The sequence below is a fragment of the Ignavigranum ruoffiae genome (genome assembly GCF_900110675.1).
Classification (GTDB): domain Bacteria; phylum Bacillota; class Bacilli; order Lactobacillales; family Aerococcaceae; genus Ignavigranum; species Ignavigranum ruoffiae.
The window spans coordinates 1-57,671 of sequence record NZ_FOEN01000006.1; the positions used below are offsets into that span (position 1 = coordinate 1).

At 39.8% G+C, this 57,671-nt stretch carries 52 protein-coding genes and 1 tRNA gene (1 of these 53 running past the window's edge); 41 read left to right on the plus strand and 12 right to left on the minus strand.

Translation table 11 applies throughout. From position 1 onward, the window contains the following. Positions 1-73: 73 nt before the first annotated feature. Positions 74-754: an IS6-like element ISS1N family transposase gene (locus BMX34_RS05705; protein ID WP_002319817.1), complete on the plus strand. Its 681-nt coding sequence runs from the start codon at positions 74-76 to the stop codon at positions 752-754. Between the two features lie 721 nt (positions 755-1,475). Here the strand turns inward: BMX34_RS05705 and uvrC are convergent. Together uvrC and BMX34_RS05715 are read right to left on the minus strand one after the other, a co-directional pair. Further along, positions 1,476-3,323, minus strand: a complete 1,848-nt coding sequence (gene uvrC, locus BMX34_RS05710) for an excinuclease ABC subunit UvrC (protein WP_092571751.1) — start codon at positions 3,321-3,323, stop codon at positions 1,476-1,478. Between the two features lie 2 nt (positions 3,324-3,325). After that, the gene (locus tag BMX34_RS05715) at positions 3,326-3,628 is read right to left on the minus strand and encodes a hypothetical protein (protein WP_092571753.1); all 303 of its coding nucleotides are present in this window, start codon (positions 3,626-3,628) and stop codon (positions 3,326-3,328) included. Positions 3,629-3,743: 115 nt separating this feature from the next. Here BMX34_RS05715 and BMX34_RS05720 point away from each other — a divergent pair, with 115 nt between their 5' ends. From BMX34_RS05720 to map, 8 genes are all read left to right on the plus strand, one after another. Beyond that, the gene (locus tag BMX34_RS05720) at positions 3,744-5,441 is read left to right on the plus strand and encodes a M3 family oligoendopeptidase (RefSeq protein WP_092571755.1); all 1,698 of its coding nucleotides are present in this window, start codon (positions 3,744-3,746) and stop codon (positions 5,439-5,441) included. Between the two features lie 195 nt (positions 5,442-5,636). Then, the gene (locus BMX34_RS05725; protein ID WP_092571757.1) at positions 5,637-6,659 is read left to right on the plus strand and encodes a Gfo/Idh/MocA family protein; all 1,023 of its coding nucleotides are present in this window, start codon (positions 5,637-5,639) and stop codon (positions 6,657-6,659) included. A gap of 1 nt (position 6,660) precedes the next feature. Beyond that, the gene (locus BMX34_RS05730; protein WP_092571759.1) at positions 6,661-7,962 is read left to right on the plus strand and encodes a DEAD/DEAH box helicase; all 1,302 of its coding nucleotides are present in this window, start codon (positions 6,661-6,663) and stop codon (positions 7,960-7,962) included. 81 nt (positions 7,963-8,043) lie between these two features. Continuing rightward, positions 8,044-9,189: a glycosyltransferase family 4 protein gene (locus BMX34_RS05735; protein WP_092571761.1), complete on the plus strand. Its 1,146-nt coding sequence runs from the start codon at positions 8,044-8,046 to the stop codon at positions 9,187-9,189. Between the two features lie 273 nt (positions 9,190-9,462). Further along, positions 9,463-10,812, plus strand: a complete 1,350-nt coding sequence (gene gorA / locus BMX34_RS05740) for a glutathione-disulfide reductase (protein WP_092571763.1) — start codon at positions 9,463-9,465, stop codon at positions 10,810-10,812. Between the two features lie 83 nt (positions 10,813-10,895). After that, entirely contained in the window at positions 10,896-11,135 is a 240-nt protein-coding gene (locus BMX34_RS05745; RefSeq protein ID WP_092571765.1) for a GlsB/YeaQ/YmgE family stress response membrane protein, read from the plus strand. Positions 11,136-11,264: 129 nt separating this feature from the next. Then, entirely contained in the window at positions 11,265-12,035 is a 771-nt protein-coding gene (locus tag BMX34_RS05750) for an acyl-ACP thioesterase domain-containing protein (protein WP_092571767.1), read from the plus strand. Positions 12,036-12,041: 6 nt separating this feature from the next. Beyond that, positions 12,042-12,803, plus strand: coding sequence for a type I methionyl aminopeptidase (gene map, locus BMX34_RS05755; protein ID WP_092571770.1), 762 nt, complete (start codon positions 12,042-12,044; stop codon positions 12,801-12,803). 156 nt (positions 12,804-12,959) lie between these two features. Here the strand turns inward: map and galU are convergent, their stop codons facing one another. From galU to BMX34_RS05780, 5 genes are read right to left on the minus strand one after another with little or no spacing between them, the layout of a single operon-like run. Continuing rightward, positions 12,960-13,838, minus strand: a complete 879-nt coding sequence (gene galU, locus BMX34_RS05760) for a UTP--glucose-1-phosphate uridylyltransferase GalU (RefSeq protein WP_092571772.1) — start codon at positions 13,836-13,838, stop codon at positions 12,960-12,962. Continuing rightward, positions 13,831-14,958 carry a glycosyltransferase family 4 protein gene (locus tag BMX34_RS05765; protein ID WP_092571775.1) on the minus strand — a complete coding sequence of 376 codons (1,128 nt, stop codon included), beginning with the start codon at positions 14,956-14,958 and terminating at the stop codon, positions 13,831-13,833. The genes galU and BMX34_RS05765 overlap by 8 nt, the downstream gene beginning before the upstream one ends. Before the next feature lie 18 nt (positions 14,959-14,976). Continuing rightward, the gene (locus BMX34_RS05770) at positions 14,977-15,240 is read right to left on the minus strand and encodes a hypothetical protein (RefSeq protein WP_092571777.1); all 264 of its coding nucleotides are present in this window, start codon (positions 15,238-15,240) and stop codon (positions 14,977-14,979) included. A gap of 22 nt (positions 15,241-15,262) precedes the next feature. Next, positions 15,263-16,501 (minus strand): aminopeptidase, encoded by a 1,239-nt coding sequence (locus BMX34_RS05775; RefSeq protein WP_092571779.1) that lies wholly within the window; start codon positions 16,499-16,501, stop codon positions 15,263-15,265. Positions 16,502-16,528: 27 nt separating this feature from the next. Then, a complete protein-coding gene (locus tag BMX34_RS05780; protein WP_092571781.1) occupies positions 16,529-16,975 on the minus strand; it encodes a flavodoxin in 447 nt (148 codons plus the stop codon). Between the two features lie 210 nt (positions 16,976-17,185). Between BMX34_RS05780 and galE the strand changes: the two genes are divergently transcribed. From galE to BMX34_RS05835, 11 genes are all read left to right on the plus strand, one after another. Further along, positions 17,186-18,205: a UDP-glucose 4-epimerase GalE gene (galE, locus tag BMX34_RS05785; RefSeq protein ID WP_092571783.1), complete on the plus strand. Its 1,020-nt coding sequence runs from the start codon at positions 17,186-17,188 to the stop codon at positions 18,203-18,205. A gap of 11 nt (positions 18,206-18,216) precedes the next feature. After that, the gene (locus BMX34_RS05790) at positions 18,217-19,044 is read left to right on the plus strand and encodes an LCP family protein (protein ID WP_092571784.1); all 828 of its coding nucleotides are present in this window, start codon (positions 18,217-18,219) and stop codon (positions 19,042-19,044) included. Between the two features lie 13 nt (positions 19,045-19,057). Continuing rightward, the gene (locus BMX34_RS05795; RefSeq protein ID WP_092571786.1) at positions 19,058-20,224 is read left to right on the plus strand and encodes a nucleotide sugar dehydrogenase; all 1,167 of its coding nucleotides are present in this window, start codon (positions 19,058-19,060) and stop codon (positions 20,222-20,224) included. 171 nt (positions 20,225-20,395) lie between these two features. Continuing rightward, a complete protein-coding gene (locus BMX34_RS05800) occupies positions 20,396-21,547 on the plus strand; it encodes a glycosyltransferase (protein WP_092571788.1) in 1,152 nt (383 codons plus the stop codon). A gap of 17 nt (positions 21,548-21,564) precedes the next feature. Then, positions 21,565-22,986 carry a lipopolysaccharide biosynthesis protein gene (locus BMX34_RS05805; RefSeq protein ID WP_092571790.1) on the plus strand — a complete coding sequence of 474 codons (1,422 nt, stop codon included), beginning with the start codon at positions 21,565-21,567 and terminating at the stop codon, positions 22,984-22,986. Between the two features lie 17 nt (positions 22,987-23,003). Next, positions 23,004-24,314 (plus strand): O-antigen ligase family protein, encoded by a 1,311-nt coding sequence (locus BMX34_RS05810; RefSeq protein WP_092571792.1) that lies wholly within the window; start codon positions 23,004-23,006, stop codon positions 24,312-24,314. Then, on the plus strand, positions 24,289-25,356 hold the full coding sequence (locus BMX34_RS05815) for a hypothetical protein (RefSeq protein ID WP_092571794.1): 1,068 nt from the start codon (positions 24,289-24,291) through the stop codon (positions 25,354-25,356). The genes BMX34_RS05810 and BMX34_RS05815 overlap by 26 nt, the downstream gene beginning before the upstream one ends. An 11-nt stretch (positions 25,357-25,367) precedes the next feature. Next, the gene (locus BMX34_RS05820) at positions 25,368-26,126 is read left to right on the plus strand and encodes a glycosyltransferase family 2 protein (protein ID WP_092571797.1); all 759 of its coding nucleotides are present in this window, start codon (positions 25,368-25,370) and stop codon (positions 26,124-26,126) included. Positions 26,127-26,753: 627 nt separating this feature from the next. Next, on the plus strand, positions 26,754-29,378 hold the full coding sequence (gene ppdK, locus BMX34_RS05825; protein ID WP_092571799.1) for a pyruvate, phosphate dikinase: 2,625 nt from the start codon (positions 26,754-26,756) through the stop codon (positions 29,376-29,378). A gap of 17 nt (positions 29,379-29,395) precedes the next feature. Beyond that, positions 29,396-30,019 carry a helix-turn-helix transcriptional regulator gene (locus BMX34_RS05830; RefSeq protein WP_092571801.1) on the plus strand — a complete coding sequence of 208 codons (624 nt, stop codon included), beginning with the start codon at positions 29,396-29,398 and terminating at the stop codon, positions 30,017-30,019. A 1-nt stretch (position 30,020) separates the two neighbouring features. Next, positions 30,021-30,839, plus strand: a complete 819-nt coding sequence (locus tag BMX34_RS05835) for a pyruvate, water dikinase regulatory protein (protein ID WP_092571803.1) — start codon at positions 30,021-30,023, stop codon at positions 30,837-30,839. Between the two features lie 69 nt (positions 30,840-30,908). On the opposite strand, the gene BMX34_RS05840 is transcribed toward BMX34_RS05835, so the two are convergent. After that, positions 30,909-31,766 (minus strand): DUF368 domain-containing protein, encoded by an 858-nt coding sequence (locus BMX34_RS05840; protein WP_092571805.1) that lies wholly within the window; start codon positions 31,764-31,766, stop codon positions 30,909-30,911. A 179-nt stretch (positions 31,767-31,945) separates the two neighbouring features. Here BMX34_RS05840 and BMX34_RS05845 point away from each other — a divergent pair, with 179 nt between their 5' ends. The 10 genes from BMX34_RS05845 to BMX34_RS05890 all read left to right on the plus strand — a co-directional run bounded on the left by BMX34_RS05845 (position 31,946) and on the right by BMX34_RS05890 (position 43,022). Beyond that, positions 31,946-32,191 (plus strand): hypothetical protein, encoded by a 246-nt coding sequence (locus BMX34_RS05845; RefSeq protein ID WP_092571807.1) that lies wholly within the window; start codon positions 31,946-31,948, stop codon positions 32,189-32,191. A gap of 13 nt (positions 32,192-32,204) precedes the next feature. Continuing rightward, positions 32,205-32,609: a cytidine deaminase gene (locus BMX34_RS05850; protein WP_092571809.1), complete on the plus strand. Its 405-nt coding sequence runs from the start codon at positions 32,205-32,207 to the stop codon at positions 32,607-32,609. 67 nt (positions 32,610-32,676) lie between these two features. Further along, complete coding sequence (gene gloA, locus BMX34_RS05855; protein WP_092571811.1) at positions 32,677-33,057, plus strand: lactoylglutathione lyase; 381 nt, start codon at positions 32,677-32,679, stop codon at positions 33,055-33,057. A 465-nt stretch (positions 33,058-33,522) separates the two neighbouring features. Beyond that, the gene (locus BMX34_RS05860; protein WP_159428864.1) at positions 33,523-34,668 is read left to right on the plus strand and encodes a M20 metallopeptidase family protein; all 1,146 of its coding nucleotides are present in this window, start codon (positions 33,523-33,525) and stop codon (positions 34,666-34,668) included. Between the two features lie 89 nt (positions 34,669-34,757). After that, positions 34,758-36,857, plus strand: coding sequence for a transglycosylase domain-containing protein (locus tag BMX34_RS05865; protein WP_092571815.1), 2,100 nt, complete (start codon positions 34,758-34,760; stop codon positions 36,855-36,857). Between the two features lie 115 nt (positions 36,858-36,972). Further along, positions 36,973-37,323 (plus strand): YlbF family regulator, encoded by a 351-nt coding sequence (locus BMX34_RS05870; RefSeq protein ID WP_159428865.1) that lies wholly within the window; start codon positions 36,973-36,975, stop codon positions 37,321-37,323. Between the two features lie 90 nt (positions 37,324-37,413). After that, positions 37,414-38,688: a metallophosphoesterase family protein gene (locus tag BMX34_RS05875; protein WP_092571819.1), complete on the plus strand. Its 1,275-nt coding sequence runs from the start codon at positions 37,414-37,416 to the stop codon at positions 38,686-38,688. Further along, complete coding sequence (locus tag BMX34_RS05880) at positions 38,678-41,485, plus strand: ATP-binding protein (protein ID WP_092571822.1); 2,808 nt, start codon at positions 38,678-38,680, stop codon at positions 41,483-41,485. The genes BMX34_RS05875 and BMX34_RS05880 overlap by 11 nt, the downstream gene beginning before the upstream one ends. A gap of 13 nt (positions 41,486-41,498) precedes the next feature. After that, positions 41,499-42,443, plus strand: coding sequence for a 3'-5' exoribonuclease YhaM family protein (locus tag BMX34_RS05885; RefSeq protein WP_092571824.1), 945 nt, complete (start codon positions 41,499-41,501; stop codon positions 42,441-42,443). 12 nt (positions 42,444-42,455) lie between these two features. Beyond that, positions 42,456-43,022, plus strand: coding sequence for an SRPBCC family protein (locus tag BMX34_RS05890; RefSeq protein WP_092571826.1), 567 nt, complete (start codon positions 42,456-42,458; stop codon positions 43,020-43,022). Between the two features lie 302 nt (positions 43,023-43,324). Here BMX34_RS05890 and BMX34_RS05895 read toward each other — a convergent pair. The 3 genes from BMX34_RS05895 to BMX34_RS05905 all read right to left on the minus strand — a co-directional run bounded on the left by BMX34_RS05895 (position 43,325) and on the right by BMX34_RS05905 (position 45,022). Continuing rightward, a tRNA-Arg gene (locus BMX34_RS05895) sits at positions 43,325-43,396 on the minus strand. A gap of 114 nt (positions 43,397-43,510) precedes the next feature. Then, entirely contained in the window at positions 43,511-44,233 is a 723-nt protein-coding gene (locus tag BMX34_RS05900) for an LPXTG cell wall anchor domain-containing protein (RefSeq protein ID WP_159428866.1), read from the minus strand. Between the two features lie 36 nt (positions 44,234-44,269). Continuing rightward, positions 44,270-45,022: a hypothetical protein gene (locus BMX34_RS05905; RefSeq protein ID WP_092571831.1), complete on the minus strand. Its 753-nt coding sequence runs from the start codon at positions 45,020-45,022 to the stop codon at positions 44,270-44,272. 219 nt (positions 45,023-45,241) lie between these two features. Here BMX34_RS05905 and BMX34_RS05910 point away from each other — a divergent pair, with 219 nt between their 5' ends. From BMX34_RS05910 to BMX34_RS05940, 7 genes are all read left to right on the plus strand, one after another. Next, positions 45,242-45,694: an HIT family protein gene (locus BMX34_RS05910; protein WP_092571833.1), complete on the plus strand. Its 453-nt coding sequence runs from the start codon at positions 45,242-45,244 to the stop codon at positions 45,692-45,694. Next, positions 45,681-46,022 (plus strand): YtxH domain-containing protein, encoded by a 342-nt coding sequence (locus BMX34_RS05915; RefSeq protein WP_092571835.1) that lies wholly within the window; start codon positions 45,681-45,683, stop codon positions 46,020-46,022. Before BMX34_RS05910 ends, BMX34_RS05915 begins: the two co-directional genes overlap by 14 nt. Positions 46,023-46,126: 104 nt before the next feature. Further along, positions 46,127-47,128 (plus strand): peptidylprolyl isomerase, encoded by a 1,002-nt coding sequence (locus tag BMX34_RS05920; protein WP_092571837.1) that lies wholly within the window; start codon positions 46,127-46,129, stop codon positions 47,126-47,128. Between the two features lie 258 nt (positions 47,129-47,386). Further along, a complete protein-coding gene (locus BMX34_RS05925; RefSeq protein WP_092571839.1) occupies positions 47,387-48,967 on the plus strand; it encodes an alpha-glucoside-specific PTS transporter subunit IIBC in 1,581 nt (526 codons plus the stop codon). A gap of 13 nt (positions 48,968-48,980) precedes the next feature. Next, positions 48,981-50,327, plus strand: a complete 1,347-nt coding sequence (locus tag BMX34_RS05930) for a 6-phospho-alpha-glucosidase (RefSeq protein ID WP_092571842.1) — start codon at positions 48,981-48,983, stop codon at positions 50,325-50,327. A 69-nt stretch (positions 50,328-50,396) separates the two neighbouring features. Beyond that, complete coding sequence (locus BMX34_RS05935; protein ID WP_092571845.1) at positions 50,397-51,158, plus strand: MurR/RpiR family transcriptional regulator; 762 nt, start codon at positions 50,397-50,399, stop codon at positions 51,156-51,158. Next, on the plus strand, positions 51,155-51,631 hold the full coding sequence (locus BMX34_RS05940; RefSeq protein WP_092571847.1) for a hypothetical protein: 477 nt from the start codon (positions 51,155-51,157) through the stop codon (positions 51,629-51,631). Before BMX34_RS05935 ends, BMX34_RS05940 begins: the two co-directional genes overlap by 4 nt. Positions 51,632-51,743: 112 nt before the next feature. Here the strand turns inward: BMX34_RS05940 and BMX34_RS05945 are convergent, their stop codons facing one another. Next, positions 51,744-52,307 (minus strand): Gx transporter family protein, encoded by a 564-nt coding sequence (locus BMX34_RS05945; RefSeq protein ID WP_092571850.1) that lies wholly within the window; start codon positions 52,305-52,307, stop codon positions 51,744-51,746. 141 nt (positions 52,308-52,448) lie between these two features. Between BMX34_RS05945 and BMX34_RS05950 the strand changes: the two genes are divergently transcribed. The 4 genes from BMX34_RS05950 to BMX34_RS05965 form a co-directional block, all read left to right on the plus strand. Further along, the gene (locus BMX34_RS05950; protein ID WP_092571853.1) at positions 52,449-54,335 is read left to right on the plus strand and encodes an FAD-dependent oxidoreductase; all 1,887 of its coding nucleotides are present in this window, start codon (positions 52,449-52,451) and stop codon (positions 54,333-54,335) included. A gap of 68 nt (positions 54,336-54,403) precedes the next feature. Then, a complete protein-coding gene (locus BMX34_RS05955; protein ID WP_092571855.1) occupies positions 54,404-55,381 on the plus strand; it encodes a polyprenyl synthetase family protein in 978 nt (325 codons plus the stop codon). Between the two features lie 93 nt (positions 55,382-55,474). Beyond that, positions 55,475-56,752 (plus strand): FMN-binding protein, encoded by a 1,278-nt coding sequence (locus BMX34_RS05960; protein ID WP_092571856.1) that lies wholly within the window; start codon positions 55,475-55,477, stop codon positions 56,750-56,752. 217 nt (positions 56,753-56,969) lie between these two features. Then, a protein-coding gene (locus tag BMX34_RS05965; protein ID WP_234971685.1) for an FAD:protein FMN transferase crosses the window boundary here: on the plus strand, positions 56,970-57,671 show its 5' portion. It continues 288 nt past the right edge of the window; only the first 702 of its 990 coding nucleotides appear in the window; the start codon lies at positions 56,970-56,972; its stop codon lies off the right edge, out of view.

Sequence of the window (57,671 nt, forward strand, 5' to 3'; positions counted from 1 at the left end):
GGTTCTGTTGCAAAGTTTTCCAAAAAATCTATTTTAGTGTAAAATTGAGAAAAAAGACAGAGAGGACAGAGTAATGAATCATTTTAAAGGCAAACAATTCAAAAAAGACGTCATTATTGTCGCTGTTGGTTACTACCTGCGTTACAATCTAAGCTATCGTGAAGTTCAGGAATTGTTATATGATCGTGGAATAAATGTTTGTCATACTACGATTTATCGTTGGGTGCAAGAGTACAGCAAAGTCCTCTATTATCTTTGGAAGAAGAAAAATAGACAATCCTTCTATTCATGGAAAATGGACGAAACCTATATCAAAATTAAGGGACGTTGGCATTATCTTTATCGTGCAATTGATGCGGACGGCTTAACCTTAGATATCTGGTTACGAAAGAAACGGGATACGCAAGCAGCCTATGCTTTCTTAAAACGACTCCATAAACAGTTTGGTGAGCCGAAAGCAATTGTGACCGATAAAGCACCTTCTCTTGGCTCCGCCTTTAGAAAGTTACAGAGTGTGGGTTTATATACTAAGACAGAGCACCGAACTGTGAAGTATCTTAACAATTTAATAGAACAAGACCATCGACCTATTAAACGACGAAATAAATTTTATCAAAGTCTCCGTACAGCCTCTTCCACGATTAAGGGCATGGAGACCATTCGAGGAATATATAAAAAGAACCGAAGAAATGGAACGCTCTTCGGCTTTTCGGTGTCTACTGAAATCAAGGTATTAATGGGAATAACAGCCTAAGATATTTGGAGTTCAGAGAGGGCGCGTTTGATTTTCAAACTTCGCAACAGAACCAAACCTAGTTCTATACACGGAGATAAAGATCTACGAATCAGCATGCTTTACCCACAACAGTCCCTTGAAGTTGTCAATTATTGGGAGGTGAGGCCTAAAGTAAGTCTGTAGCTTATAGAATAAGCGGAATGCCCAATAATTAAAAGCACATCAAGAGGGTATTTAACAGTTTATTTTATTGTTTATCTAGAAGATTTCAAAAAATACCGGTCGCTATTTCTGGCCAAAGATAAAATTGAATCCAAGTACTCGCAAGCCAAAGAAAATCCACGTAGCGTACAAGCTCTTGCCGATGAATCGGTTAGAGCTTATCTAGTGGATTTAGTCCGGAAAAGGTTGTGCTTTGAAGGACGACATAAGCTAGGTCAGAGTATTGATGTTAAATTATAGACCAAGCATATATATGAAAAGAATAATGTTACATTTTATCTATAACGTTTTACACGACTTAGACATAAACACGGAGATAAAAAATCAACGGATCAGCATACTTTACCCACATCAGTCCCTTGAAGCCTATGGCTTTTAGGGACTGAGTCGTAAAGTAAGTTTGTAGCTTATAGAATAAGCGAAAGACGGTGCCCATTGATTTGAAATCCCGTGTTTAAAATGCCTAAGTCGTGTATTATATGATATTAGTCAATATGAATGAATTGTTACTAATATTTTACGATTTTTCTTTGCTTTGGTCTTCTTGCAAATGCTCAAGAATCCGAGCGGCTGTTGGTCGTGGAATCCCCAGACTTGCAATCTCCTCGATTTCGGCTTCTTTAATTCGCTTCAATGTTTTAAAGTGTTTGAGCAATTTGGTCCGGGTCTTCGGTCCAACACCAGGAATTTCTTCAATACGCGATCCAAATTGGGATTTACTGCGAACATGGCGGTGATAAGAAATGGCATAGCGATGGACTTCCTCTTGAATTCGTTGTAAAAGAAAGAAACCTTGACTACGATGGTCCAGATCAACCAGTTCTTCACGATAGCCATCCAATAGGGCGGCCGTTTTGTGCTTATCATCTTTGACCATGCCGGCTACTGGAATTGATAAGCCAAGTTCATTCTCTAAAACATCGCGTGCAGCCCGGGTTTCAATAATTCCCCCGTCCATTAAAATTAAATCAGGCAAGGGTTTATTTTCTTGCAATAAACGGACATAACGGCGACGGATGACCTCTTGAGTGGCAGCGAATTCGTTAGCCCCTTCAAAGGTTTTGATTTTGAACTTGCGATAATTTTTACGTTCAGGTCGACCGTTGCGATAGACAACCATGCCAGAGACATTATTACTGCCGGAGATATTGGAGTGGTCGAAGGCTTCGATATATACGGGTTCCGGAATATCTAGCGCATTCGCTAGATCAGCAATGGCTCCCTTGGTTTTATTTTCTTTCATAGTCATGAGCCGGAATTTCTCATCTAATGCCAGCTTGCTATTCTTTTCAGCGAGTTCTAAGATGCTTCGTTTTTTTCCTCTTAAGGGTGTAGTTACAGGTAAGTCCAAGAAATCATGCAAAACTTCATGATCGACATCACTCGGAACTAGAATTGCCTTAGGTTTGAGTTCTTGACCTTCTTGGTAGAAACGAGCTATGTAAGTCGTAACTTCATCTTCTGGACTACCATATGAAGGAAAGATGGTCGCCTTGCGTTTTAAGATGGATCCTTGGCGTAACATAAAGACTTGAATGGAAATCCAACCGCGATTGAGATAATAGTTGAAGACATCCATATTGTCATAATCTTGACTCATGATGGTTTGTCGTTCCACCGTCGTTTCGATGTAGTTAATCTGATCACGGTAGTCGGCGGCCATTTCAAAGTCGAGATTCTTTGCTGCCATTTGCATTTTGTCTTTAAGCTGGTTTTTGATACTGGCGGTATCGCCATTGAAAAATTGTTTAATCTTATTAATTTGTTCTTGGTATTGTTCGACGGATATTTCATGATCACAGCAACCGATACATTGGCCGATATGATAGTAGAAGCAGGCTCGCTTTTCATTTTTTGGACAACGACGTAGGGGATAGGCCCGGTGCAGGACTTGTTGGGTTGTTGTCGCTGCATAGACATTGGGGAAGGGACCAAAATAAATTCCCCCATCTTTCTTCACATCATTGGTAATGATTAATTGGGGATCGCGTTCTTTGGTAATCTTTAAGTAGGGATACATGGTCCCATTTTTTAATTTAATATTGTAATGGGGTTTATATTCTTGAATGAGATTAATTTCTAGGATCAGAGCTTCTTTGTTACTATTGGTCACAATGGTTTCGAAGTGATCAATTTCAGAAACCAATTTTGTGGTTTTACTGTCATGGGCCCCACGGAAATACGAGCGTACTCGATTTTTTAAGTTTTTGGCCTTACCGACATAGATAATTTCATCCTTGGCATTGCGCATAATATAACAGCCAGGTAAATCGGGCAAGAGTTTCAACTTGGCTTCGATCCGATCACGAACGGCTGCTTGATGAGCTAATTCTTCGTTGGTAATGGAAACAGGTTTCTTCGCCATGTTTAGTCCTCCTTTCGATGGGGATAGTGTAGATGGCTAGGTAAATCAGGGCGTTGGTTGCTATGGCTTTTAGCATTTAAATATTTCTCAATAATGAATTGCTGCTTATGATTATAATGACCGAAGATGGCCACTTGGTCTCCTTCTTGAACATCTAGTAAGAAACTCAGTGCTTTGCGGCCAATCAAGGCATTGATCGTTTCCTGATTTGAAAGGGCTAGTTTAACATGTACCAAAGGATTTTGCTGGGTTGGAATCAGCTTCAGTTGGCATACTCGACCCTGGTAACTATATTTTTCTTGCATCAAACCCCTTCTTTCAAGAATACCTTTAAGCTACCCTACATTTTATCACAAATATAAGTAATTTTCTTCTGACTTATGCTATACTGAATGAAGTATATTAGAAAGAAGTGAGAAGATGAAATTTTCTGAATTTCCTTACCGCCGCCCTGATTTAGAGGCTGTCAAGGCGGACTTTGATCAACATATTGAACAAATTAAGCAGGCAAACCAAGCCAAAGACATTAAGAATGCCATTAAAAATATCCAAGATTTACAGACGATGATTGAAACCCAAGCAACTCTGGCTTCAATTCGTAATTCAATTGATACCCGAGATGCTTTCTACGAAGAAGAGATGGCTTTCTGGGATGAACATCTACCTATTATTCAAGAATGGGTTACGAGTTATTATAAAGCAGTTCTCGACTTAGCAAATCTTGAAGACTATGCCGAATTATTCCCAGCAACCTTGGTCAAAATGGCGGAAAATTCTATCCGGGTCTTTGATTCTAAAATTATCCCACTCTTACAACAAGAGAATAAGTTGACCACTGAATATGACAAACTGATTGCCTCGGCTGCCATTGAGTATAAGGGTCAAACTTACAATATTCCTGGCCTAGGTAAGTTTATGCAGTCGACGGACCGCCAAGAGCGTCAAACGGTGAATGAACTCTTAGCTCAATTCTTTGCCGATCATGAAGAGGACTTTGACCGAATTTATGATGAATTGGTGAAAGTCCGCAATCAAATGGCTTTAGATTTAGGCTTTAAAGACTTCACTGAGATGGGCTATGCGCGTATGAATCGCTTGGATTATAATCGCTCTGATGTAGAGGTATATCGTCAGGAAGTTCTTAAATATGTAGTACCCGTAGCTCAAGCATACTATCAACGTCAACAAGAACGTTTGGGTCTGAGTGAATTGAAATATTATGACTTACCAATTGAATTTGAAGATGGCAATGCCACCCCGGAAGGCACTCCTGAAGAAATCCTTGATGCTGCGATTAAGATGTATTCTGAACTTTCACCAGAAACCAGCGAATTTATCGATTTCATGGTTAAGCATCGCTTAATGGATTTAGTGACTAAGCCAGGGAAGCGGGCAGGTGGTTATTGTACCTATATGCCTGATTTTAATTCTCCATTTATCTTCTCAAACTTTAATGGAACCTCTGGGGACGTCGATGTTTTAACGCATGAAGCGGGTCATGCTTTTCAGGTTTATGAAAGTCGCTGGATTTCTGCTCCGGAAATTGTCTTTCCAACTTATGAGTCTTGTGAGATTCATTCAATGAGTATGGAATTCTTCGCTTGGCCATGGATGGAATTATTCTTCGGCGACCAAACTGATAAATATAAATACGCCCATCTAGGGGGGGCCATTACTTTCCTACCTTATGGTGTCTTGGTCGATCATTTCCAACATGAAGTTTACGAACATCCACAATGGACACCTGCTGAGCGGAAACAACGTTGGCGTGAGTTAGAACAAATGTACTTGCCATGGAAAGATTGTGATGGCAATGATTTCTTTGAACGGGGTGGTTTCTGGTTCAAACAAGGTCATATCTTCTCTTCACCATTTTACTATATTGATTATACTTTAGCCCAAATGTGTGCCTTACAATTCTGGCAACGAAATCATGTGGAAGAAGATGCCAGTGCCTGGTCTGATTATTTGGAATTATGCCAGGTTGGCGGTACCAAGTCATTCTTGGAATTAGTAGCCTTGGGTCATTTGAAGTCACCCTTTGAAACCGATAGTTTGAAACACTTAGCCGCCGATGTAGACCAATACTTACTTGTAGCCAGTCAGAATTTAGAGTAAGATGAATTTATAAACAGTTTAGTCTTTGCTAGGAACAAAATCATAGAGAGCATAAGTTGGGTAGAATAATGAGTGTCAATCCTCCTTGGTGATCGCTAGCAGAAGCATGCACCTCTTTACAATGAATCAGGGTAAATAGGTGGATGCTTTTTTGACTGAATATGAATGATAATACGAGAGTGAGGAAAGAAAGCTATGTTAAATATCGGAACCATTGGCAGTTCTTGGATTACTGAGAAATTTATTCAAGCTATTCAGTTATCCAATACCTTCCATCTTAAGGCGGTATATTCTCGGTCTATTGATAATGGTCGGGATATCGCCGAGGTTTATCAAGCGGATTATTATACTGATGAGTTGAATAATCTTATCTTTGATCCAGAGGTCGATGTCATATACATTGCCAGTCCTAATGCCTTACATTTCCCGCAAGCGATGAAGGCGATCAAAGCCGGCAAACATTGTATCATTGAGAAACCTATGTTTACCAGTGTGGATGAATGGCATCAGGCGATGGATATGGCTGACAAAATGGGTGTACTGGTCTTTGAAGCGGCGAAGCATGTCCATAATCGAAACTATAAGCGGATGAAACAGATTATCCAGCATAAATTGAAAGATGCTGAACAACCTTTCTTGGGGGCGAACCTTAATTTAGGCAAATATAACGACCAATATGTTCAATATTTGGCGGCCAAAGACCAGCCAGACTTACTACCCAATGTCTTTAATCCAGCAATGAAAACGGGGAATTTGATGGATTTGGGGGTCTATCCAATTTATCTGGTGGTTGACTTATTTGGCATGCCCGAGAGCCTAAGTTATCGACCAATTCGGGGGCATAATGGGGTTGATCTCTTGGGGACGATTCGATTAGACTATACTGGTTTCCAGATTAATATTTTCTGTTCCATGGTTTCTCATTCAATTCTGCCCAGCGAATTTTACTTTGATGATGAGACGATTCTGGTCTATGAATTAAGCAAGATTTCCCAGGTGGAATTAATTGATTGTGCTGGCGCATCAGCAAATCTGGTCGCTTATACGCCAGAGAATCAATTATATGATGAAGCGGTAGCCTTTTGCGAAATGTTGCGAGATAAAGATAAGATTGAAGGTCAGGTGCGCTATGAATCTTACAAGCAACTTAGTCTGCAAGTGACTCAGGTGATGGAATTGTTAAGACAATCCATGGGACGCAATAGTCAGCGAGGTTAAGATGGAAAGACAAGAGAAATTAATGGCGATTCAAGAACGCTGGCAGGAAAAAGGATATCAAAAGATGACGCCGATTCAAGCTCTGGCCCGCCCGGCGATTCTGTCCGGACAGTCGGTCTATCTCCAGGCGGCGACCGGTTCCGGTAAAACCCTGGCCTATCTTTTACCTTTGATGCAAAGCGTGGAAGCTAACCAACAACTACAATTATTGATTCTAGCTCCTAGCCAGGAATTAGCCTTGCAGATTGCCAAGGTTGGCCGAGATTGGGCCGACATCTTTGGCTTAAAGATTCAAGAGCTGGTAGGTGGCGTCAATTTAAAACGACAAATGGAAGCCTTAAAACATAAAGCTGAAATTATGGTGGCGACCCCAGGTCGTTTGCTACAAATTTTAGAACAAAGTCGGAAGATCAAGCCTCATTCTATTAAATTTTTGGTCTTGGATGAAGCCGACTTTCTGATTAGTCAGGAACATCGGGCCGATCTGTTGGAACTACATCGACGTTTACCCTTGGGTTTACAATTTGTCTTGGTCTCGGCCACAGTTGATCAGGACTTATTGGCTGAATTTCAAAAGGAGACCCAAGAAATTCAGTTAATCCAAGCTCAAGGGGATACATCGCAAGTACAACATCATTATATAATCTGTCATCAGCGGAAGAAATTTGATGCTCTCAGACGATTAGCCCATCTGCCTGGGATGAAAGCTCTTGTCTTTGTGAAACACATTGACGAGATTGATCGAGCTTTTGATTATCTGAGTGAACAAGGTATTGCGTGTCTGCGTTTATATAGTCAGCTTCACTCGACTGAACGTAAAGCAGCCTTGAATCAAGTCCATCAAGGAAACTTTACATTCCTCTTAACCACGGATTTAGCCAGTCGAGGTCTAGATATCGCGGAGATTCCTTTTGTGATTCATTTTGATTTAGCGACAGACTTAGCAACTTACCTTCATCGTTCTGGACGGACGGGTCGGATGGGACAGCCAGGTCAGGTGCTTTCATTAGTGAATGAGCAGGAAGCCCGTGATTTACAAAACATCCTTCAACCAGCAAAGATTGATTTGATTGAATCTATAATTTACCAAGGTCAACTGAGTAGAGCTGCGATAAACAGTGATCCAAAAGATAAAGGGGAAACAGATACGAATAAATCGCAGCCGGTTAAGAAATTAAAGCGGTCTCCTCGGCAAGAGTCAGCACCTCCGGCTCCTCAAAAGTCCAAAAGAAAGAAAGAACGTCATAAAGATCGAAAAAATAAAGGCAAACCAAGAAAAAAAGATAAGGCGAGTGAGGGCTAGAATCTTTACAAAAACTTTACAATGAATTTACATTGAAGGCCTATAATTAAAGTTGAGTAGATAAGGAAGTGGAGGATTGTTATGCGTATTCTTATAGCTACAGAGACTTTTTATCCGGCAACTGATGGAATTTGTACCCGCTTAGCTCATTTTGTCGTTGATTTCAAGAAACGAGGCCATGAAGTCCTAGTCCTATCCCCTGATTTAGGTATTACAGAATATCAAGGTGTTCCAGTTAAGGGCTTGGATACGATTAAATTCCCTTTTTATGGGACCCGGCCTTGGGGCTTACCCAACCGACAGATTCGTCAGATTATTGAAGAATTCAATCCGGATATTGTCCACGCAGTCAATCCATTCTCACTAGCAACTTCAGCTGTACATTATGCGACCAAACTAAATATTCCCTTATTGACTTCCTACCATACCCATATGCCTGATTATTTGGATTACTATAATATGGGTCTGTTAAAGCCAGTTCTTTGGGAATATATCCGCCTGTGGCATAAGCAAGCTGATTATAATATTACCGTGTCAAAGAGCTTATTAGAAGAGCTCGAAGAACATGGGATTGAGACCCAGGCCGTGCTACCTCGTGGACTAGATTTGAGTGGTCGTCATCCTAAATACTTTGATTCGAAACTCTATGAAGAGTTGACCTTTCATATGAATCATCAAAAATTATTGGTCTATGTTGGCCGCTTAGCCTCAGAAAAAGGTCTTCGCCAGTTAAAGAATATTTTTAACCATCGGGATGATATTTGTTTAGCTTTTGTTGGGGATGGCCCTGAGCGAGAAGAATTACAGACCTACTTTGCCGGGACCAAGACAACTTTCCTTGGCTTTAAATATGGGGAAGAATTATCCAGAGCCTTTGCTACCGGTGATGCCTTTATATTCCCGTCAGTTTCTGAAACCTTCGGCTTAGTCATTTCCGAAGCGATGGCTTCCGGCTTACCAGTAATTGCTGCTGAAAGCCAACCAACCTTGGAACAAATTAAACCGATGGAGACAGGGATTACTTTCGAGAACAACAATGAAACTAGCCTGATGGAAGCTCTTAAGGTCTTGGACCAACCCTTACTTCTTCAGAAATTTAAGTTAGCAGGTCGGCGAGCGGTGGAAGGCTATACTTGGGAGAATGCCAGTCAAACCTTGTTAGAATACTACCAACGAGCCATCGACCTTCATGATCAAGCTGACCAAAGATATCAAGCGATTATTTAGTAGGGTTAGTAACACTGGACTCTCATTGCATCGAATTCTGTTCAAATCAACATGATTCAGCGTCAATCAAGCAATTCAAGAGACTTAGTAGTTCATTATTCGGCTATTAGGTCTCTTTTTGATTTTAATGTAAATAATCTTAATTTGAGCAGTTGTCATTCTTTAACGAAATTGTTTCTCCAGTAGATAAATCCGGTCAAAAAATCCTTCTATTAGCGATTTCAGCTTAATTGGGTTAAACTAATAAAGACTTATAAGATTGGAGGCCTTACTATGAAAAAATATGATTTGATCGTCCTTGGTGGAGGGAGCGGAGGCATTGCTTCTGCCAATCGGGCCGGTATGTACGGGGCCAATGTCGCTGTAATAGAGGGCAAGGACCTAGGTGGAACATGTGTGAACCGAGGTTGTGTGCCAAAGAAAATTGGTTGGTATGCCAGTCAAATTGCTGAAGCCAGTCAGATTCTAGGCCCTGAATATGGTTTCGATATCAAGGTCGCTGGTTTTGATTATGAGAAATTTCGAACCAGTCGCGATGCCTATATTCAACGTTCCCGAGATTCATATCTGAATCAATTTGAAAAGAACGGGGTCGAATATATTTCGGCTTATGGTCAATTTGTTGATGACCATACGATTGAGGCCGATGGCGAACTCTATCAGGCGGATCACATCATTATTGCGACCGGGGGGCGTCCGGCACCATTGGACTTACCCGGAAGTGACTTACTGGAGAATTCAGATGATGTCTTCGAATGGAATCAACTCCCCAAATCAATCGCCTTCCTTGGGGCTGGATATGTCGCGGTAGAATTAGCACAAATGTATCAAGCCTTAGGCGTTGAAACTCATTTGGTAATTCGCCACGACCGTCCTTTAAGAAGCTTCGATCAAATGCTCTCAGATAATTTGGTCAAGCATATGGAAGCGTCTAACTTGCATCTGCACAAGAATTTGAGCTTTGATGGCTTTCAAAAGACCTCTGATGGACGCATTGATTGTCTGAAAGACGGTCAGGTTCTACTCACTGTCGACAAAGCGGTGGCCGCTGTTGGTCGGGTTCCCAATACCGAAAACTTAGGACTCGACAAGACCAGTATAGAGCTAGATGATCAAGGATATATCAAAATCGATGATAGTCATCAAACAACCGCTAAAGGGGTCTATGCAGTCGGCGACGTGAGTGGCAAGATAGCCTTGACACCGGTAGCTATCCGAGCTGGTCGTCAAGTCGCTGAATTTCTCTTTAATCAGGCTGAAAGCTCGGCCATCGATTATCAGAATATTCCGACCGTGATTTTCGCCCATCCAGCGATTGGTACGATTGGTTACAGCGAATCAGAGGCTAAAGAGAAATTTGGTTCAGACCAGATTAAAGTATATCAAAGTCGCTTCTTCTCAATGTACCATTCTGCAGGGAATCACCGTCAGGCCTGTGATTTCAAATTGGTCTGTTTAGGGGAAGAAGAGAAGGTCATCGGTATGCATGGGATTGGTTATGGTGTTGATGAGATGATCCAAGGCTTTGGTGTAGCCATCAAGATGGGAGCAACAAAATCTCAATGGGATGCTATTATTGCCATCCATCCAACCGGGTCTGAAGAATTTGTGACAATGCGCTAGTGTATATTGTTTGCCTGTAATTTCAGATAGGCTTATAATTAAGACAGTATAAGAATTCCTTTTACTAGAAAGAGGTGAAACAAATGATCTGGTCACTTATTGTAGGTGGAGTTTTAGGATGGCTTGCTGGTTTGATTATGGGTAAAGATATCCCAGGTGGAATTATTGGTAATATTATTGCAGGATTCCTAGGATCATGGGTTGGTAACCAATTTTTTGCCGGTTTCGGACCTGAAGTTGGAGGATTCTATATTGTTCCAACCATACTAGGTGCAATTATATTAATTGCCGTAATTTCGTTTATTCTGAAACGTACCCGCTAGTTACTAGCTAATCGGGATTAAAAATAGTGGAGAGATGATTCAGTCTCTTCACTATTATTTTGTTTAAGCAGTTTATGCCTTATGATGAAGTTATGCAAAGACACAAGTAATTGAATAGGGAGCGATAACATGTCTTTCAATGTACAGGATGGGATTTACCAAGCAAGATATCAACAAGCCACTTCTTTGAATGCCCAGGAACAGATTATGGTTCTATTAGAGAATGTGCTTAAGACTTCGGTAGACCATGATCAGATTTTCCGCCGCGATTTAGACCAGCATTTGTTTAACGAAAAGTATTCCATTTGGGTCATTACTCAATATCATTTGCGTTTGTACCAGTTTCCCAAAATCAATCAGACCTACACAATTGATACACGGGTGGTGCAATTAAATAGTTTTTTTGTTGCACGCTATTTCCGGGTCATCCAAGACGACCAAGTTTGTGCGGAAATTCATATTCAATTTGTCGGAATTGATTTTAAAGAGCGCAATGTCGTTCGGCTCGATACGGATAAATTTATTCAGGCAGATTTGATTGATTGGGACCAACAATATAAATTTAGAAAAATTAAATTACCTCAAGGACTTGAAGATGGCCCTAGTCTGGCGTATGCTATTAAGATGAGTGATATTGATGAAAATCAACATGTAAATAATTTAGTCTACATCCGTTGGTGTCTTGAAGCGATGAAGCAGCTGAATATAGATTGGCAGTTACCTTTAATGGTCAATGTGAAGTATGGTCAGGAAATCTTGCCACAAGCGCAGATATTAATCTATGCTGACACCAATGTCCAAGACGATCAAAAAAAGACCAGCTTTAAAATAAAAAATCTAACGACTGGAGATGAAGCCAGTCGCTTAGAATTTGAATGGGAGCTATCAGAGAAGGAGTAATATAAGATGATCACACTTAAGTCAGACAGAGAAATCGCCCTTATGAAAGAATCAGGTGCTATCCTGGCCGGGATTCACCGGGAGTTGAGAGACTTTATCAAGGTTGGGGTGACCACGGCAGAAATTGATCGTTTCGTTCAAGATAAGATTGAAAGTCAAGATGCTGTGGCTGCTCAAATTGGCTACGAAGGCTATCAATTTGCCACTTGCACCAGTGTCAATGATGAAATCTGCCATGGTTTCCCATCTTCTTACGCTTTGAAAGCTGGAGACATTGTCAAAGTTGATTTCTGTGTCGATTTGGACGGAGCGATTTCAGATTCTTGTTGGTGCTATGCAGTCGGGCAGATTGATCCGGAACATCAACGCTTAATGGATGTGACCCGAAAAGCCCTAGAATTAGGCATTGAACAAGCTCAAGTGGGGAATCGGGTCGGCGATATTGGCCATGCTATTCAGACCTATGTTGAAGCTCAAGGATTTGGCGTCGTGCGTGATTTCGTCGGTCATGGGATTGGTCCAACGATACATGAAGGGCCGATGGTACCTCATTATGGTGAAGCTGGTAAAGGCCAACGCTTAAAAGAAGGCATGACTATCACCATAGAGCCGATGATTACTACCGGGACTTGGCGGATGAAGATGGATGATAATGGTTGGACAGCCCGGACTCGTGATGGGGGTTATTGTGCCCAATATGAACATTCTCTAGTCATTACCAAAGATGGCCCCGTCTTGCTGACCGATCAAGAAGAGATTGTTAGCTAAGTTTAAAACGTAAATAAGTATATGCCTATAGCTTGAGGTGTCATCCTGGCTATAGGCGTTTTTTATGGTTGTAATATAAATAAGAGGAGGCTTTAGAAAGTAACCCTCCTCTTATTATGCACTGTATTGACAAAGCGTCCCAATTATTAAAGTGGGTTAAGCTAGGAAATCATCCGTCAGTTTAATAATGTAATCTTTGAGTTGGTCCTTGATTTGTGGATGATTAAGCCCATATTCAATACTCATTTCAAGGAATCCAAGTTTATTGCCAACATCGTAACGTCGACCGGTGAACTCTTTGGCAAAGACTCTTTGGGTCTTATTCAAGCGGTCAATCGCATCGGTAAGTTGGATTTCACCACCTGCTCCTGGACTTTGGGTTTCTAAAAGTTCAAAAATCTCAGGGGTTAGTAGGTAACGCCCAATAATGGCTAGATTGCTTGGTGCGTCTTCGGGTTTTGGTTTTTCAACAAAATAATTGACATTGTGAATGCCGGGAGCAAATTCGCCTTCAGGAGCTACAATCCCGTATTTTGAAGTGTCTTCATGAGGAACTACCATCACCGCAATGGCCGAAGCGTGGGTTTGATCATACACATTCATTAATTGCTTGGTTAAAGGCACAGGGCTGGCCATAATGTCATCACCAAGCATGACAATAAATGGTTCATTACCGACAAAAGCTTTGGCTTGAAGGACGGCATGTCCTAATCCTTTGGGGTAGGATTGGCGAACAAAGAATAGATTGATATCGGTTGTTTCTTTAACTAAGGCTAAAAGTTCTTCTTGAGCCTTCAAATTTAGGAACTCCTCTAATTCAATATTTGAATCGAAATGATCTTCAATCGTTCGCTTGGACTTTCCCGTTACAATCAGAATATCTTCAATACCTGAAGCCATCGCTTCCTCCACAATAAATTGAATGGTGGGTTTATCAACGATGGGTAGCATCTCTTTGGCCATAGCCTTGGTAGCAGGTAGAAAACGAGTACCTAAACCAGCAGCGGGTATCACTGCTTTTCTAACTTTAGTCAAGGGAATCCTCCTTTAATATTGCTTGGTAGATGTTTAAATATTGCTGTTGAATTTGATCCCAGTCAAATTGTCGGCTGGCAACGATGCCTGCTTGACTCAGCTGGTGATAATGGTCTTCGATATATTTAATCGCATCGATAAAACCATCTGTATCATTGCGATCAACGCTGACGCCCACCTGGTAATTAGGAAAGTAACTATCAAAGCCTTGCCCTTTAGTATAAATCAAGGGGAGTCCTTGACTCATGGCCTCAACATAGACTAAGCCGAAAGTTTCAGGAGCGGAGAGCAAGGCAAAGAGATCCATCTCCCGATAGAGTTGGCTGAGTTCTTCTTTGGCTTTGGGCCCATGATAGTGAACCAAGGGGTGGGCTTGTAACTCTGCGACAATTTTAGGGTTCCAATCGGGTCCGACGATATGGAGCTCAGCAGGTCCCAAAGCATCGTTGTATGCTTGAACCATGGCTGCCAGTTGAGGGAAGCGTTTCAGACCCATAATTTTGCCCGTAGAAACTATTTTAAGCGGTTGCTGTAGAGGCAGGTTTCTAGCCTGTCCTTGTTGTTGATGCCAGAAAGCATCAATGCCATTAGGAATGACCTGACTCTTACCTTGCAATTCCGCCCGCAATTTCTCTGGAATATATTTATCATACAAGATTTGTTCGGTATTCTTGGAAATAAAGATGATTTGATTGGCTTCCTGAAGAATCTTAATTCCCATTGATCTCAGCCAAGGCATTCGCCCGAAGAAGGTATTGATATCTGTATTTCGTACTGCCACCAAATAAGCTAGGCCAAACCGTTGCTTCAATTGATAGGCCAACCAACCATTAGAAAAAAGCGAATGGGCATGGACTAAATCAAACTCTGAGAATTGATACTGACCTAATAAGTCTTTGAGAATTTTATAGTGTTTCAAATGGAAGAAGAGTCGATCGACTTGGTTATAGACTCGAACACAACGACTATAAACTCCTGAGACGGCCAAGCGTTCTTGAGGAAATTGGCGGGCAATTGGGACATAAACATCAATATCTAGCCCTTGATCAACTTGACGGTTGTATAATTGCGCATACAAAGGCGTCGTTGAAAAATATGAGTTGATATGTAATAGCTTCATTTAATCTCGTCCCCAGTCTCAAGCTTCACTTTCAATCTGTTCTTCTAATTCTTTCACGCGTTCTTCTAGGCTTTCAATACGTTGGTCCATTTCTTCAATCGACCCGCTCGGAGTTTCAGGAACGGTATTGGAAAAATACATAAAAGTTGCTAGGGCAACAAAAAGTAAGATAATTAAGACCACAATATAAAACCATCCGCTTCGGTCAAAGCGTTCGTCCATTTGGCCGAGTTGTTTACTGATTTCTTGCTCAAGAGCAATTTTTTTCTCCTTATCATTCATGAAATCTCTCCTTTATTTAACATTAAATAGCCCATTCTCCTTTGCGGAAGATTGGCACACGGCTACCGTCTTCGCGGATACCGTCAATATCCATTTCTGCATTCCCCACCATAAAGTCAACATGGACATTTGACCGATTTAAGCCGGCTTCTTTTAATTCCTCAGCTGACATCTTCGTTCCCCCTTGCAAGTTTGAAGGATAAGCTTGTCCGACGGCAATATGGTTAGATGCATTCTCGTCGAAGAGGGTATTAAAGAAAGTTAGGCCAGATTGCGAAATAGGTGAGCGATGCGCTACTAGAGCGACTTCTCCTAGAGATTTAGATCCTTCGTTGTCAAAGACTAAATTACGAATTGTATCTTGACCTTCGTCAGCAGTAACATCAACGATTTCACCGTCTTTAAAAGTAAAGGTCATGCCGTCGATAACAGTTCCACCATAGGCCAGTGGCTTAGACGAACGAATTACACCATCAGCGCGGCGGAAATCTGGAGCGGTAAAGACTTCTTCAGTAGGCATATTGGCAATAAAGACTTCATCTGCCTCATTATGGCTCCCAGCAGATTCCCAAATATGATTCTTAGGTAAACCAATCGTCAGGTCGGTGCCAGGTGCTTGGTAATGAAGGGCGTCAAATTGGTTATCATTCAAGAATTTTGCTTTTTCTTGCAAACGAGCTTCATGTTCATCCCAAGCCTTGATTGGATCATCTTCATAGACCCGAGCGGTCTTAAAGATTTGGTCCCAAAGGGCATCCACTTGAGCTTCTTCACTTTCTAAGTCAGGGAAGACCAGTTTGGCCCATTCTTTACCAGCTCCAGCGGCCACAATCCAAGAGACCACATTGGCTTGGGTAGCATTGCGGACAAATTCTAAGGCCTTAGAATTGGCTAAGTTTACCGCAGAAATCTTCTTCGCATCGATCCCTTTTAAGGCATTTGGGTTAGCTGAACGTAGGGCAATGCGTTTGGCTCTTTTTTCCAATAGATCTTCGGCTTCGTCCACTTTATATTGAGGAATATCGGTTAAATCCTCAGTGGCCATATGTTCAAAATTGAGGCGGGTAATGTCATCGTCAACCCATTTAATGACCACTTCTTTGGCCCCAGCTTGGTAGGCACTCTTAGTCAATAAACGAACAAGCGGAGCAATTTCAATATCGGCGTTAATCTGTACATAATCATCTTTCTTAACACTGAGACCTTTATGAATAATTAAATCTGCATATTTAGCGAGTAATTGATCAAAATTCTTTAACATTTTGTTTTCCCACTTTCTAATTTTAATTTAGTCTAAATGTTGGACAATATCAGCTACTAAACGTTGCAACTCTGCTTCATCCTCTTCTTCAGGATATAGATTAACTTTCACTCCAGGGCCGCCTTGGGTGGCACCCGCTTGGTCAAAGGCTGCTTCGAAATCATCAACCGCTGAGCAAAAGACCGGATAGAAATCGTCACCTGAGCCAAAGACTCCATAAATTTTGCCTGACAGATCTAATTGACTGAGATCTTCATGGAAATCTTCCATCTCATCCGGTAACACGCCATCGACGCCATAGGTGTAGGAACCCACCATCACGATGTCAAAGTCGAGGAAATCTTCGGCTTCAGCATCCATGACTTCATAGATGGTTACATTAATCCCATGTTCTTCTAAGGCATCTGCGACGATATCGACGCAGGCTTCGGTATTGCCAGTTAAACTGGTATAAATAATTAAAGCTTCACTCATCCGCACCATCCTCAGTAAATAAATTAATTCTAATGTATTATACCAAAAGATAAGAAAGACTTAAATTGAATTCCTTTAAATCTTAACATAGTGATTTTATATCTATAGGGGGGCTCAGAAACTTATTGAGTTTTATTCGAATTTCTCTCGGACGGTCAACAGATTATGCTATAATGATTCGGAAGCAAATAAAACCGAGGAGGTCCAACAATGTCTATCTTAGTTACTGGAGGAGCGGGCTATATCGGCAGTCATACCGTGATTGAATTAATCCAAGCCGGTTATCAACCCATCATTGTTGATGATTATTCAAACAGTTCTCCCGAAGTTATCCAACGAATTGAACAAATAACAAATTATAAAGTACCCACTTATACGATTAATATTTTAGATCGGCAAGCACTGGCCGCTGTGTTCCAAGCACATCAGATTGAAGCAGTTATTCATTTTGCTGCTTTCAAGGCGGTTGGTGAGTCTGTTGCTCAGCCCTTGAAGTATTATCATAACAATATTAGCGGAACCATAAATCTTTTAGAAGTCATGCAAGAATATCAGGTCAAGCAGATTGTCTTCTCATCTTCTGCTACCGTCTATGGTCAGAATCATCCATCACCCTTAAAAGAATCTTTGCCAGTGGGCCAAGCGACCAATCCTTATGGTTATAGCAAAATTGTGATGGAGCAAATTCTTTTGGATCTGGCGAAAGCCGATCCTGACTGGCAGATTACCATTCTGCGTTACTTTAATCCGATTGGCGCCCATGAATCTGGCCTGATTGGTGAAGACCCCCAAGGCATTCCTAATAATTTGATGCCTTATGTCAGTCAAGTAGCTATTGGTCAATTACCATACTTGTCGGTATATGGCAATGACTATCCGACAGCAGATGGAACGGGTGTGCGTGACTATATCCATGTCGTTGACTTAGGTCAAGGTCATGTCCGTGCCCTAGATCAATTAAAAAATCAAAAAGGGGTCGCCATCTATAATTTAGGCACCGGCCTGGGTTACAGTGTGTTAGAACTGATCCGCACCTTTGCGAAGGTGAATCAGGTTGAAGTCCCTTATCAAATCGTCGAGCGACGACCTGGGGATGTGGCCGTTTCTTATGCCGATCCTACTTTGGCTGAAAAGGAGCTTAAATGGAAAGCCGAGCGTGGACTGGAGGAGATGTGCCGAGACTCATGGAACTGGCAGCAGAAGAATCCCAAAGGTTATCAAGCTGAATAGGGGGTATTAGGGTGAAACCCAAGACATTCTATTCTTTCGAATCTTCAACCGCTTCATCAAAGAAACGGGCTCGTTGGTTAGCCTTTTTATTTATCTTAATGGTAGCTTTAGTCATGGTATATTTTTTCTTGTCGATGCGCTACCATCAAAGTGAACGCGCCTATATAAATGCTTATGTAGATGATAACTTGTCCTTCCAGCGACAAGGTTCTACGCTTGAATCTGGGATTAATATTCTTTTGCTTGGCCTTGATTATCCAGATGAAGGTCGGCTAGAAGCTAAATCAATCACGAGTTTAGCGATTGCCAATTTGTCAGCTAAAGAAATCAAGGTTAAGTTGCTGGATCCAGAGCGATTAGACTTAGCTCAGGATGATTTTTCCTCGTTAGATTCCACAAGTTTTGAACAGATTGGCAGTCAAGTTAGCCAATTAAGCCAAGAAGCGATTGATTATTATTGGTTAGTAGATTACGATCAGTTAGCTGAGTTGGTTGATCAATTTCCGGGACAACGGTTTCAATTCGACCACGATTACCACCTCGATCGGATTATGGTGCAAGCAGGGAGCTCTGAAACGCTCACTAAGCGCCAGATGCATCATATTCTAGCTAAGAGTGAAATCGAAAGTCAGATGGATTGGAATCAGCGACAGATTAATATTTGGATGCAATACTTGCATAATTGGTCGCTGGCTCTCTTCTCCAATGATTTTGAGGCCTGGTCACAAGCTTTATATGGAACTGTGCAGACAAACATGCCGTTCGCCTTATGGATTAAATTTGTCAGTTATCAATATTTTTTAAATCAATTTGAAATTACCTTATATACCAGTATTTAGAGCGGAGGAAATTATGAAAATCGCTGTCGTCGGTGTGGGTTATGTGGGTCTTTCAAACGCGGTGCTCTTATCCCAACATCATCAAGTTACTGCCATAGATATTAATGAAGAAATTGTTGCTTCCTTAAATCGGCAGGAATCCCATATTAAAGACCCAGATATTGAAAGATATTTAATAGAAAAAGACCTTCATTTAACTGCCACAATCCAGGGGGATCAAGCTTTTGCTGAAGCGGATTATGTGATTATTGCCACCCCTACCAACTATGATGAAGAAACGAATTATTTCGATACGTCATCTGTCGATGGAGTCATTGAACAAGTGATTCAAAAATATCCACAAACCACAATTATCATCAAATCAACCATACCTGTCGGGTATACGGCAAAACAACGCCAAAAATATCAAACAGATCGGATTATATTCTCGCCCGAATTCTTGCGTGAAGGACGAGCTTTATACGATAATCTACATCCTAGCCGGATTATTGTTGGGGACCATTCAGCGGCGGCTAAAAACTTCGCCAATTTATTATTAGAAGGGGCCGACGAAGAAGATGTGCCTGTTTTATTTATGAACTCGACCGAAGCTGAAGCAGTCAAGCTTTTTGCCAATACTTATTTGGCCATGCGGGTTGCTTTCTTTAATGAATTAGACACCTATGCTGAAGTTAGAGGTTTGGATACAGAATCGATTATTCGAGGCATTGGCTTAGATCGACGGATTGGTAATCATTATAACAATCCATCCTTTGGTTATGGGGGTTATTGTTTACCTAAGGATACCAAGCAACTGCTGGCAAACTTTGAAGGGGTACCGAATAACTTGGTCGAAGCCATCGTTCATTCCAATGCTACGCGTAAAGACTTCATTGCGCAAGCCGTGGCCGAACGTGGACCAAAGACGGTGGGTGTATATCGGTTGACGATGAAACAAGATTCTGATAATTTCCGTGAATCAGCTATTCAGGGAGTTATGGAACGATTGAAGGCTAGAGGGGTTGAGATAATTATTTACGAACCAACCTTGACTAGTAAATCCTTCCATGGTTACCAAGTTATGAACGATTTGACCGAATTCAAAAAGCAATCTGATTTAATCTTAAGTAATCGCTATTCAGCGGAATTAAGTGATGTAGCTGATAAAGTATATAGTCGTGATCTCTTTCACGAAAATTAATTAACAATCACGAATATAATAAATTGTTTAAACAGATATTCTCTGGGAATAATTTATGAAATATTCGTGATTATTCTCATTTATTCTGGTTATTTTCTTCAATTTAAGCCATAATAGACCAATATTCTGGCTGTTCATAATAATAGGGTTAGTACAAGGAGTGAAAGGCTGATGGAGCCGAAACGCACCGTAAAGACCTTGCGGGTCTTACATATCATGTCCAGTTATGGTGGAGGAATCTCCACCTTTATTCAAAATATTGCGAGTCAAGTTCATGCTTTTAATATTCAATTCGATGTGGTGACCTATTCAGAGGTTCCTGATAGCTTTCGCCAGCAGATTCAACATACCGGCGGCGATGTCTATCAATTGAAGAATCCTAAGAAAGAAGGCTGGCGTAGTTTTAAACATTCTTATACGCGGGTTCTTGAACTTTATCCTTATGATGTGATTCATTGTCATATTGCAGGCTATCGGGCTGGCGTTTATAAAATATTAGCTCGGCCTTATGGTGTGAAACGTTTTTATATTCATGCCCATCATATTTTAGATGATTCAGATCGCCGGATAAGTAAACAAATGAGTGTCCAAGTCAATCAACAGATTAATCGCTACTTATCTGATGGCTATCTAGGGTGCTCGACTTTAGCTATTAAATCACTTTTTGGCTATTCGATTCCTAGTCAACAGATGATGCGGATCCCTAATAGTATTGATCCCACCGATTTTCTCTATGATCCTGATGACTACCGCACCTTGCGTCTAGAAGGCAGAACAAATTTGGGAGCTCAGCAAGACGATTTACTTTTTGGTCAAATAGGTCGATTAGACCCGATAAAGAACCATCGGCTTACCCTAGATATTGCCCAATATATGAAAGAACATCATTTGCCCGGACGTTTTTTGATTGTGGGGCAAGGTGAACTGATGCATGAATTGCAAGCTGAAGTTCAACAAAGGGGGCTAGACCAACAGGTCAGTCTTTTAGGAAGGATTTCACCGATTGCGCCATTCTTCCCGGTTATTGATGCCTTAATCTTTCCTTCCTTACGTGAGGGGCTAGGAACGGTAGCCATTGAAAGTCAAGCGGCGGGTGTTCCAGTGGTTATGTCTTTTAATCTACCTGCCGAGACCGATTTAGGCCTTGAACGGGTAAAAAGAGTTAAATTGGATCAAGCGCCAGCGGTTTGGTACGAAGCTTTAGTAGCTATGTCAAAATTACAGCGGATTCCGCCACAAACCCGTTTGCAGGCCATTCAAGGGAATCAATATACCAATAAAGAAGCGGCCCGGCTATATAATCGCTATCTAAGAGAAAGTTAAGTACAGAGGAGTGTGACATGAAACAATTTATTAAGCGGCTCTTTGGCTTTTCATTAGGGCCCGTTTTAGGAGCCATTCTGTCCTTAATTCAGGTGCCCATTTTTTCGAGTTTAATGCCGGTTGAGGAGATTGGCAATGCCAATAGTTTTCAATTATTACTGGTAAATATTCCTAACTTTATTTATCTAGGTTTGGATCAATCATTCTCGCGAGAATATCATCTTTATAAAGATAAACGGAAATTAATGCAACAAGCGACACTGGTGCCTTTTGCTGTTGGTTTGGTTTTGTTTGCGATTTTTATTATTTTTGCTCGGCCAATCTCAAGCTGGTTGTTTAAAGACCCATCCTACTATTATTTGGTTTACTTTGCGGGCTTCTGGGTCTTATCGACGGTCGTTGAACGCTTTGTGTTAATGACTATTCGAATGGAAGAGAAAGCTTTCGAGTACTCTTTTTATAGTCTCTTATTAAAAGTTGGCTCTTTCGTTGTTTCCTTACTGTTAATTTTTATGGGCATGCGTGATTTTACCCTGATTGTCTATGGGTTAATCTTTGGACAACTGTTAGCCGATCTTTGTCTATACATTCGTTATTGGCATCTTTTAGATTTACGGCATTTCTCAGTCGATCAAGCTATTATCAGTCAGATGTTGAAATTTGGCTTGCCGATCATGATATCAACGTCAGTCGCTTCAATTTTAAATATGATGGATACTAGTTTCCTTACCAGTGTCTCAACCCTATATGATCGGGGAGTCTATACCCATGCAGCTAAGATTGCGAGTATGTTTGGGATTCTAAAGACCGCATTTGCTAGCTTTTGGGTCCCGACAGCTTTTCGTTGGTATAAGGAAGAAAAACCATTAAAGAATTATCAATTTATTTCGGATGCCTTATTATTGGTTTTGACCGTGATATTCTTTGCCTTGCTCTTCTTAAAAGAACCAATTATCTGGCTACTTTCGAGCGGGAAGACTGATTATCTAGAATCAACCTATGTGCTTGGATTACTTTGTTTCCCACATATTATGTATACCTTGTCAGAGACGACAACTTTAGGCATCTCATTCTCACGCAAGACCTACTATAATATCTTTGTTTCGTTACTAGCCTTGGTGCCGAGCTTTTTCTTGAACTTACTTCTAACCCCAAGTTGGGGATATCGAGGTGCTGCTTTAGCTTCAACCATGGCTTACATTGTATTTTATCTGGCACGGACTTATTTCTCCCGTAAGACTGGGTTCTATTTCCCGCAGAAGAAACAGGTCTTGGTAACCTTAATGATGTTATTAGCGGCTTTGTTGAATGCTTTTCCGCTCGCTTGGACGACGCTCGGGACGATAATTCTAGCTGTCTTAGCTTTGTTAATTCAATTTACAACCTATCAGACTATTTTTGCGATTAAAGATAATCCAAAGGATTGGGATTTTAATTAAGAAGGAGGGGATATTTTATGGAAGTGCTGATGATATTATTAGTCTTTTCGGTCTTTCTAGGCACGGAGTTATTGGCCGTTCCCTTACCTGGTTTCCAACTTAGTTTATATCGAATGACTCTATTTTTGGGGATCTTCTTAACGATATATCAAGCCTTCAAACATCACCCTCAATTAAAGATTGACCGTAAATTGACCAGCCACTGGTTAGTCATCGGTTATCTTTGCTGGTGGCTCTGGGGATTTTTATCGGTTCTCTGGGCGATGAGCTTTGGTCATTGGTTACGCGCCATGTTCCTATTAACTTTGGGAATTTCTGCCATTGTACTCGTTTATTTATGGGTCCATGATATGAATTTATGGCGGAGGTTGATTCGGGCCATGTGGTTAGGCATGTCGATATTAATGTTCTGGGGTTATTATGAGCTATTAACTAATCACTATCTGTTTGCCGATTTGAATAAATTAGATAAGCATGGAACGTTTGCAAGTCAACCTCTTACTCGGATTCCCGTCACTGTCTTTGAAAATCAGAATGATTATGCGACCATGCTATTGGCCTTTCTAACTGTATGCATGATTGGGCTTTCCTTGACCAAATTTAATTGGCAACGATTAATATTACTTGGGCAGATGCTCTTAGCTTCCTATCTCGTCTTCCGCTGTGAATCCCGGATGATTTTATTAAGTTTTATTCTAATTATTGTGATTAAATTCTTGCTACAATTTAAAGTCGACTTGAAATTGCCTCAATGGCGTAAAATTGTGCTGGTCTTTATACTTCTAATCGCAATAAGTATCGCTTTGGTGCCAGCGATTCAGAATAAAATTGATACGCTGTTCTATGTAGGCTATGGCGAAGAGTTGGATGGGGATACCGTCCGGATGAATTTGTGGCGCAATGGTTTACATTTCTTAGGTCAAACCTTTGGTCTAGGTGTTGGTGCCGGTAATATTGAATTCTGGATGAATTATTTCCGTGAACTACCTACTAAGATTATTACGAATATGCATAATTGGTGGTTAGAAATCTTGGTGGCTTATGGTTGGCCGGCTTTTTGTATCTATGTGACGATGTATGGTGTGATGATTCGTCGACTCTTTACGTTGAGAAGTCAGCTGATTCCGCAATGGCGAGCAGTGAACAATAATTTAATGGCCTTTTTGATTGTGTATATCTTTGCTAGTATTACTAGTGCAAGTAATATGTTAATTGAATGGCATTGGGTCTTCTTTGCGGTTATCATTGCCTATATCAATATCATCGAAAATCAGTTAAAATATCGACAAAAGGGGAGAGAATATGAGTTTATTAACGATTATCGCTGAATATTGGCGATTTCTTAAAGCGAATCTTTGGCGCCTATTACTGGGTGCAGTCTTGGGAGCTTTGATTTTATTAGGCGCCCGTTATCTTTTAGGACAGGTTTGGTTAAGTAATCGAAATGAAGCTTATCAGTATTTAAATCGGGTCTACCAACAAGAACCGGCTGAATTTCAAGCCATTATTTCGATTGAAGATGGCCAATTATTTACCAGTTCCAATATCTATGATGAATATTTTTCTTCAGAACCGGTGATTAAAGAAATTGAAGATCGAACAGGTATCCAATTCCATCAATGGTTAGACTCTGAACGACAGCTAGAATTGTTTAAGAGTGATGGGTTCCGTGGGGGGATTGCTGCGATCCGTGATAATAGTTCGGGACTGATTACCTTTAGATTTTTAGTGGGCAAAACCAGTGCTGAAAACTTAAAAATTGCCCAAGCTTATGCTGAATTGTTAAGCGAGGAGCGTTTTGACTTTAATCAAAAACATCAAATTAATATTACCAATCCGGCTCAAACAGTTGAACTCTTGGATTTAGACATGGTCCAAACGGTTCCGACCCCAGCAACTTTAAATATGTTTGCCGGGATGACGGCTAAGAATATTATTATATTTTCGGTGCTTGGTCTGATTATGGGGTCAATCATTACTGCTTTGATTCTTTGGTTGGCCCGTCTACGGAAATCACAGATTGCTTATGCTTTTGAATATAGTTGGGACATGGATGATAAACATCTACTATGGTCAGGACATAAGGGACAAGTAGGATCGGAATTAGCCCAAGTTATTCAAATTCCTCACGTGGACACTAGGTTAGTAATTAGTCAAGCTGGTCACGAGGGCATTGATTTGACCGATTTAACCAAACAAGCAGGTTGTTATTATTTAGCTGACTTAGGGCAAAGTGGTCAAATTCAAGAAACGATTCAAGAAATTGTTATTTTAATTCACAGTAATGTGACCGATAAAGCCTGGTATCGTGATCAATATAAGCTGGCTAAGTTATTTCATGTGCCTCTAAAAATTATTCAAGTCATTTAAGGAGTCGAACGATGGATCAAGAAGTCTTAATTTCAATCATCACCCCGGTATACAATGCTGAACGCTTTATTCAACAAACGATAGATAGTGTGCAAGAGCAAACTTATCAGCATTGGGAACTTATTTTAGTTGATGATTGTAGTCAAGATCAAAGTGCGGAGATCATTCGGCGAGCGAGTCAGTCTGATCAACGGATTAAGCTGATTACTTTAAGTGAGAATTCTGGCGCTGCAGTGGCTCGGAATTGTGGACTTCAAGCAGCACGCGGAACCTATATCGCTTTTATTGATAGCGATGATCAGTGGATGGCAGACAAATTGAGTTTGCAACTGCAATTTATGCAAGATCACGGCTACGTCTTTACTTATACCGATTTAGCATTGGTGGATGAAGCAGGTCAGATTATTAAGGATAAGGTGGGGGTACCTGCGCATCTGACTTACACCGATTTATTAAAGAATACGGCCATTGCCTGTTCGACCGTGATGATTAATCGGCAAGCAGTTGGGGACTTTCAAATGCCCTTGGTGCGCAAGGGGCAAGATACAGCGACCTGGTTGATGTTGATGCGGGAACGCAAGATTGAAGCCTATGGTTTAGATTGGGTTTTGAATCATTATCGTCAGGTTGCTAGCTCGATTTCAGCGAACAAGTGGGGCGCATTGAAAAGGACCTGGCATACCTATTACCATCTAGAAAAACTAGGACTGCCGAAAGCTTTGTATTATTTCGGTCACTATGTTTGGAATGCTATTCGTCGCCGTCTGTAGTTAAAATATTAACTTTCAAAATAAACAAATTACGAATCAAACTACTTGCAAGCGATCGTCCTTCAAAGCTTTAGCTTTTTCGGACTAGATCCACTAGACAAATTCTAAGCGACAAGTCGCTAAGAGTTTGTAAGCTGCGTGGATCTTCTTGAGGCTTGCGAGTAGTATTGATTCGTATTTATTTTGAAAAGATTATTTTTTCAGGCCAGTAGAGGTCATTGATTGGTACTAATAATCTAAACTGAAGCTGTCACTGTATTGGCTAAAATAATAGAGCAACGTCTTCCGCTTATTTGATAAGTTTCAGACTTATTTTAGACCTTGTTCTCCCTAATTTGGAGGCTTTAGGGACTGGGTTGGGGAAGGTGTTCAGATAGACCATACAAAGTACTTAGCTAGTTAGAAGTACAAGTCAGTCGCTTGGTCATTTACTGGCCATGCCGATTGTGCAGGCGTTTTTCGGTGGGTGAGTGAAATTTGTAGATAAATATTTACTTGTAAAAGGACGATAAATGTCCATCAGGTTATATTAAATTATAATTTGATAAGATAAGCTTTAGTCATTGCAATCTAATAGTGCATATTATATAATTCTTTTATGATGCATTAATAATGAGGAGGAAGAATATGCAACGTGTTTATGCTTTTAATGAAGGAACAGCTCAAATGAAAGATATCCTAGGGGGCAAAGGTGCCAACCTAGCTGAGATGACCCGCTTGGGCTTACCTGTTCCTAAAGGCTTTACCATTTCTGCCAAGGCGTGTTTAGAATTCTTAAATCATGGTGAAGTCTTATTGGATGAACTTAAAGCTGAAATCGATCAATATATACAACAATTAGAGCAGGACACTGGTAAGAAATTTGACGGTGCTGAGAATCTGCTCTTAGTTTCTGTGCGTTCAGGAGCCAAAATTTCTATGCCAGGTATGATGGACACGATTCTTAATGTCGGCTTAAATGACCACACTGTGGAAACCCTCGCTCAAGAAACACAAGATTATCGTTTTGCTTATGACTGCTATCGTCGTCTATTACAAATGTATGGTAACGTTGTTTTTGGGATGGATGGGAGCAAATTCGAAAGAATCTTAGATCAACACAAGAAAGCTGCCCATGCTCGTTATGATTCTGATTTAACTGCAGATCAATTAAAAGCTGTGATTGCCGATTATAAAGAACTTTACTTAAAAGAAATCGACCAACCTTTCCCTCAAAACGTGACGGATCAAATTTATGAAGCGGTTAAAGCGGTTTTCCGTTCATGGAATAATGATCGGGCCAAATATTACCGTAAATTAAATGAAATCCCGAATGACATGGGAACAGCCGTAAATATTCAAGAAATGGTCTTCGGAAATCGCGGTGAAAGTTCAGGGACTGGGGTACTCTTTACCCGGAACCCGGCCACCGGAGAACATAAATTATTTGGTGAATATTTAGTGAATGCTCAAGGTGAAGACGTTGTTGCCGGTATTCGAACTCCATCTTCCATTCAAAAACTTGCTGAAGATTTCCCTGAAATTTATACTTTGCTGAATGAGTTGGTTTATAAATTAGAACACCATTACAAGGATATGCAGGATATTGAATTTACTATTGAAGAAGGTCAATTATATATCCTTCAAACCCGAAATGGTAAACGGACGGCTAAATCAGCATTCAAGGTAGCTGTAGACTTGGTTAAAGAAGGGGTCATTACTAAAGAAGAAGCCTTGATGCGAATTGAGCCAAGTGCGGTTAACCAATGGCTACATCCTACCTTTGACAGTGAAAGTTTAGCCCAGGCTGAACTTATTTCAAACCATGGCTTACCAGCGAGTCCTGGCTCAGGAACGGGTCAAGTGGTCTTTACGGCTAAAGTAGCTAAAGAATGGGCCGAAGCAGGGAAGAAAGTCATCTTGGTCCGTCAAGAAACCTCGCCAGAAGATATTGAAGGAATGAACTTAGCTCAAGCCATTGTAACGAGCCACGGAGGCATGACTTCTCATGCGGCGGTCGTTGCCCGCGGTATGGGTAAATCTTGTGTCGTTGGTGTGGATGACCTCGAAATTTCAGAAGAAAATAAGACAGTTATTTATCCAGGTGGCGAGTTGCATGAAGGCGACTTGATTTCAGTAGATGGTAGCTCAGGAAAATTATATCGGGGCGAAATCAAACAATCCTTCACGAGCACGGATGAGTCCTATGCAACGATTATGGAATGGGCCGAAGAAGTTTCTGAATTGAAAGTTCGAATGAATGCTGAAACCTTACCAGATATCCAAACCGGTCTAGCCTTTGGCGCGGTGGGTATCGGATTAACTCGGACCGAGCATATGTTCTTTAAAGCTGAACGCTTGAAAGAATTTAGAAGTTTTATTCTTTCTCAGAAAGAAGAAGAACGTCAAGCAGCTTTAGATCGGATTCAAGCATACCAAGAAGAAGACTTTGAAAAGATTTTCCGAGCTTTGGATGGCTTCCCAGCTAATATTCGTTTATTGGACCCACCTTTGCATGAATTCTTGCCAGCCAAAGACCAAGACATCGAATTAGTGGCTGGTCAACAAGGAATTTCAGCCCAAGAATTGAAGAGCCGGATTCATAATCTGAAAGAAGTTAACCCAATGTTAGGACACCGTGGTTGTCGTCTAGGAATGACTTTCCCTAACTTATACTTAATGCAAGCACGGGCTATCATGACTTCTGCCATTAAGTTAGTCCAAGAAGGACTAGAAGTTAGCCCAGAAATTATGATACCATTAGTAAGTACGCAAAAAGAATTAGCGATCCTCAAGGAAAAAATTGTTGCTGAACTCGATCAAATGATTCAAGAAGCAGGGGTTGAACTCGCTTATACAGTAGGTACCATGATTGAAATCCCACGGGCATGCTTTATTGCTGACGACCTTGCACAAATTGGCCAATTCTTTAGCTTTGGTACCAATGACTTAACCCAAATGACTTATGGCTTCTCGCGTGACGATGCAGGTAAATTTATTAATCAATATATTGAGAATGGTGTCTTAGAAACAGATCCTTTCCAAACCATCGACTTAGCTGGTGTGGGTGAATTAGTCCGCATTGCTGTTGAGAAAGGTCGCCAAGCTAATCCTAACTTGAAGATTGGTGTGTGTGGCGAATTGGGTGGAGATCCTAAGTCCATTATGTTTTTCAACCAAGTTGGTTTAGATTATGTATCTTGTTCACCATTCCGTGTACCTATCGCCAAGATTGCCGCAGCTCAAGCAACCATCAGAAAACAAGAGAAATAAATATTGGAGCGATATAAATGGATTTGACAAAAAGACAGCAACAAATAATTGATATTGTGAAGAATAATGAACCGATAACGGGGAATGATATTGCTGAGAGGCTAGACATCGCTAAATCTACCATTCGTAGTGACTTGGCGGTGCTGACTTTAACAGGAATCCTGGATGGTCGGCCAAAGGTGGGTTATATTTATTCTGGTCTACCTTACCAACCTATGCTCCATGAAGTAATCTCTAGTAAGAAAGTGGAAGACATCATGAGTAGCCCGGTCATCATTTCGGTTGAAACTTCGATTCATGATGCCATGACCATGTTGTTTATGTACGACGTTGGATCTATTTATATTTCAGAAGGCGACAATCAGGAATTACTGGGCATCGTCTCACGCAAAGATTTATTAAGATCGATGGCGACAGGTCAATCCAATGAGCTAGCTGTTGCTGTAGTAATGACTCGGATGCCGAACTTAATTGTGGCTACCCCAGATATGCCGGTCTTAGAAGCAGGAAAATTGATTGTAAACCATCAAGTAGACTCTTTACCGGTGGTAGAGGGCAAAGGATCGAATCGAATTGTCGGTAAGCTATCCAAAACGAATCTGGTTAACTTATTCGTAGAACTTAGTACTTCGGAGGAGTAACATGACTGATACAGAAATTAAAATGTTTATCGTTTCTGACGCTGTAGGAGAAACTGCGCTTAGAGTTGCCAATGCAGTTCTAGCTCAATTTCCTAATATCAAGAATAAGAACATTAAACGTTACCCGTTTATTGCTTCCAAAGAAGAGATGATTTCGCTCCTACATGATGCTGGTTTGGAGAATGCGATTGTGGTAGCCACGATTGTTAACAGTGAACTGGCTACCTTTGCCCAAGAGTATGCGGATGAACATCATATTCTCTACCATAATGCTTTAACAGAATTAATTCACATGATTCAAAATAAAGCGGAAGTAGCTCCAGTTGAAGAGAGTGGTCTTTTACAACAAATGGATCAAAATTATTTTGACCGTGTGTCTGCCATTGAATTTGCTGTTAAGTATGATGATGGAAAAAATAATAAAGGCTTCCCTCAGTCTGATATGGTCCTCTTGGGAATTTCGCGGACATCAAAGACGCCGCTCAGCATGTATTTAGCCAATAAGGGCTATAAGGTGTCTAATCTTCCTTTGATTCCGGAAGTACCTATTCCCAAAGAGATTTATGAAGTTGATGCGCGTCGAATCTTTGGTCTAACTGCCTCACCTCGTTATATCATGAATATTCGTTCAGAACGGGTCAAGATTCTAGGTATTACTGGCAGCGCCAAATATTCTAGCTTGGAACGAGTTAAAGATGAATTAATGTTCTCGGAACAGCTCTATCAGAAATTAGGAGCTCGAATGATCAATGTTGAGAACAAATCCATTGAGGAAACAGCAGCTGAAATTGAAACACATTATAAGGCTGAGAATATTTAAAGATAAAATAGTCGCCCCACCTGAGTATTAGCTCAAGTGGGGCGACATTTTTAATGTGACTTAGTAAGATTATTCGTCGGTATATTTTGCTTCTAAACGGGCCATCCACAGACCGACGGCAGCACCAAAGACCAACATCAAGAAACAGAGGAAATACTGCAAGAAAGTAAACCCATGATAATCGGTTGGAATAATCATGACAGTTGAAGCAAGAACGACCCCTACAATAAAATGGAAGAAGTTTGAATAATAGCGTTCGAAGATATGATGAATGATTTTGGCAAGCAATAAGATGGTTAATAAACCGCCTAGGGCAATGGGAAGAATTACCGAGAGGTCAAAAGACTTAAATCCATCCGCCATCGCCTTATATAAACCTAAATAGACGATAAAGTTGGAGGGACTCATTCCGGGTACTAAGACACCCAGGGCAATCAGAAAGCCACATAGCATCCAAGCAGCAAAGCTAGGAGTCATGGCCCCATTTTGTGAGAGTTGGCCTAGATTAAGTAAGATTAGTCCCAGAATAAAGGCGGCAATTAAGATCATCCAGTCTCGTTTATCCCGTCCCTGAGCGCCTGCTTGTTGCCAGAGGGCGGGTAGGGTGCCGACGATTGCTCCGATAAAGAACCAAAGAATGATTGTTTCAAAGTTGCCTAATAAATAACTTACGCCCCAGGATAGACCGGCAATGCCCGCGAGCGCACCTAAAGCAACGGGAATAAAGAATTTCACATTTTCAATAAAATGATCGAAGATATTCGATAAAAAGCGAATAATTGGAGTGTAAAGGCCAAAAATGGCGGCCAAGGCTCCACCAGAAACGCCAGGTAAAATAAAACCAGATCCAATAAACATGCCCTTAATAAATTTCAGCAACCAATTTTGTTGAGGGAGTTGGTCACTGTATGATTGATTTGTGTTCATAATGACTCCTTTTTGAAAAATTAATCTGATACAAGTTTAGCTGAATTTATGGGCTGAAGCAAATCTGAAAATAACTTCTAAATAAATCAGGTTGAAACACATGCCATAATTGCAAATGATTATCATTTAAGCTGACTTGAGCTATAATAGTGAAGAATCTTAAGCTAAGGAGTGAAATCATGGAAGATCATATCTTATATTACAGTGACTTATGTCCTGATACCGAAGAATTTGTGTCTGCCTTACAAGCTAAGGAGATTGTCTATCAGGCTATCAATATTACTGAATCAATGGCTAATTTAAAAGCCTTTCTTAAATTAAGAGATAAACATCCTGATTTTAAAGCAATCAAAGAACAAGGTAAAGTGGGCGTTCCTGTCCTCTTTTCCGCTCAAAAATTATATTTCAATCAACAAGAGTTGTAGAAAGGGAGAGGTTATGAACAAAGAGGCTCAAGATTTAATGGAGAAAGCGCGTTCTGTTTTAGGCCGAGCTTATGTTCCTTATTCGCATTTTCCTGTAGGGGCGGCTCTATTAATGAAGGATGGGCAGGTCATTACTGGTGTGAATGTTGAGAATGTTTCTTTTGGTGCGACGAATTGTGCGGAAAGGTCGGCCTTATTTACCGCAATCTCTCAAGGCTATCCGGCTAAATCAGTCAAAGCTATTGCGATTGCCGGCATTAGTCAGGGCTTCCTCAGTCCTTGTTCAATCTGCCGCCAGGTGATGGTTGAACTTTGTGATCCAGAAACTGCCGTTTATTTATCAAATGCAGACGAAGAGATTATGGAAACCACGGTTGCGGAATTAGTTCCCTTAGCCTTTGACCATCTTGATGTATAATGCGTGTTTTTCCGAGTTGGATTTGTTAGACTAAAGATAAGAATATGATGAAAGGAAGCGATATTATATGGCCCAAACATTATTACATGCCTGTCTTCGTGTGCGAGATTTAGAAGCTTCTAAGAAATTCTATACTGAATTATTTGATTTTGAAGTGGCTCGTGAAAGAGATTATCCTGAAGACAAATTCTCGCTATCATTTTTAAAAGCATCGGGATCCGATTTCGAAATTGAGCTGACTTATAATTACCAAGCAGATCCCTATGAAATCGGTAATGGCTTCAGTCACTTGGCTTTAGGTGTTGATGATTTAGATGCAGTCTATCAAGCATGCAAGGAGTCCGGTTATAAAGTTTCTGAAATGAAAGCTTTATCGAATCCATACTTCTTTGTCACTGATCCTGATGGATACCGCCTAGAAGTGATGGCCAATTCAAAGAAAGCTTAACCGTGCTTCAATGAAAATTTTGATGCAATAAACTCTTAAAAGGGGCAAAATTCAAGCTAAGTTTTGAATATGATCCTGCCCTTAAAGTTTAGTCAGAGAGACTTTGACGTTTTGTCTTTGTCTCTCTTTTTTTACCTAGAAAAAATTAAAAATCTGAAACTTGCTAAAATTTTAAAATAGACTTGCTAGAAAGTCACGATTTGCTATAATGGTTTACATGCGATGAGTCGAAAGCAATCTGGATAGATTGCCTACAGGAGACCTAGAGGTTCGACCTCAAATCAGGAAGATGGTCTATTCATAGGTGCTGTGAACACTTATGGACCTTAAGTTATCTTAAGGCTGGTTTAACTAGCCAAAGCTAGTGACTAAGTCCTCCGATCTAAAGGATCGGAGGGCTTATTTTTTAATAGTTGGTGTATAATAGAGTTAAAATATAAACCTTTGGAAGGGAAGCGCTTATTTGTGGAACAACTGAATATTGGCTTGGAAGAACTTGATCAACTTAAACAATTGCATCAGACTTTGAGAAAGCATCCTGAGCTGTCTGAACACGAACAAGAAACTCGCGAGATTCTCAAGGATTTTATTCAGACCCATTGCTCGAATTTAGAGATTGTAGATCAAGGTCGTTGGTTTTATGTCTGGAAGGCTGGGAGTCCAGGCAAGCAGACGATTGCTTTTCGAGCGGACCATGATGCAATCAGTAACACTCAGGGACAAGTTTTTCATGGTTGTGGCCATGATGGCCATTCTACTATCTTGGCTGGATTAGCTTGGCAGTTAGATTCAATGGATCTGTCAACCAATGTGATGCTTATTTTTCAACATGCTGAAGAGAATGGCGTCGGAGCACGAGAAATTGTTCCCCGGATGCAAGAAATCGGCGTGGATTATGTTTATGGATTGCATAATTTTCCTGGATTTGCCCAAAATCAGATTATTGGCAAATCAGGAACGTTTATGTGTGCCTCTACGGGGATGGAGATTCGGTTTCAAGGTCAACAAACCCACGCGGGTCAACCTGAGAAAGGAATTAATCCGGCTTTTGCTTTGGCAGAACTCTGCTTAAAATTGAAAGACTTAGGTAAGTTCCCAGGTTTCGGACCGCAAAAGGCGCTAGGTCATACTTTTGATAGTCTGGTGATGGCTACCATTATCTCTTTAGAATTAGGCCAAAAGGGCATGTATGGTATCGCAGCCGGCAGTGGTCAATTACAATTGACCTTGCGTGCCAGCAAATATAGTGACTTAAAGGAGTTGACCAATTTGCTTGAAGAAGAAGTGAATCGATTGGCAACAGAGGAACACCTGAGCGCAGCGATTCGTTATCTCGATCAATTCCCCGATACTTCCAACCCGGTTGAAGAGGTGGAACGTCTAGAACGCCTCGCTAAAGCCAATGGTCTAGCATATCATCAACTTGAACAAGCCTTCAGACCTTCAGAAGATTTTGGCTGGTATTTAATGAACTTCCCTGGCACGTTCTTTGGTCTTGGCTCCGGTGATGAGCACCCAGACTTGCATGATGATCGTTATGAATTTCCTGACGAGATTATTGCAAGTGGAATACGGATATTCCGAGCTTTGCTGATGGACCACCAAGGTTAGTTCATAAATAATTCTTGATTTTACTAATCTTTTATTCATAATTTAAAGGTATTCTTAGGTCACTACTGTATTTAAAAGGAGGGTTCTCAATGGCTAAAGAAAAATGGCAAGCAGCCTGGGCCACTTTCAAGGAACTCTGGCGTTACTATCGAGGTTGGAAATGGCTCATCTTTATTGGCTTAAGTTTCTCTTTAGTGCTTTCATCCTATCTGGTTTTGATTGCTAAAACCACCAGTGTCGAGACCTTAAAAGATGCCTTACAAACGAAGACCACCATATACACAGCAAATGACGAAGAGGCTGGCTATTTAAGCAATCAAAAAGGGACCTATGTCACTTTGGATCAAGTCTCAGACCAGATGAAGAAGACTCTGGTGTCTACGGAGGACAAGCGTTTCTATGAACATAATGGCTTCGATACTATGGGGATTGGCCGAGCGTTTATCCGCCTACTAATCAACCGAAATACTTCTGGTGGTGGAGGATCCACCTTGACCCAACAATTGGCTAAGAATGCTTTTCTTTCTCAAGATCAGACCTTCCAACGTAAATTTAAAGAGCTCTTTTTAGCTTTAGAAATTGAGAAGAGTTATGATAAAGAACAAATCTTAGAGATGTATTTGAACCATGCCTACTTTGGTAATGGGGTCTGGGGGGTAGAAGATGCTTCAGAGAAATATTTTGGTCATCCGGCTGCTAACTTGAATTGGAATGAAAGTATTGTGCTAACTGGAATTTTAAAAGGACCAAATATTTTTAACCCAATTGATGATTATCAAGCAGCCATCGATCGTCGCAATGTAATTGCAGACCTCTTATTAAAAGAACAAGTGATTACCGCTGAAGACCATCAAATTATTCTTTCTCGGGGTATCGACCTCTGGGACAATTATTATGTGCAGGATTCTTATACTTATCCTTCTTATTTTGATGCGGTGATTAATGAAGCCATTGCCAAGACCAATATTCCAGAAGGGGATTTGATTGGGAAAGGTTATAAAATCTATACCTACCTAAATCCAGCCTATCAGAACGCCTTAGACCAGTCCTACCAAGTTGGCGGGATTTTCCCTGATGATGCTGCCGAGCAACCCTTGGTCCAAAGTGCAAGTATTGTCGTTGATCCAAGCACAGGCGGCGTTGAGGCAGTATATGGGGGTCGTGGAGAATATACTTATCGTGGCTTTAATCGAGCGACCGATATGTTACGTTCACCAGGTTCCACTTTGAAACCTTTAGCTGTATATGTGCCGGCTTTAGAAACTGGTTACAATATTCACTCGATGGTCCCAGATGAAGTACGTTCTTATAATGGTTATGCGCCTGAGAACTATAATCATTATACTGAACCTAGTGGAGAGACCCCGCTTTATTATGCTTTGGCTCAAAGTAAAAATACCTCCGCAGTCTATTTAATGGATAAATTAGGGATCGACAAATCGGTCAAAAAACTTCAGCAATTTGGTATCGATGTGAAGAATAACGATAAGCATTTGCCTTTAGCTTTGGGGGCCTTTGAGCGAGGAATCAGTCCAATGCAATTGGCCAACGCTTATACCGCTTTTGCCAATCAAGGCATTCGCTTAGAGTCTTCTTTTATTCGCAAGATAGAAGATGCCCAAGGCAATGAAGTTTATAATAATGAACGGCCTACCAAACATATGGTCATGACTAAAAATGTGGCGGCTGATATGACTTCCATGATGTTAGATACCTATGGTGGTTATGGAACGGCCTATGGTGCGGGACCTGATCTAGGTCAAATTGCCGGTAAGACAGGTTCGACTGAAACGGTGGATGGGTCTGCTGACACGCGCGATAAGTGGATGATAGGTTATACACCAGACTTTGTCATTGTGACTTGGCTTGGTTTGGATGAGATGGGTGATACCAGTCTAGATACCATCATGCCTAGCGGTTTAGGCAGCTTATTCAATATTCAAACGACCAATATCATGGCTCTTTCTGCCCAAACACCTTTCCAAGTTAGCAATGCATCGACCATGAATCAAGACACGAATACGGTGGCGGATGATTTCTGGTCCGAACAACTCAGTCCATGGTTTGACCAAGCCAGTCAGTGGCTGGGTCAACAGGCCGAAAGTTTATGGCAAGTGGGTCAAGAATTAGCTGACCAAGCGGGTCAAGGCCTTGCTGACTTATGGAATCAGATTGATCTTCCTTGGTAAAGATGAATGCTTGAACATTGATATTGAGGTTGATGACAGCCCTTTATCTGACAGTTCGTCTAGTATTTTTTGGCTGAATTTGTTAATATTAGGGGTGTAGAAAAGGATGAAGAAGATGAACAATAATATTTATGATACAGCAAACCAACTTGAACGAGATTTAAGAAATTTAGAATCCTATCAAGCCCTTAAAGCGATTATGACCGAGATTCATAACAATGCGCAATCGGCTGACCTATTCAGCGATTATCGTAAACAAACTCAAGCCTATCAACAAAAAATATTAAAAGCTGAGCAAGTCACTGAAGAGGAGCTTGCCCAATTACAAGACCTAACTGATAAGGTGAAAAAAGATCCTCTGATTAATAAGTTGATGCAAGAAGAACAACGGGTCAGTCAAGTTATTCATGATATTTATGGAATGATTAATCGACCTTTGGAAGAACTGTATCGATTTGATTCATGATTTAATTGAGGATGAAACTAAGCCAGCTGGGAGTCATCGTAGATTACGATACTTTTCAGTTGGTTTTATTTAACTAGAAAGGGAACAGATATGAGAATAATGCATGTAGCCGATTTGCATCTTGATACTCCCTTTGTGGGTATGGGCAAAGATTTCCAAGCGATTCAGAGTCGGCTCCTAGAATCGGCTTATATTGCTTTTGAAAGATGTATTAATGTTGCCATTAATCGAAAAGTTGATCTAATGCTGATTGTAGGAGACGTCTATGACGCCCAAAAACAAACGGTCAAAGCACAATATTTCTTCCATCAACAATTAGAACGTCTTAGTCAAGCCGATATTCCAGTGGTCTTTTGCCATGGTAACCATGATTATATGACGGCTTCTGTAGAAGGACGTCGATATCCTGAAGGGATTCACGTTTTTCGTGATAATAAATTATCTTATATTGATTTAGATTTAAGCAATGGTGAGAGTGTTCGCGTATATGGCTTCTCCTATAAAAATCAATGGATTGCTGATCGGATGATTGATCAATTTCCAACCAATCCTTATCAAACAATCTACACCATAGGGATGATCCATGGAGAATTAGCGAGTAAAGATGCTAGCCAGGCTCACTATGCTCCATTTACTTTAGAAGACCTCTTGGATAAGCATTATGATTATTGGGCTTTGGGACACATTCACCAAGCAAATGTTTTACATCAGACGCCTTTGATTCAATATCCTGGCACCATTCAAGGTCGACATCGGAATGAAACGGGACCTAAAGGAGCCTATATTATCGAGCTAAATCAAGGACAAGCGACTGGAAACGAGTTTATTGAATTGAGCCCAATCATTTGGCAAAAAGTCGAGCTCAATTGCCAATGGCATCTGCAAGCCGCTGATTTATTGAAGCAAATCCAACACATCATTGCCAATTACCAATCCGAAGCTCAAGGACATGACCAGTCTTATATTCTCGATATTGAACTTAACCATGCGGAACGCTTAGATGATGATTTACAAACACAAATCAGTCAAGGACAATTATTGGAAGCCATTCAAGATGAATTGGATGAGGATCATTTTGTGGTGGTCGCTAAAATAAGCTTGAATCGAAGCCTAATGGTTTCGGCCTTTGAATATGACCGCAATCTTAATCAAAGCTTTGAGGAAGCCTACACTGCTTTAAATGATGACAAAGAATATCAAAGCATGATGGCGCCCCTCGAGAATCATCCGACCATTCAGACTTATCTCAAAGGCCTCATTATGGAAGAAGAACTAAGAAATGAGATAAGTAAAGGCGCCCGAGATTTGGTTGTCCAATCTTTAGGTTTTGATCAAGAAGGGGAGGCAACGAAAGATGAAGATTAAACGACTAGAAATTTACGGTTATGGTAAATGGGTTAACCAATCTTTCGATATTGATGCTCAACTTCAGATATTTTATGGCCCTAATGAGACAGGAAAATCGACCATTCAATCCTTTATTAAGAGTATTCTTTTTGGCTTTCCTGATAAAAGACGGCGTAAATTCCAACAGAATCGTTATGAACCGCGCCATGGAGAAAGCTATGGGGGGAGAATCCTGCTCAGTGAGACCCCATATGGCGAGATTTGGGTAGAACGGACGGCCAAATTCTTAACCATTCAGACTAAAGAAGGACAAGTCCTAGAAGATAGCGTCTTGAAAGAAATCCTAGGTGGACTCGATGAGAATGTCTTTGATTACTTCTATGCTTTTAATTTAAATAATTTACAAGAATTGGCCAATATTGGTTCAGAAGACTTAAATGATTTCTTCTTGAGCATTGGTACTTTGGGAAGTGATAAGTTCCTAGCTGTCGCCAAACAATTCGAGAAGGATACTGATGAACTCTATAAACGTCAGGGAACGAACCCTAAATTAAATCAATTATTAACGGAGTTCGAAGTTTTACAAAGACAAGTTCAACAAATTAAACAGAAACACCAACGCTATAGTTATCTATTAAGCCAGCAACAAGCAGAAAATTCAGCGATTAATCAATTAAATGAGAGCATCAAGGACATAGAGCACAAAGTGCGCAATTTAGATCAGCTCATTAATCGGTATGAAATTCATCTGAAGGATTTGGTCGTTCAAAGGAAGCTAGACCAATTAATCTATACTGAGATTCCTGAAGAGGCGCCGACCGAAGTTGATGCCGCTTTACGGGATAATCGTGAAAGCGAAAAGAAACTTGCCGAATATCGTGAACGGATCCGCAATATTGATGAGGAATTGACTCAATTGACCCGTTATACTTGGGCCAAAAACCGTCAACAAGATCGAAAAGAATGGCAATCCGCCACAGAGGAAATCAAGCAAGTTCAGACGCAGATTGAACAATTGCAGCGGCAAATCCATGAAGCTGAAGAAATGTTAGACCATCTAGCAAAACAAGGTCAGTTTTATCCAGAAAAAATTGTTCAAGGAGAGGAATATGATCGAGCCATTGATCGAGGGCTGACAATCCAAGGGAATAAAGATCAGATTCAAGAAGAAAACGAAAGTATTCGATCAGAGCGAAAATTCTTGCTAGAGCAAAGAAAGGCATACCAGAATAATGCGGCGATTGCCCGCCAACAGGTTGCTCAATTAGAGAATCAACGGGTCAATGATGAAGAACAATTGATTCAACAAACCCAATTAAGTCATTATTTACCAGGCTTTATTATCTTGCTTGCCGGAGTAAGTTATGTTTTCTACCAATTTATTCAAGGTCAGTCATTATCTAGTCTTTTTGTCATTGTGGCCGTCTTGCTAGCAATGGTGGGCCTCGGTCAGATGATTTATATTTATCTGAAACATCGTAATTTGGTCCAAAGCTTTCAGAATAATCCCATCCATCAAAAAATCATCGATTTGCATGAACAAGAGCGACAATTTGTAGAACAAGGGAAGGCTTTTGGTTTAGAGATTAATGATCGAGAAATGAAGATGGAACAATTACAAGAAGATTTGGCCAAGCTGATGAAAGAGCAACAAAGTTGGTTGAGTTCGATGGGCTTCTATCCAACGGCCGATCCGGAAATTGTCTTGAAAGCGAATCCGGTGAAGCATTATCTGGAAACTAAAGTCCGCTATGAGAAATTATTGACCGAGGAAGCTGAACAGCAAGCGAGAATTTCTGCTTGGGTGGAATTAATAAAGCCATTGCTGACCCGTTTTCCATTTGAACAGACTGAGAGAATTCGGCCATTAATTCGCCATGTGGAAGAAGTTGAAGCCAGTCTCATCCAAACCATGCAACGAGCCAACGCCTTAGAGGATCGACGGAAGTTAACAACGCATTCAGTGGAAAGTGAAGAAGAGGCGATCAAACAACGCAGTCAACTGATTCAAAATTATTTGGATCAAGCTTCAGCTAAAGATGTGATTGACTTCAAACAAAAGATTAATACCAATAAAGAAATTGAAGACTTGCAGGCGAAACATCAGTTGTTCGCTGAACAAACGCAAGATTATGCACAGGAATTAGCCAAGATTCAAAATCGCCAGGAACTAAGTGAGCAGTTAGAACAACAACAACAAATGTTGCAACGAGCGAAAGAAAATTTAACCCCACATATGCATCAATTAGCCAATGTCATGGTGGAAATTAATCGTCTTCAAGAGGATGGATCCTATGAAGAATTAAGTCAACAGATCGAGAATAAGAAAGCTAAGATTCGTGATGTTATCATTGAATGGGGACAGAAACATATTGCGACCGCCTTAATTTATGATACTTTACGTTATGGGATGGAGAATCCATTGCCAGAAATGAACGAAAAAGTTAACGAACTTTTCTATAAATTATCTGGAGGACGCTATACTCAGGTCAAAATCAATAAAAATTCGATCAAAGTGAAACAATTCTCGGATATCTTATTCGAGCCTCACGAATTATCTCAAGGGACTTTAGAGCAACTCTATGTGGCCTTACGTTTGGCTTTTGTAGAGAGTGCTAAGCAAATGGTTTCAATGCCTATAATTATTGATGATGCTTTCGTGAATTTCGATGAACAGCGACGACAAAGCATGTATCAAGTGCTCAAGGAAATGTCAGAACGCCATCAAATTCTATTCTTTACCTTTGATCAATTAGCCATTGATATCTTTGAACCTGATCATGAAATCGATCTTGAAGAGCTCGATCAAGCTTAGTTGAGGAGGAATTATGAAACAATTATTTGATTTGAATGTCGGTGAGGAATTTGCCTTATATGTATTGATTAAATCAGCAGATGTGCGAACAGCCCGTAACGGCAACCCCTTTATTGCCTTTAGATTTCAAGATAAGTCAGGGGCCATGGATGGTATGTATTGGAGTGCCAATGAGAAAGAAATTGCTAGCTTTCAGGCGGGCAAGGTCGTCTTATTACAAGGAAGACGTGAGAACTATCAAGGTCGGCCTCAAGTACGAATTGAAAAGATGCGTTTAGCCGAAGCAGGTGAGCCGATTGACCCAACCTATTATGTAGAAAGTATTGAGCTTTCACGGGACGAATTGGTTGAAATACTAGACAATGCCTTATTTATGATTAAAGAACCTAATATTGCCCGTGTCGTGCGCAAAATTTTGAAGACTCATGAGGAAGCTTTCTTTACTTACCCAGCAGCTAAACGTAATCACCATGCCTTAGCAGGGGGCTTAGCTTTTCACACCTTGACCATGGTGCAAATTGCGAGCAAGCTATTGGAAATCTATCCACAATTAAATGCTTCCTTATTGATTGGCGGGATTATTCTGCACGATATCGGTAAGACGATTGAGCTAAGTGGTCCAATATCAACGGAATACACCCTTAGAGGTAAGCTCATGGGTCATATTGTCTTGATGTCTGAATTGATTGATCGAACCTGTCAAGAAATTGGTATCGATTCGGAAATTGAACCCATCTTACTCTTGAAGCATGTGGTCTTAGCTCACCATGGCAAACAGGAATTTGGTAGTCCAGTCCTTCCGCAATTGTTAGAAGCTGAGTTGATTCATTATATCGATGATATGGATGCTAAAATAAACATGATTACCCAAGTCCTTGAACAAACGGATGCAGGTCATTTTACGCCACAAATCTTCCCCTTAGACAAACGGGAAATTTATAAACCCAAATTTCGTTAAGGGTGGTATTGGATGACAAAACACAAAGCTAATCTGCTTGACGAACTATACAGTCATAGCCCGACTTGTAGCTGTGGCTGTCAAACAGGGCAAAGCATCGATGATGCCTTAAGTCAGCTTGATCAGGGACAATGTGTTAAACTAGCCTTGAGCTACCCGCAAAGCTGTGCGGAAGTCTGGCAAATTTTCTTGACCGAACATGCTTGTTATCCAGGTATCGCTTTTAAAGATTTGAGACCTGGAGGGAGTATTCAATTTAGCTATAATAGGGAAGACCAAGAAAGCTTTATGTTGATGGATTACGAACCAGCTAAGACATTATCCTTTGCTTGGTTGGATGGAGCAATCCTAACATTCGATTGGATACCCATCGAGGTGGGCAAAGCTTGTCTACTACAAATCGACTATTGGTATCCTGAATTTAAAGAGACAATGATTGCCGATATGTATCGGTGGTATCAAGCTATGCGTCAACTTCAAGCCAAACTTAGCCATGATACATTTGAAACAGATCCATTAGAAGAGGCCCTGTTTCGCGAACATATACTAAGAGAAGTTCAAAATTTAAAATCGAATTAATAGAATCAGCTTGGTTAAATAACATAGCGCCCCCCGAAAGATGGATGAAAATATCCATCTTTCGGGGGGGCCACTCTATAACACTTAATCTAACGATTAGGTGTTTTTATTTTGTCTTACATACAAGGAAACGAAATAAAAAAACGAAATTCACGCAAAAAAAATAGACTAGCATAGGCTAGTCCTTTCCATTCGTCCGTAGGAGGTTAAATTTTACGTGATTTCAAATTAAACCAAATTTAAATAAAACTTTATTTTATCAAGCTTTATCGGATGTTTTGCTATGAAATAAAAGTTACTTATATCTCCGGAGGGAGTCGAACCCCCATTACAAGAACCGGAATCTTGTGTGATATCCATTACACTACGGAGACCTGATTATTCTATTTTACCTGTCTTTCATATGAATTTCAAGACCTTTTGTCAAATTAAATAAAAAATCAGTCATTATTTTAATATATGTCAATAATAGGAATAATGCTCAAGTATTAATTTTTTTCTTTAACCGTTTCTCTTCTATGAAAGAGAAAAAGTATGGTGGCTATAAACATTAGTCCTAAAGCAAGGGTAGTTAAAGGATGACTTTCGCCAGCATCGGGCAGTCGACTGCTTTTCTTGTTAGAACTTGAAGCTGTTTTGTTAGCTTTTTTCTTGGTCGCCTTACTAGTAGAAATGAAAGCTTGACTGGCTTGATGATTATCACGGCTACCTTGTTTAATTGATTGACTCGTTTCTTCTGTTGAAGGTTTTTGGCTAATTTGAGTCGCTTCAGTCGTTGTCGCACTTGCTTCATTATTAGAGCTTTCGGCTGAAGATTCTGATGTTGCTTCACTTTCATTGCTGCCAGCAGCTTCTGGACCAAATTCGATTATCTGATCGACAGGTTCTTGAATCACTTCTAAGAAGTCTGTTCGGATGAGTTTGTCGCCAGCTAACGAAGTTTCATAAGTATATAAAACTTTCCGGATACCCGGAATACCTTCTTGGACGATGATTTCCTCGCCTGGAGCTAGATTTGGGTTCTTTCTTCTTTGACTAGCAAAAGGGATAGTTTCCTCGCCCACTACTTGCTTGGTTGAGGTTTCTTTTTCTTCAAATCCGGGTTCTTTCTCACTGGTTGTTTCACTAGGGATGTCATCTTGGGCCCACACAGAAATATCCTGTAGGCCAATCAATCCACAACAACAAAGAAGCAGGGCAAATTTCTTCAATGGAATCCTCCTCGCTAGATCTATTACTGACGTGTCTTATTCAATCACATTTCCTTGAGTTGAAATCAGTTGAATAATTTGTTGAGCATTATTATTATTGACCCGTTCAACTAATATTAACCCATAATCTGGAGCAAAATAATAATTAAATTGACCAGAACCTTGCGCTTCAACGACTTTGATGACATTTTCAAAAGTATAGCCGCCAAATGAAAATTGATTGAATAAATCAGACACGGTACGTTTATTCTCATTATTATAACCTGATTGGTAGCTTGTTCCTACTGCTAAATTGCTGGGGAGAATCAAAGACTCAGCGCCATCAGTCGCTTCTGGTGAGTACCGTAAATCTTCCACCACGTTATAATTTTCAAAGCAAGCTAACTCGAATAGACCATTATCGCGAATCTGATATACATAAGCTGTGGCTGAATCTCCGGTAAAGGCAGTAATTTGGAATGTTCCTTGATTATCTGGCATATACTCCATAATAATGTCCTGAACTTCAAATACTGAGCCGTCGCCTTGATACTGATAATTTACAAATTTAGCAAAAGGCATATAGCGGCGAAAGTCCAAAGAAATGGCGGTGTTTGTGCTCGCCGTTGTCGTTTCGTCCTTGCTATCTTCAGTCGTCAAATCTGATTCTTCAACAGAAGAATCAAGTGATTCACTACTTTCAGTTTCTTGGGACCAATCTTGGCCATGGACGACGGTCCTGGTCGAACTCAAGCTGAATAGGGTCAGTAGACATAGTCCGACGAGTAAATATTTTACGATAGTTTTCACATGGCTCCTCCTCTCTTATCAGCAATATTATATCATATTAGAAATACTTTAAGCGTGAGAGATTCTGGAAATAATAATGAAATATACTTCGTTAAAAAACATTATTTTGAATAAATTATGACTTTTTTATGAATCTAATGAGCCCGTATTTTAAGAACTTTTCTGTAATTTATGTTATTCTGTAACTATGGAAAATATGCTTGGTAAAGGAGAGTCTTTATGGAAGATTGCATTTTTTGTAAAATTATTAAAGGTGAGATCCCAGCCGCCAAAGTTTATGAGGATGAATGGGTCTTTGCCTTCTTAGATTTGAGTCAGGTTACTCCTGGTCATACCTTAGTCATTCCAAAAGATCATCGACAAGATATCTTCGATTATGAAGATGATTTAGCCGCCGAAGTCTTTCGTCGTGTGCCCCGGATTGCTAAAGCAATTAAAGAAGCTTTTCCCGAAGCACAAGGTATGAATATTGCTATGAACAATGGGCCACTAGCTTATCAATCTGTCTTTCACTCACACATCCATTTGTTACCCCGTTACAGTGAGGAAGATGGCTTCGCGATGACTTTCACTAATAATCAAGATAAATATAGTCAGGCTGAATTCAAGCAACGAGCAGAAAAGATTGGACAAGCAATAAAACTAAAGGAGGATGGCGATGAAGAAATTTAGTCAAGGATTGTTTTGGGGAGCTTTGTTTGGTGGGCTTGCTGGTTTATTGAATGCCCCAAGAAGTGGTCAAGAAACTCGTCGATATCTTAAAGAATATTTAGATCAAACCACAGCTGATGTCAATGATGTGCGTTATAAAGTTGATAATTTGAGCCATGCGATTCAGCGCTTAAGCCAAGAAGGATTAGGTAACCTCAAAGAAGCTCAAGATGAAATCCAATACGCAGTGAACCAATTTACCCGAGAAACTGAACCGCGAATTCAACGCATTCAAGATCGAGTGCAAAATCTGCAAAATGAAATCAAGGAAAATCTTGAAGTTAATTAGACTATTTATATAAATCTGGCCCATTTTAGCCTAAGTTGCTGCAAATATAGTATAATGGGCTCAGAATATATTATTACTATCATTTAGAATGGAGCATGTATTAGATGAAGAAATCAATCTTAACCTCAGCGTTTGCTGTCTTAGCTGCAGCCTCATTAGCAGTCAGTCCAATGGTGATTAAAGCCCAAGATGATGTGATCGCAACAATTGGGGAGAAAACAATTACCAAAGATGACCTATATGAGGCCATGAAGAATGTTTCTGGAGAAGTGACGTTAAGAACGTTAATTCTAGAGCAAGTCTTAATGCAAAATGTAAAAGATGCTGACGCATTAAAAAAATCAGCTGAAGAAGAAGTTCAAAAACAAATCGATTCAGCAGGAGGCGAAGACGTCTTCCAAGAACTATTAAATTATCAACAATTGGGTAGTGTCGAAGAATTTACCTATCAAATGTTTGTAAGTAAAATGTTCGAAGAAGTGGTCAAGAAAGAAATTGACCTCTCTGATGAAGCGGTTAAGAAATTCTACGAAGAAGAATACTCTCCATTAATGGAAGCCCAACATATTTTGGTGGATACCGAAGAAGAAGCTCAAAATGTGATCCAACGATTGAATGATGGAGAAGAATTCGATGCGCTGGCTCAAGAATTATCTAAAGATTCAACTGCTCAAAACGGTGGTCTCTTAAGTCCATTTACTAGCGGCCAAATGGTACCCGAATTTGAAGAAGCTGTTAAATCGATGAAAAATGGCGAAGTCACTCAAGAACCGGTTAAGTCTGAGTATGGCTATCATGTTATCAAGGTAATTAATAATGGTGAGAAGAAACCACTAGATGAAATCCGTAAAGAAGTTGAAGACCAACTTGTTCAAAAGAAATTAGCCGACACCAACTTTGCATATGGCATTGTGGGCAATTTGATTAAGAATACTGGCTACGAAATTAAAGATGAAGATTTGAAAAATGCTGTCGAAGATTTAGTCAATGGTAAACAAGATGAACCTGCTTCAAGTGAAGAGAATCAAGAGGAAACAGCAGCCGATGATGCAGAAGCTAATCAGGAAAGTCAAGCAGCTGAAGAAAGTGAAACAGCAGCTGAATAATTGTGAGTCAGGCTATTGATATAAAACTCATGAATATACAGATCCGAGAACTTTGACGAGTTCTCGGATCTTTTTTAGTGATTAAATTTCTAAAACAATCGTATTGGGAACCTTCCCAATTCCTGGGCAAATAACTATTATTTGGATACGCTTTCTAAATCCTTGAAATCCCTTACATATAAAAAAATGACCACTATAATAAATTTATGGAAGAAAAAAATGGAAAGGAGTTAATAAGTTAAAAAGGGGGTTATCATATTGATGGAAAAACTTCAGCGCTTTGGTGGCGCAATGTTTACACCAGTATTATTATTTGCCTATTCAGGCATTATTCTATCTCTCGCCATTTTATGTCAAAGTGAGTTAGTTTTTGGTAGTTTTGCAAGTGATGGGACTTTCTGGAAAAATATTTGGTCGATTATCGAAACAGGTGGCTGGACAGTATTTAACCATATCGAATTGTTATTTGTGATTGGTATTCCAATTGGTCTAGCAGATAAAGCAAATGCTAGAGCTGCTTTAGAATCTTTTGTTGTATATACAACCTTTAACAATTTTGTAAGTAAGATATTGGAAATATGGGGCCAAAACTTCAATGTTGATTTTACACAAGAAGTTGGCGGCACTTCAGGCTTAAAAATGATTGCTGGAGTAAAGACCCTTGATACTAATATTATTGGGGCAATTATTGTTGCAGCTATTGTAGTTTGGATACACAATCGTTATTTTGAAAAGAAATTACCAGATTGGTTAGGAATATTCCAAGGATCTTCTTTAGTTGCAATTATTGGTTTTTTCTTCATGTTACCTTTGGCTTTTGCTACAGCTTCAATTTGGCCAATCGTTCAAGGAGGTATTAGTACTCTTCAAGGACTCATGCTAAATTCTGGTGTATTTGGGGTTTGGATATATGTCTTTTTGGAAAGAATTTTAATTCCTACTGGATTACATCACTTTATTTATCAACCATTTATTTATGGTCCCGCAGCTATTGCTGGTGGAATCGAACAAGGATGGTTACAACAGCTTAATGCTTTAGCAAGTAATCCTGCTCCTTTAATTGAGCAATTCCCTTATGGTGGCTTTGGTTTACACAATATGTCGAAATTTTTTGCTCCAATTGGCATTGGTGCTGCGTTTTACGCGACAGCTTTGCCTGAGAAGAAAAAAGAAACATTGTCTTTAATCGTACCAACAGCAATTACAGCAATGTTAGCAGGAATCACTGAACCATTTGAATTCACATTCTTGTTTATTGCTCCACCATTGTTTTTATTGCACTCCCTGTTAGCTGCAACTTTTGCGTCAACTTTATATTTATTTGGTGTTGTAGGAGATATAGGTAGTGGTTTTATTGCAATATTGTCTAAATTTATTATTCCAATGTCCATTAATCATCTTGATTCGGTGATTAAATTATTTATTATAGGTTTTATCTATAGCGTTATTTACTTCTATGTCTTTAAATTTGTAATTCTTAAGAAAGACTACAAGACGCCTGGTCGAGAAGTAAATGCGGGAGTCAAACTTTATTCTAAACAAGAATATAAAGCGAAAAAAGCGGGAGAAAATCTTAAAATTTCTGATGCTGATCAATACCGCCAATCTGCTGAAATTTATTTAGCAGCCTTTGGAGGACGAACAAATATTGAAGAAGTAACTAACTGTGCTACTCGCCTAAGAGTCAGTGTAAAGGATGTTTCGCTAGTTGGCGATGACCAAGAGTTTAAATTAGGTGGTGCCCACGGAGTAGTTCGAAAAGGAAAAGCATTCCAGATTATTGTTGGTTTAAGTGTACCGCAAGTTAGAGAAGAATTTGAAAAATTATTAAAACAATAGAAGGAGAGATATTATGCAAAAACTAAAGGAACAATCAATTTTGGTCGCTGGTGGTGGGTCAACATTTACCCCTGGGATTGTATTAATGTTATTGGATAATCTTGATACTTTTCCAATTCGTCAAATAAAATTCTATGACAATAACGAAGAACGACAAGAAAAAGTTGCAAAGGCTTGTGAGATTTTAATTAAAGAACGTGCCCCACAAATTAAATTTGCATATACAACGGATCCTGAAACAGCTTTTACGGATGTTGATTTTGTAATGGCTCATATTCGTGTAGGGTTATATGCAATGCGTGAAAAAGATGAAAAAATTCCATTGAAATACGGTGTAATTGGACAAGAAACTTGTGGACCTGGAGGCATTGCTTATGGAATGCGTTCGATTGGTGGCGTATTGGAATTAATAGATTATATGGAAAAATATTCACCAAATGCATGGATGTTAAATTACTCAAATCCAGCAGCAATTGTTGCAGAAGCAACTCGCAAACTTAAACCTAATAGCAAAATCATTAATATTTGTGATATGCCAGTAGGAATTGAACATCGGATGGCTGAAATTCTTGGACTTGATTCTCGAAAAGATTTTGTTGTTCGTTATTATGGATTGAATCATTATGGCTGGTGGACAGACATTCGCGACCACGATGGCAATGACTTAATGCCAAAATTAATTGAACATGTCTCACAATATGGATATATTACCCCTTCTGAAATAAGTAATCACGGTAATGAAAATGTAGAAGAGAGTTGGATGCATACTTTTGGAAAGGCAAAGGATGTCCAAGCATTGGACCCGACTACTCTACCAAATACTTACCTTAAATATTATTTATTCTCTCAAGATGAAGTAGAGATTGCTGATCCAAACTATACTCGTGCTAATGAAGTTATGGATCATCGGGAAAAAATAGTCTTTCAAGAGTGTAATAAAGTCGTAAAAGCCGGAACTGCAAAGGGACAAAATCTCGAAGCAGACGATCATGCTTCATATATTGTCGACTTAGCTCGAGCGATTGCATATAATACAAGAGAACGCATGTTGCTAATTGTTCCAAATAATGGTTCAATAAATAATTTTGATTCAACTGCTATGGTGGAGATTCCATGTATTGTGACCTCTAATGGTCCTGAACCACTAGTTATGGGAGAAATTCCTAGATTCCAAAAAGGAATGATGGAACAACAAGTAGCGGTTGAAAAATTAGTAGTTGAGGCATGGGAAGAGGGTTCTTATCAAAAATTATGGCAAGCGATTACTCTATCTAAAACAGTTCCAAACGCTCGCATTGCTAAACAAATCTTAGATGATTTAATTGAAGCAAACAAAGATTTCTGGCCAGAATTAAAATAGATCAGATCTGTGATATAATAAGATGTGACAAACTTTGTCACATCTTTTTAGTATGACGGAGGATCTATAATGTTAAAGCTAAAAGCGCTTTTTACTAAGTATTATCAACAATTAACCAGTAATGAAAAATATCTATTTCAATATATTTTGGATCGGCCTCAAGAAATAGCTAATATGTCCATCTCTGATCTCTCAGAAAGCATACATATTTCAACTTCTTCAATTTCTCGATTTTGCCAAAAAATTGGATTCGATGGATATAGTGAGTTTCGCTACTTCTTAAGCAATAACGAGAATGAAGAAAAACATGCACAAATTTCTGATCCAGATTATATTTTTGAAGATTTTTATTCGACTAAAAAGTTGTTCAATCAAGCAGATTCACGTAAATTAATTTCTTGGCTTGAAGAAGCTAATATAATTTTTTGTTATGGAACAGGTATGGGTCAAAGACTTGTGATCAAAGACTTTATCCGTAAGATGCTACCTTTGAAAAAAATAGTAATAGAGATAGAAGCTCCCACTGAGTTGAGCTATTACTCGCATAATTCAAATGCTCAAGACATCTTAATGATATTTTCTTTGAGTGGAAATGTTGATAATATTGTAAGTCAGGTAGCTTTGTTCAAACAAAAACAGGTAAGAATCGTCGGAGTTTCTCAACTTGGTCAAAGTGTTCTGTCAGATTTAAGTGATTTTAATTTATATTATCAAAGTCAAGTCTTTGCTAGCGAAATGGATACCTATGTATCATTCTTGCCTATTCATTATTTAACGGATTTAATTATCTTAGCTTATAAAAATCAATCGGATAATGAGGAATTGTCATGAAAATTAAAACAATCAATCGTTCATTAAAATATGTCTCCTATTTTATGATGAGTTTACCTGTACTATTTTATTTATATTTAAACTTAATGGCAGGCCAACAAAATAACTCAGTTCTAGACTTAATTAAATCGAATCCCTTGTTGAATATAAATCTTATCTTTACTATTTTAATGTTCTTTACTGGTTATATTCTTTACAAAAATATCCATCGGTTTTCAAAACATGAATTACCTGCGGTTAGATTAATCTTTCTTTTATTGACTATTGTAATTATCATGGTTTTAATGGGGTATTTCCCCTTGATTTTATTGTGTTTATTCTTTGTCTATCAATTAATTAAGATAGAAAATATATCCAAACATAGCCTAATTAATAAAATAGAGTGGCGTGCCTTTGCTAAAGAAAACTTTCCAATTGTATTATTGGGGCTTTTTGTATTTATTTTAAGAGTTTTAATGTATATTCGACTATGAATGTAAAATGCCTCTTGAAAGAACCATACATAATTAAATCCGAATATTTAGCTTGTCCTGACGGACATTTTAAATATTCGGATCTTTTTTTATGAGATTTAAATAGTGTTGTCTAGCTTAACCAAGTTTTTTGTCGGAGTGTTTGGATATATTCTTGGTGGTAGAGGCGCAAACTGCTGACTGATTCTAGTAGGAAATTGCCAATCATGCCAACGGCAAAGCCAGATAAGATACCGCTGAGTGAGAGGATAGGGAGATAATTTAAGACTGAGAAGGACTTAGCCATGAAAGCGGCCACCAATAATTGACCAAAATTATGAGCCATACCGCCCATGACTGAAATTCCTACGATACTGACACGCTTAGGTCCAAGTCGCTGGATGAGTAGCATCAGGAAATAAGACAAATAGCCTCCAACTGCAGAATAAATAAAGGTCGACAAATTTCCACCCAATAACGCGGTCAAAAGTAAGCGAATGGACAGGACTTGAAAACTATATTTAACAGGTAATGTAAAAATGGCAATAATGGTGATTAAATTAGCCATGCCCAATTTTGCCCCCGGAGCAAAGACAAAAGGCGAAGGAATAAAATTTTCAATTAATCCAATAATTACGGCTTGAGCAGCGAGCGTGGCAATATATATTAGAATGCTATATTTACTACGGACTTTCATCTTCTCCTCCTTATAGATAGCTATAAGCCATAGTATAATGTTTTTCTTCTTTTTCTACAATTGTTTTTGTTTCGAAATATATTGTTGTTAGAAAAATTCTCGTGTATAATTTAACAAGTTATGAAATAGGGAGTGAGTAAATTGAAGAAGAATATTGTGGTCGTTGGAGCGGGCTTTGCCGGCGTTGCAGCGACACGAAGACTAGCGAAGAAGTATAAAAAAGATCCAGACATACATATAACTTTAATTGACCGCCATTCTTTCTTGACTTATATGACTGAGTTGCATGAAGTTGCTGGTGGACGGGTTGAACCAGAAGCAATTAAATATGATTTAAAGAAATTATTTGGCCGTCTTAAAAATGTTCACCTTGTCACAGATAAAGTGACCCATATCGATCATGAACAACAAGAAATTACTACTGAACATGGTGCTTATCCTTATGACTATTTAGTCTTAGCATTTGGTGGTGACGCCAATGATTTCGGCGTAAAAGGAGTCAAAGATCACGGTTTTACTCTTTGGTCGATTGAAGCTGCTGAACGGGTTCGTGAACATATTATTGATATGGTTTATGCAGCGGCCCGTGAACATGACGAAAATAAACGACGCGCCTTACTTTCCTTCCTTGTGTGTGGTGCTGGTTTTACTGGTGTGGAAATGGTTGGTGAACTTTTTGAATGGTTACCTATTCTGGCCAAAGAACATAAAATTGATCCGGCAGAAATCTCTTATCATTTAGTTGAAGCGGCACCGGGGATTCTGAATACAGTGACAGAAGCTGAACAAACTCGGGCCATGCGCTTTATGGAAAAGAATGGCGTTCAAGTCTCTTTAGGGGATGGGATTGTTGCTGTTGAAGAAGATAAGGTCATCCTTGCTTCAGGCAAAGAGATTCCTACTTATACCACGATTTGGACCGCTGGTGTTCAAGCAAACCAAGAAGCCGCTGATTGGGGCTTTGAACGAGCTCGTGCTGGACGTATTGTCGTTGATGAGTATATGAAAGCAGAGGGTCTAAATAATGTCTATATCGCCGGTGATATGGTATATTATGAAGATCCAGCGAATGATGGGAAATTGATGCCACAAATCGTCCAAGCTGCTGAACAGACTGGGGACATTGCGGCTAAGAGCATTATTGCTGAAATTTCTGGTGGAGATAAAGAAGTCTTCAAAGGTAAATATGATGGAAATATGGTATCGATCGGTTCGGTCTATGGGGTAGCTCGCCTTTATGACAAGTACTCAGTGCAAGGTTTCATTGCCATGGCCGTTAAACATGCAGCGAATATTAAATATTTCTTATCGATTGGTTCTTGGTATTATGCTTGGATGTATATCCTTCACGAAATTCTCCATGTAAAGAATCGGCGAAATATCTTTAAAGGGCATCTGTCTACGCAAGGAAATATGGCTTGGTTACTATTGTTACGTGTTTTCTATGGCTCCATGTGGTTGATTGAAGGTTTGAAAAAAGTGTTTGGAGCTTTTGGTGCCGAGTCTTGGTTTGGTGATCAATTAATGATGCCATTTGATTGGGTAAAAATGGTAGACACCACCTCAGCAGCTTCTGAGGCAGGGGCTGAAACCGTTGAAGCGACCACCGAAGCCGCTAAACAAATTTTCAGTCTAAATTATACTTACGGTGAAGAACCGATGCTTGTTTTTGATAAGATGCCACATTGGTTTGAATCCTTGATGAAATTCTTTGTTCCTAACTATGATGTGGCAATGTTCATGCAGAAATTTATGTCCGTTCTTGAATTAGGTATCGGAATTCTCTTAATCGTTGGTCTCTTTACTTGGTTAGTCAGTGCAGGGACGGTCGTGTTGGTAGTCATGTTCTGTCTATCAGGTATGTTTGTCTGGGTAAATATGTGGTTCATTCCAGTCGCAATTGCTTTAATGGCTGGGTCAGGCCATGCCTTCGGTTTAGATCATTATCTCATGCCTTGGCTACAAGATCGATTGAGTCAATGGTGGTTTGGCCAATCTAAGCATATTTATCAAGAAAGCGTTCGTTAAATTTTAAATTATCATGGCAATCGATCCGAATCGTTTGCCATTTTTTCATCTTGAAAGGAGAGAAAGTCATGACTAATTCTATCTGGCAAGCCTATCCTGTAATCGACCAGCATCTTAACCTAGTGAAGGAGATGATGTTGACTGAAATAAATATCAGTCAAAAGGACATTCAGCAGAAGATTGAGGAATATATTCATGCCCCTGGCAAGTATCTTCGTGCAGGCTTGTGTTTGTTATTCTCTCTGATTAAAGAGGGTAAAATTTCTGAAGACAAGCTTTATTTGGCTGCGGCTATTGAAACTTTCCACCTGGCTACATTAATTCATGATGATGTAATTGACCATTCTCCTTTAAGACGGAATATTGAAGCGATTCAACAAAGCCATTCCAATCGAATTGCCATATACGCAGGAGATTATTTGCTAGTCACAGCCGCGCATCTAGTAGCTAAAACTTCTTTTGACCGCCAAAGTGAGGTTTCTTTTAACTGGGCTGGGGAAAGTATTCTAGAGGGAGAGTTACTACAATTGACTAATCAATATAATCCTCAAATGACTTTTCCTCATTATTTAAAGCAAATTCGAGGTAAAACGGCCCTCCTTTTTGCTTTATCAACCTATGCTGGTTACTATCAGAGTCGGGCGACAAAGAGAATTAATAAAAGAGCTTTTTATGTTGGAGAAGATATTGGCATGTTTTTTCAGTTAACCGATGATTTGATTGATTACAGAAGTGATAGTCAGTTGTCGGGTAAACCCCGATTACAAGATATTCGCAATGGCATTTATTCGGCTCCGATTTTGTACAGCTTGCAGAAATATCCACGTCTACTCGAGCAGATTAGTCAGAAAGATTCATTGTCAGACCAAGATTGTGAAATGATTTACCAACAAGTCATAGCGGCGGGAGGAATCGAGGCAACTATTAAGCTAGTCGAGCGCTATCAGGACCGCATTCAACAAAAATTAGCTAAATTACCTGGCCAGACGGTCTATATTCAACAAGTAGAAGAAATTATTGCTGGATTGAGCCAGCGGCAGAAATAGTTCGTTAAATTCTTTTTTCTAGACAAAATTTATGAAATCGATTAGACTAATATTAACCAAATTTGCGAAAATTGGGATAATAGGAGGTATTATATGAAAATATCAAAATCGTTACTAAAAGGTTCGCTACTTTTAAGCTCTGTTCTCTTATTGTCAGCGTGTGCAGATAACACACAAAAAGAAGAAACCACCGTTGCTGAAGAAAGTTCAGCTGCAGTTGTGAAAGATACCACGATGGAAGAAACTGAAACTTCTGTAGAAGAAACTCGGGCAGCTTCAGAATCTGAAGAATCCGAAGAATCTAAAGATGAATCCGAAGAAAGCATGGATGAATCCGAAGAATCTAAAGATGAATCTGAAGAAAGCATGGATGAATCCGAAGAATCTAAAGATGAATCTGAAGAAAGCATGGACGAATCCGAAGAATCTAAAGATGAATCTGAAGAAAGCATGGACGAATCTGAAGAATCTAAAGATGAATCTGAAGAAAGCATGGACGAATCTGAAGAATCTAAAGAAGCAGCCGGTGCGGTGGCAATGGATGCAGAACTTCAAGATGGAGAATATAAGGCTGTCTCAAATGAAGATGAACATGGTTGGTCAGTTGAACATACTATCGTTGTTAAAGATGGTAAAGTTACTGAATCTAAATTCGACTATGTTAACGCTGAAGGTAAATTAAAATCAGAAGATGAAGAATACAACAAGAATATGAAAGATAAGACCGGTGTTTCTGGTGCGGAAGCGATGGAAGCATTAAATGCTGCCTTAGTTGATAACCAAAGCGCAGATGTTGATGTAGTAAGTGGAGCTACCAGCACTTCTGAAACATTCAAGTTCTCTTCTCAAATGCTCTTGAAGGCAGCTGCAGAAGGTAATACCGAAGAAATTAACTTGGATGAACTACCTTTACAAGACGGCGAGTTTACTGCTAAAGGTGAAGTTGATGAACATGGTTGGAGCCCGATGATGACCATGGTAGTCAAAGATGGTAAGATTACTGAAGTTACTTATGATTATGAAAATGCCGAAGGTAAATTAAAATCAGAAGATGAAGAATATAACAAGAATATGAAAGATAAGACTGGCGTTTCAGCCGCTGAAGCGATGGAAGAATTATCTGCAGCCCTTGTTGAGAAACAAAAAGTCGAAGAAGTAGATGTGGTTTCTGGAGCTACTTCAACTTCTGAAGAATTTATGAACCTAGCTAAACAATTAATTAAAGAATCACAAATGAAAGATAGCAAAGATAGTGAGGATGAATCTAGCTCTGACTCTGAATCATCTGAATCAGAAGATACTGATAAATCTGAAGAAAGCACTACAGAAAAAGAATCTTCCGAAGAAAGTTCAGAAGAATCTAGCAACTAATTGTATCTAATGTAGGATACATATTGGGCCGAACCATTTTAACATTTTTGTTAAGGTGGATCGGCTTTTTGTAATTTGTAAAATAGGTGAAAATATGAAAAAAACTCTTTTAATGCTACTGGTCTTGATCTTAACGGCATGTAGTCAAAGCCAAGACCAAACACAAAGTCAGAAAAAATCAGATAACCCAGCGGATGTTGTCACTACCGCCAGTGTAATGACCGATCAAACTGGTTTAGAAGTGATTAAGGATCCGCTGACTCGATCGGAAACCTTGCTCCATACTGCTGTGACATTACAAATTTACCATCCAAATCAAGAAGCAGCCATGGAGCAAGCCTTTAATTATATGAAAGAAATGGAACAATTATTTTCGACCAATCTTTCAGGTTCAGATGTCTATAAAATAAATCAAGCTGCCGGGAAAGAGGCGGTAAAAGTTCATCCTGAAACGTTCGAGGTCATTCAAAGAGCCATTGATGTGGCGGAACAAAGTCAGGGACTGTTCGATATATCGATTGGAGCCTTGACCAATTTGTGGCAAATCGGATCAGATCAAGCCCGAGTTCCAAGCGATCAAGAAATCCAAACAGCCCTCACTAAGATTGACTACCATAAGATTACACTCGATGACCAAGCCCAAACTGTCAAACTTGAAGAAGCAGGAATGGCTTTGGAATTAGGTGGGATTTCCAAAGGTTTTATTGGCTCAGGAGTAGCAGACATCCTTAAAGAGCATGGGATTAGCACAGCCATCATTAATTTAGGCGGAAACGTGATTGTCATGGGCCAAAATCCTGCCAATCAAGCAGGCTGGAATGTCGGCGTACAAGATCCAGATAAAGTACGTGGAGCTATCGTCGGTAGTCAACGAGTTCAGGAGGGAGCCATCGTGACCTCAGGAATTTATGAGCGTTAT

Bases quoted from the DNA above. Each gene is read 5' to 3' on its own strand.
- uvrC (WP_092571751.1), bottom strand. From the start codon at position 3,323: ATGGCGAAGAAACCTGTTTCCATTACCAACGAAGAATTAGCTCATCAA.
- BMX34_RS05830 (WP_092571801.1), top strand. From the start codon at position 29,396: ATGGATTTGACAAAAAGACAGCAACAAATAATTGATATTGTGAAGAAT.
- BMX34_RS05725 (WP_092571757.1), top strand. From the start codon at position 5,637: ATGTTAAATATCGGAACCATTGGCAGTTCTTGGATTACTGAGAAATTT.
- BMX34_RS05945 (WP_092571850.1), bottom strand. From the start codon at position 52,307: ATGAAAGTCCGTAGTAAATATAGCATTCTAATATATATTGCCACGCTC.
- BMX34_RS05745 (WP_092571765.1), top strand. From the start codon at position 10,896: ATGATCTGGTCACTTATTGTAGGTGGAGTTTTAGGATGGCTTGCTGGT.
- BMX34_RS05720 (WP_092571755.1), top strand. From the start codon at position 3,744: ATGAAATTTTCTGAATTTCCTTACCGCCGCCCTGATTTAGAGGCTGTC.
- BMX34_RS05730 (WP_092571759.1), top strand. From the start codon at position 6,661: ATGGAAAGACAAGAGAAATTAATGGCGATTCAAGAACGCTGGCAGGAA.
- galE (WP_092571783.1), top strand. From the start codon at position 17,186: ATGTCTATCTTAGTTACTGGAGGAGCGGGCTATATCGGCAGTCATACC.
- BMX34_RS05715 (WP_092571753.1), bottom strand. From the start codon at position 3,628: ATGCAAGAAAAATATAGTTACCAGGGTCGAGTATGCCAACTGAAGCTG.
- ppdK (WP_092571799.1), top strand. From the start codon at position 26,754: ATGCAACGTGTTTATGCTTTTAATGAAGGAACAGCTCAAATGAAAGAT.
- BMX34_RS05850 (WP_092571809.1), top strand. From the start codon at position 32,205: ATGAACAAAGAGGCTCAAGATTTAATGGAGAAAGCGCGTTCTGTTTTA.
- BMX34_RS05930 (WP_092571842.1), top strand. From the start codon at position 48,981: ATGCAAAAACTAAAGGAACAATCAATTTTGGTCGCTGGTGGTGGGTCA.
- BMX34_RS05955 (WP_092571855.1), top strand. From the start codon at position 54,404: ATGACTAATTCTATCTGGCAAGCCTATCCTGTAATCGACCAGCATCTT.
- BMX34_RS05960 (WP_092571856.1), top strand. From the start codon at position 55,475: ATGAAAATATCAAAATCGTTACTAAAAGGTTCGCTACTTTTAAGCTCT.
- gorA (WP_092571763.1), top strand. From the start codon at position 9,463: ATGAAAAAATATGATTTGATCGTCCTTGGTGGAGGGAGCGGAGGCATT.
- BMX34_RS05750 (WP_092571767.1), top strand. From the start codon at position 11,265: ATGTCTTTCAATGTACAGGATGGGATTTACCAAGCAAGATATCAACAA.
- BMX34_RS05800 (WP_092571788.1), top strand. From the start codon at position 20,396: ATGGAGCCGAAACGCACCGTAAAGACCTTGCGGGTCTTACATATCATG.
- BMX34_RS05810 (WP_092571792.1), top strand. From the start codon at position 23,004: ATGGAAGTGCTGATGATATTATTAGTCTTTTCGGTCTTTCTAGGCACG.
- BMX34_RS05705 (WP_002319817.1), top strand. From the start codon at position 74: ATGAATCATTTTAAAGGCAAACAATTCAAAAAAGACGTCATTATTGTC.
- BMX34_RS05875 (WP_092571819.1), top strand. From the start codon at position 37,414: ATGAGAATAATGCATGTAGCCGATTTGCATCTTGATACTCCCTTTGTG.
- BMX34_RS05765 (WP_092571775.1), bottom strand. From the start codon at position 14,958: ATGAAGCTATTACATATCAACTCATATTTTTCAACGACGCCTTTGTAT.
- BMX34_RS05845 (WP_092571807.1), top strand. From the start codon at position 31,946: ATGGAAGATCATATCTTATATTACAGTGACTTATGTCCTGATACCGAA.
- BMX34_RS05885 (WP_092571824.1), top strand. From the start codon at position 41,499: ATGAAACAATTATTTGATTTGAATGTCGGTGAGGAATTTGCCTTATAT.
- BMX34_RS05795 (WP_092571786.1), top strand. From the start codon at position 19,058: ATGAAAATCGCTGTCGTCGGTGTGGGTTATGTGGGTCTTTCAAACGCG.
- BMX34_RS05920 (WP_092571837.1), top strand. From the start codon at position 46,127: ATGAAGAAATCAATCTTAACCTCAGCGTTTGCTGTCTTAGCTGCAGCC.
- BMX34_RS05735 (WP_092571761.1), top strand. From the start codon at position 8,044: ATGCGTATTCTTATAGCTACAGAGACTTTTTATCCGGCAACTGATGGA.
- BMX34_RS05865 (WP_092571815.1), top strand. From the start codon at position 34,758: ATGGCTAAAGAAAAATGGCAAGCAGCCTGGGCCACTTTCAAGGAACTC.
- map (WP_092571770.1), top strand. From the start codon at position 12,042: ATGATCACACTTAAGTCAGACAGAGAAATCGCCCTTATGAAAGAATCA.
- BMX34_RS05805 (WP_092571790.1), top strand. From the start codon at position 21,565: ATGAAACAATTTATTAAGCGGCTCTTTGGCTTTTCATTAGGGCCCGTT.
- BMX34_RS05815 (WP_092571794.1), top strand. From the start codon at position 24,289: ATGAGTTTATTAACGATTATCGCTGAATATTGGCGATTTCTTAAAGCG.
- BMX34_RS05915 (WP_092571835.1), top strand. From the start codon at position 45,681: ATGAAGAAATTTAGTCAAGGATTGTTTTGGGGAGCTTTGTTTGGTGGG.
- BMX34_RS05835 (WP_092571803.1), top strand. From the start codon at position 30,021: ATGACTGATACAGAAATTAAAATGTTTATCGTTTCTGACGCTGTAGGA.
- BMX34_RS05940 (WP_092571847.1), top strand. From the start codon at position 51,155: ATGAAAATTAAAACAATCAATCGTTCATTAAAATATGTCTCCTATTTT.
- BMX34_RS05910 (WP_092571833.1), top strand. From the start codon at position 45,242: ATGGAAGATTGCATTTTTTGTAAAATTATTAAAGGTGAGATCCCAGCC.
- BMX34_RS05775 (WP_092571779.1), bottom strand. From the start codon at position 16,501: ATGTTAAAGAATTTTGATCAATTACTCGCTAAATATGCAGATTTAATT.
- BMX34_RS05880 (WP_092571822.1), top strand. From the start codon at position 38,678: ATGAAGATTAAACGACTAGAAATTTACGGTTATGGTAAATGGGTTAAC.
- BMX34_RS05935 (WP_092571845.1), top strand. From the start codon at position 50,397: ATGTTAAAGCTAAAAGCGCTTTTTACTAAGTATTATCAACAATTAACC.
- BMX34_RS05870 (WP_159428865.1), top strand. From the start codon at position 36,973: ATGAACAATAATATTTATGATACAGCAAACCAACTTGAACGAGATTTA.
- BMX34_RS05770 (WP_092571777.1), bottom strand. From the start codon at position 15,240: ATGAATGATAAGGAGAAAAAAATTGCTCTTGAGCAAGAAATCAGTAAA.
- BMX34_RS05840 (WP_092571805.1), bottom strand. From the start codon at position 31,766: ATGAACACAAATCAATCATACAGTGACCAACTCCCTCAACAAAATTGG.
- gloA (WP_092571811.1), top strand. From the start codon at position 32,677: ATGGCCCAAACATTATTACATGCCTGTCTTCGTGTGCGAGATTTAGAA.
- BMX34_RS05780 (WP_092571781.1), bottom strand. From the start codon at position 16,975: ATGAGTGAAGCTTTAATTATTTATACCAGTTTAACTGGCAATACCGAA.
- BMX34_RS05820 (WP_092571797.1), top strand. From the start codon at position 25,368: ATGGATCAAGAAGTCTTAATTTCAATCATCACCCCGGTATACAATGCT.
- BMX34_RS05890 (WP_092571826.1), top strand. From the start codon at position 42,456: ATGACAAAACACAAAGCTAATCTGCTTGACGAACTATACAGTCATAGC.